This window comes from Pseudomonas sp. GV047, from assembly GCF_003058245.1.
Taxonomy (GTDB): Bacteria; Pseudomonadota; Gammaproteobacteria; order Pseudomonadales; family Pseudomonadaceae; genus Aquipseudomonas; species Aquipseudomonas marginalis.
Genome location: NZ_QCWA01000002.1, coordinates 57,166 through 113,376, shown reverse-complemented (window position 1 = coordinate 113,376; position 56,211 = coordinate 57,166). Strand labels below are relative to the sequence as shown.

Here is a 56,211-nt window from a genome sequence, read left to right as displayed (position 1 = left end):
CAGCTTGCTGTAGTTGGTGATTGGCATGATGCCCGGCACGATCGGGATGTTCACGCCCATGGCGCGTACACGCTCGACGAAGTAGAAGTAGCTGTCGGCGTTGAAGAAGTACTGAGTGATCGCGCTGTCGGCGCCGGCGTTGGCTTTGCGTACGAAATTCTGCAGATCGTCTTCGAAATTGCGCGCCTGGGGGTGCATCTCCGGGTAAGCGGCCACTTCGATATGGAAGTGATCGCCGCTTTCTTCACGAATGAAGCTCACCAGGTCATTGGCGTAGCGCAGCTCACCGCTGGCCATGCCCATGCCGGACGGCAAGTCGCCACGCAGGGCAACGATGCGCTTGATGCCGGCGGCCTTGTATTGAGTGAGCAGGCCGCGCAGGTCGGCCTTGCTGTCGCCCACGCAGGACAAATGCGGAGCGGCGGGAATGTTGACTTCGCTTTCAAGCTGCAAGACGGTGTTGATCGTACGATCGCGGGTCGAGCCGCCGGCGCCGTAGGTGCAGGAGAAGAAGTCGGGGTGGTAAGTGGCCAACTGCTTGGCAGTTGCCATTAGTTTTTCATGCCCAGCATCGGTCTTCGTGGGGAAGAACTCGAAGCTGTAGCGACGGTCTTGGGACATGGTCATACCCTTGGGAACTCGAAAGCCTGTAAGGCGAACCCGCCCCTGAAGGGGCGGGCAGCCAAGCCGATCAGTAGCGGTAAGCGTGCGGCTTGAACGGACCTTCGACGGTCACGCCGATGTAGTCGGCCTGGGTCTTGGTCAGCTGAGTCACCACGCCGCCGAAGCCGCGGACCATTTCCAGGGCCACTTCTTCGTCGAGTTTCTTCGGCAGTACTTCCACGGTCAGGCGCTCGGCTTTCTGGGCTGGCGACAGGTCGGCGTATTTCTGGCCGAACAGGAAGATCTGGGCCAGTACCTGGTTGGCGAACGAGCCGTCCATGATGCGGCTTGGGTGGCCGGTGGCGTTGCCCAGGTTAACCAGGCGGCCTTCAGCCAGCAGGATCAGGTAGTCGTCGTTCTGTGGGTCGAAATCGCCAGCGCCGGTACGGTGAACCTTGTGTACCTGCGGCTTCACTTCTTCCCATGCCCAGTTCTTGCGCATGAAAGCGGTGTCGATCTCGTTGTCGAAGTGACCGATGTTGCACACCACGGCGCGCTTCTTCAGGGCCTTGAGCATGTTGGCATCGCAGACGTTGACGTTACCGGTGGTGGTCACGATCAGGTCGATCTTGCCCAGCAGGGCCTTGTCGATGCTGGCTTCGGTGCCGTCATTGACGCCATCGATGAACGGCGAAACCACTTCGAAACCGTCCATGCAGGCTTGCATGGCGCAGATCGGGTCGACTTCGGAGACTTTAACGATCATGCCTTCCTGGCGCAGGGACTGGGACGAACCCTTGCCCACGTCACCGTAGCCGATCACCAGGGCTTGCTTGCCCGACAGCAGGTGGTCGGTGCCGCGCTTGATGGCATCGTTCAGGCTGTGACGGCAGCCGTACTTGTTGTCGTTCTTGCTCTTGGTCACCGAGTCGTTGACGTTGATGGCCGGGATTTTCAGCTCGCCCTTGGCCAGCATGTCCAGCAGGCGGTGTACGCCGGTGGTGGTTTCTTCGGTCACGCCGTGGACGCGGTCGAGGATCTGCGGGTACTTCTTGTGCAGCAGCTCGGTCAGGTCGCCGCCGTCGTCGAGGATCATGTTGGCATCCCAAGGCGCGCCATCTTTAAGGATGGTTTGCTCCAGGCACCACTCGTACTCTTCTTCGGTCTCGCCTTTCCAGGCGAATACCGGGATACCGGCAGCGGCGATGGCGGCAGCGGCCTGGTCTTGCGTCGAGAAGATGTTGCAGGACGACCAACGCACTTCGGCACCCAGGGCAACCAGGGTTTCGATCAGCACGGCAGTCTGGATGGTCATGTGGATGCAGCCGAGGATCTTCGCGCCCTTGAGCGGTTGCTCGGCGGCATACTTGCGACGCAGGCCCATCAGGGCTGGCATTTCGGATTCGGCGATAAAGGTTTCGCGACGGCCCCAGGCAGCGAGGGACATGTCGGCGACTTTGTAGTCGTTGAAATCTGCAGGCGTAATTACAGCGCTCATGAAGAGCCTCCATTCGTAGTGTGCGAATGGGCGCCGTTGTGCGTTTAGTATCAGGCCAGGGCAACCAGGCCGGACAACGCCCCATCCGAGCCTGACAGGTTGAACCTGCTGCAGCGCCCCTCGGACAGGTGGCGGGAGAAACGGTATCAACTGAAGATGACCGTTTTGAAGCGGGGGCGATTATAGCCGTGTACGCGGCACTTCCCAAGCCTTTCTGTCGGCCATATGAAGATCGCACATGGGGTTGATAGGCAATGGCGCATAGAGCTTGGGGGCAGGCTCTGCCATGATGTTGCCCATCATTCGGCAAGACGCTTTGGAGTGACCATGAACTTCCACACCCGCAAATGGGTAAAACCTGAAGACCTCAACCCCAACGGCACCCTGTTCGGCGGTAGCCTGCTGCGTTGGATCGACGAAGAAGCAGCCATCTACGCCATCGTCCAACTGGGCAACCAGCGTGTTGTGACCAAGTACATCTCCGAAATCAACTTTGTCAGCGCCTCGCGCCAGGGCGACATCATCGAACTCGGGATCACTGCTACCGAGTTTGGCCGCACCTCCATCACCCTCACCTGTGAAGTGCGTAACAAGATCACCCGCAAAAGCATCCTGACTGTAGAGAAGATGGTCTTCGTCAACCTCGGCGAAGACGGTTTGCCGGCACCGCATGGTCGTACCGAGATCAAGTACGTCAAGGATCAGTTCCAGGACGACGGCATCAGCGAGTAAACCTGCGCCGGGCCAGTGAACGCTCTTGATCAACCATAGGTCGTACCTGAACATCGCCCCCCGTTCAGGTATCACCATGGCCACGCAAGAAGACGGCAAGACCCCCAACCTGTCCCAGGAAGAGCAGCAGGACGTCGACAAGAACCAGCCGCCCCGCGCGGCGGTGCTGCATGAAATTATCCGCACCCAGGGCGATCAGGAGCTGGAGCGAAGCGTCGCCGCCTTGTGGTGGTCGGCACTTGCGGCCGGCCTGACCATGGGCCTGTCATTGATGGCCATGGGGCTGCTCAATTCACGCCTTCCGGACGGAGAGGCCTTCAAGGTGATCGCCAGCTTCGGCTACTGCGCAGGCTTTCTCGCGGTGATCCTGGCGCGCCAGCAACTGTTCACTGAAAACACCCTGACCGCCGTGCTGCCGGTGATGAGCAAGCCGACCCTGGCCAATGCCGGACGCCTGTTGCGGTTGTGGTCGGTGGTGCTGGTGGGCAACCTCTGCGGCACGCTGCTGGTGGCCTACGTGATGCTGCACCTGCCGATCTTCGACACCAAGACCGACCTGGCCTTCCTCGAAATCGGGCGCAAGATCATGGAAAACGACGCCGGCCAGATGTTTGCCAAGGGCATCGTCTCCGGTTGGATGATCGCGACCATGGTGTGGATGATCCCGTCGATGGAAAGCGCCAAGATGTGGATCATCATTCTGATCACCTACCTGATGGCCCTGGGGGATTTCACCCATATCGTGGTGGGTTCGGCGGAAGTGTCATACCTGGTGTTTGCCGGCGAGTTGCCGTGGAAGGATTTCTGGCTGGTATTTGCTGGCCCAACCCTGGCCGGCAATATCATCGGTGGCAGCTTTATCTTTGCGTTGATCAGTCATGCGCAGATTCGCAGCGAGAGTAGCTTGCCGGGCAAGCACGCTGCGGACCCGAGGCATCCGCAGCGGATCAACAAGGATCAGTGAACGTCAGGTGCGGCCTGGGGTTCGCCCTGGGTCACGCGCTTGACCAGCTTGCCGATGCTCAGCCCCTGCAACAGGATCGACGACAGCACCACGATGTAGGTGATGCTCAGCAGCAGATCGCGCTCCGGGCCCAGTGGCAGGGCCAGCGCCAGTGCCACCGAGACCCCGCCGCGCAGGCCGCCCCAGGTCAGGATACGGATGGTGCCGCGCGGCACTGTGCGCCAGCGGCGCAGCAACAGGATCGCCGGGGCCACGGTCAGCAGGCGCGACAGCAGGATCGCCACCGCCAGCAAACTGGCCGCGAACACGTGCAGCCAGTTGAACGGCAACAGCAGCAGCTCCATGCCGATCAGCGCGAACAGCAGCGCGTTAAGCATGTCGTCCAGCAGTTCCCAGAAGCCGTCCAGGTAGCGCCGGGTCATGTCGTTCATCGCCAGCTTGCGCCCCAGGTTGCCGATGATCAGCCCGGCCACCACCATCGCGATCGGTGCGGAGATGTGCAGTTCGGTGGCCATCGCCGAGCCGCCGATGACCAGGGCGAGGGTCAGCATCACTTCGATCTGGTGCTGTTCGATGCTCTTGATCATCAGGTACACCAGGTAGCCGATGAGCCCGCCGAAGACCACGCCGCCAATTGCCTCATGGGCGAACAGCAAGGCCGTGGCGCCCACGGTAGGCGTCTCGCCCAACTGCGCGATGCCCAGCAATACGGTAAACACCACCACTGCCGTGCCGTCGTTGAACAGGCTCTCGCCCACAATCGTGGTCTTCAGCGGTTTCGACGCATTGGCGGTTCGCAGCACGCCCAGTACCGCAATGGGGTCGGTGGGCGAGATCAGTGCGCCGAACAACAGGCAGTAAAGGAAGCTCACGTGCCAGCCAAACAGGGCGAAGATGTAATACGCCAGGCTGCCGATCACCACGGTGGCGATCAATACGCCGAAGGTGGCCAGCAGGCCGATGGGCCAGCGGTAGCTGCGCAGGTCGTTCAAGTTGACGTGCAAGGCGCCGGCGAACAGCAGGAACGACAGCATCCAGTTCATCAGCAGGTCGCCGAAGTCGATCTGGCCGATCAATTGCTGGATGCGCTCCTCAAGGCCTGGGTAGCCGAGCACGCTCAGGCCTTGCAGGATCAGGGAGAACAGCAGGGCCGTGACCATCACGCCGATGGTGGGCGGCAGGCCGATAAAGCGGAAGTTCACATAGGTGAGCAGGGTTGTGAGGCAAATAAAGGCGGCGACAAGTTCAAGCATCCGGGGTCCTTGGAAGGTGGGGGTGGGTTGTTAATGGGGGATGGACCGCAGTGGCGGCGTGAGGTTGCAACGTCTTGGGTGAAAGTGCGGTAGAACCTTTCGGTGTCGCGCGGCTCATAGCGGTTAGGTGCGACATTGGGTTTTTAGTGCTAGAACTCTAATCGCTGCATAAAACGACAAAAGGACTGAGTGATGACGGCTGCTTTCTGGTGTGTGTTGATCGCGATTTTCCTGCCTTACCTGTGCACGGGCGTGGCCAAGTTCAGTGGCGGCAAGTTCGGGCCGCGGCAGAACCACGACCCGCGTGCTTTCCTGGATACCCTTGAAGGGGTTGCCAAGCGCGCCCACAGTGCGCAGCTCAACAGCTTTGAAGTCACCCCCGCCTTTGCCGCCGCGGTGATTATCGCCCACCTGGCCGGCACGGCCGAACTGGTGACCATCAATGTGCTGGCGGTGCTGTTTATCACCAGCCGCCTGCTGTACATCATTTGCTACCTGGCCGACTGGGCGATACTGCGCTCGCTGGTGTGGGCGGTGGGCATGGCGTTGATTGCGAGCTTCTTCTTCGTGTCGATCTGACTTGTGACGCAGATCCAGTTGTGGGGGGCACCCCTCCCACATTTGAACTAGAGCGTCTCCGGCACCTGCGGCAACGCCGCGCCCTTGGGCCACAGCATCCAGATCTGCCCTTGCTGCTTCATATTTCCCGCCAGCTCTCCGGCAGCGTCACCCGTGCCCCAGAACAAATCCGCGCGCACTTCTCCGGTGATTGCACCGCCGGTGTCCTGCGCGGCGACCGGGCGTGCCAATGGCGAGCCGTCGGGCTTGGTAGTCGACAGCCACAACAGGCTGCCCAACGGAATCACCTTGCGATCCACCGCTACGCTGTAGCCGGCGGTCAACGGCACATTCAGCGAACCGCGCGGGCCTTCATTACTGTCGGGGCGAGCGCTGAAGAATACGTAGCTGGGATTGCTGGCCAGCAGTTCCGGGATGCGCTCCGGGTGCGCCTTGGCCCAAGCGCTGATGGCGCCCATGGTCACGTCTTCTTTCTTCAGTTCGCCTTGCTCCACCAGCCAACGGCCGATAGGGCGATAGGGGTAGCCGTTCTGGTCGCCGTAACCGACGCGTAGCTGGCGACCGCCCTTGAGTTGAATGCGCCCCGAGCCCTGGATCTGCAGGAATTGCAGGTCCATCGGGTTGGTCAGCCAGGCAATCGGCTTGGCGGTGGAGCCCTGGCCGTTGATGGCGCTGGCATCGTCATAGGGCTTGAGCACGCGCCCTTCGAGGCGGCCGCGCAGGCGCTTGCCCTTGAGTTCCGGGTAGATGCTTTCCAGATTGACGATGATCAGGTCATCCGGTACGCCATACACGGGAACATGGGCGGCGGCGGTCTTGGTCAGGCTGCCGGGGTAGACCGGCTCGTAGTAGCCGGTGATCAAGCCGTTGGGGGTGTTGTCAGCCGAACGCAGGCCGAACACGTCCAGGCGCTCCTTGAGAAAACCGCGCACCGCCACGGCATCGGCTGGCACGGGACCCGCTGCTGCGCAGGTGGCCCCCCATATAGGGTCGGCCTTGAGGCGTTGGCAGGCGCTGCGCCAGGATTCGAAGCCGGCCAGCAGGTCGCTGTCGGACACGGCGGGCAACGCCTCCCAGGGAGCGCTTACATAGGTGGCGACGGCGTGGGGCTTGGCAGCTTCTTCTTTAGCCGTGTCTTTACCGCTGTCCTTGCCCGCGTCACAGCCTGCCAGCAGTGCAATCATCGGCAGAGCCCATGCCAGACGGCGGCTCAAGTGTTTCAATGTGAGATTCATACAAACGGTTCCTGAAGCGATTGCCCGCGCCTTAGCGCCTGTGGACAACCCTTATTATTAATAGGGCTATTGGTCTTTACGGGCAGGGCGAGGATACTGGCCGCCGTTTCCCGTGACCCTGAGCCGCCATGACTTTTAAAAAAATGACGCTTGTGCTGTTGGCCTGCCTGGCACTGTCCGCCTGCGGCGGCGTCGATCCGAATTCGCCCCTGGGCCAGCGCAAGGCGATCTTCAAGCAAATGCTCAAGACCGCTGAAGACCTGGGCGGCATGTTGCGCGGGCGCATTGCCTTCGATGGCGCGAAATTCGCCGAGGGCGCGGTCAAGCTCGATGCGCTGTCCCATGAACCGTGGAAACACTTTCCGAGTGTGCGCGAGGAGGATCACACCAGCGCCAAGGACGACGTGTGGCAAAAACAGGCGCAGTTCCAGCAACTGGCCCGCGATCTGGAAGCGGCCACCGGTGAGTTGGTGATCGCCAGCCAGGTGCAGCCCTACAAGGCCAGCAACCTTACGCCTGCCGTACAGAAAGTCGAAGATGCCTGCAGTGCCTGCCATAAACAATTTCGCGACCACTGACCGGTTTTACTGGTCGAGTTCTTCCACGGCGTCCTGCAGTTCCTTGCGTGACTCGGCGAGTTTGTCCTTACGCTTGTTGATCTTGTCCGCGTCGCCTTTTTTCATCGCCTTGTCGAGGTCGGCCTGACGGCGGCTGACCTCGTGCTTGGCGTCGAGTACCTTGTTTTCGCGCTCCTTCCTCAAGGCGGCATCCGTGCAGTTGGCGGTGACTTCGCTCAGGGCTTTTTCCAGGCCGGCTTGCTGGTCGCTGTTGCCGTGGGCCTTGGCCTGTTCGAGCTGGGTGCTGATGGCCTGGCGCTTGGCGGCACAGCCGGTGAGTGGAGTGGCTTCTTCGGCGGCGAGCAGTGGCGTGGCCATGAAGCTTGCGACGGTCAACAGGGCAAAAGGGGCGAGGAATTTCATGTGGAGCTCCGGGGTCGCAAATAGCAGGGTGAATTCTGCTGTGATTTAAAGGTGGCTGGGTCTGGTTCAAAACCCGTCTATTCCGGCCACACGTAATGTTTCAGCCAATGTCTGTACGTGTGGGTCGCGAAAAAAAGCGCTCAGTTGCGCCGCGCGACCCGGGCCGATGCCATCGATGGCCAGCCAGGCCTGGGTGTCTCTGGCGACCAGCGTCTGCCAGTTGCCCTCCAGGTTACCGCGTGCCGCAGGCGGTACACCCAAGGCCTTGAGCCATTGTACGAAGGGGCGTTGCCGAGCGCTGTGAAGGCTGTCGAGCAGCCGCGTGCGGCTGCGCTCACCGAAGCCATCAATGTTAGCAAGCTCTGCCGCATCCAGGGTTAACCAATCGAGAAAGCCTGCGATTAGACCGGCCTGGATCAATATGTTCCACGTCTCGCGGCCTATGTGCGGCAATGCCAGGCCCTGGTTGCCGCTCAGCCAGGTAAGGCGTGCGAGCAGCTGTTCTTCGCAGCCGGGGTCCAGCTGCCAGCAACTCAAGGCGTGAAAGTCCCGAGGGTCGGGCACTGGCAGGTCGACCCTGGTGGTATTGCGCAGGATCACCTGGTCCAGCCGAGGGATCACTTGGCCAGCCAGGCTGATGGACACCTGGTCGCCCGGGCGAATATCCAGGGCCTGCCAGCGCTTCAAGGAGCCGGCGCTGACCCGGCTGATCCGGAGGTCGTCCAGGCGCACCGGCTCCAGTTCCAGAATGGGGGTGATGCGTCCGGTGCGGCCGATCTTGAATTGCACCTGGCGTACCAGGGCCAGGGCTTGGGAGGCGGGGTACTTCCAGGCGACCGCCCAATAAGGCGCACTGGCCTGCCAGCGCTCAGCGGGTGCGCGCTGCGCCTGGTGCAGCACCACGCCGTCACTGGCAAAGGGCAGGGGGTGGTTGTACCAATAGGTGCGCCAATGTGCTGCTTCGATGATGTCCTGGACGGGCTGGCTGTAGCGCTGGCTGTCGGTGAAACCCCAGCGTGCCAGGGTGGCCAGGCGTTCGGTAAAGGCTGCGGGGCCATTCGGCCAGGCCCAGACAAACAGGCCGATGCCGGCGGCGTCGGTGTCGCTCAACTGCCGACGGTTCATCATCCCGGCCACCTTGCTGCGCGCGTTGAGCCCGCCGCGTGCCGATTGCACATGCTCGTCGAGGCGCCAATAAAGTTCGCCTTGCAGCACCAGGTCGATGGGTTCCGGCAGTTGCTGGACAATGCCGGGGATCTTGCGCGCGGAGGCCGACCAGTCCTGGCCCAGCTTGCCATCGCCACGGCTGATCAGCTGTTTCAACCGCCCCTGGCGGTACACCAGGGTCACCGCAACGCCGTCCACCTTGGGTTGGATCCATACATCCCGGCGCGTGCCCAGCCAGGCGCCCACGGCTTGCTCATCCAGGCGCTTTTCCAGGCCGGTATGGGCGACCGGGTGCGGCAAGGTGCCCCGTGAACTGGCCAGCGGATCATCAGGCGCGGTGGGGTTGGGGACGCACTGGCGCCAGTGGGCCAGGCGCTGGCGAGCCTGGTCGTAGAGTTCATCACTGACGGGGGATTGGCCGAGGCGGTGGTAACTGTCGTCCCACAGGCGGATTTGTTCGGCCAGGGTGTCGACCTGGGCCCGGGCATCATCAGGGCAGTTTTCAGCCCAGGCCGAAAAGGGTAGAGCGCTGAGTAGCAGAACAATCAGTAAACGCATCATGAGCATCCTTGCTCGGAAGGGGCGCCCAGCCTAAATGATCCGTTCACCTACAAAAAAGCCCCGACGCTGCGGGGCTTTTTACCGGGTGTTTCGGCTTACTTGAACAGGCCGCCCAGCGCTTTCACGGCATCAGGCTTATCAGCCTTGGCTTCCTGGGTTTGCTGCTTGGCGTCGGCTTTGGCCTGGGCTTCGGAGAGTTTGTCACAACCTTTGTTGATCTGGTCCTGCGCTGCTTTGAAGGCTTTCACTTTCAAGCTGTCTTTGCTGGCTTCGGCCGCATCGATCTTGGTTTGCAGGTCTGCGGATTGCTTTTGGCAGTCGCCGGAATTGCCGACACCCAGCTGGGAGCCCAGGGCGCCACTCAGTGCGCTCAGGTCGGCGGCGTGGGCCGGCAGGGCGAACAGGCTGAGCAGAAGGGCGGCAGGGGCGAGCGTGGAGATGCGCATGAAAAACCTCAATGTTCGATTGCCTGCGCACTTATGAATCCCGGGCGGGTGCAGGGCAATATCCAAAATAAGGTGAAGGCCCGAGAGGGCGCGGATTCTAGAGGGCCATTATTGTGCCTGCAAGCTTTGGATCCAAAAAATGTGAAGGCGCTCCCGCAGGCAATAAAAAGCCCCGCCGGGCAAACCCGGCGAGGCTTTATGTACCGTGTGCGATTACAGGCCGGCGGCAGTGCGCAGGTCGTTGGCGCGGTCGGTTTTTTCCCAGGTAAAGGTGGTGAAGGTGTCGTCGCCGACGGTCTTCTGCGCAGGGGTACGACCGAAGTGGCCGTAGGCTGCGGTTTCCTGGTACATCGGGTGCAGCAGGTCGAGCATGGTGGTGATCGCGTAAGGGCGCAGGTCGAAGATCTCGCGCACCAGCTTGACGATCTTGTCATCGCTGATCTTGCCGGTGCCGAAGGTATTCAGCGAGATCGACGTAGGCTGAGCCACGCCGATGGCGTAGGACACCTGAATCTCGCAACGCTCGGCGAGGCCGGCAGCAACGATGTTCTTGGCCACGTAGCGACCGGCGTAGGCAGCGGAGCGGTCAACCTTGGATGGATCCTTGCCGGAGAACGCGCCACCGCCGTGACGGGCCATGCCGCCGTAGCTGTCGACGATGATCTTGCGACCGGTCAGGCCGCAGTCACCGACCGGGCCGCCAATGATGAACTGGCCGGTCGGGTTGATGTGGAACTGGGTGTCCTTGCTCAGCAGTTCGGCCGGCAGCACGTGCTTGACGATCAGCTCCATCACGCCTTCGCGCAGGTCGGCGTAGGAAACGTCCGGGTTGTGCTGGGTCGACAGTACGACCGCGTCAATGCCGACCACCTTGCCGCCTTCGTAGCGGCAGGTCACCTGGGACTTTGCGTCCGGGCGCAGCCAAGGCAGCACGCCGGATTTACGCGCTTCGGCCTGGCGTTGCACGAGCTGGTGCGAGAAGGTGATCGGTGCCGGCATCAGCACCTCGGTTTCGTTGCTGGCGTAGCCGAACATCAGGCCCTGGTCGCCGGCGCCCTGGTCTTCCGGCTTGGCACGGTCGACGCCCTGGTTGATGTCGGGCGACTGCTTGCCGATGATGTTCATCACGCCGCAGGTCGCACCGTCGAAACCGACGTCGGAGCTGTTGTAGCCGATGTCGGTGATCACGTCACGAACGATCTGCTCCAGGTCAACCCAGGCGGTAGTGGTCACTTCGCCGGCGATGATCGCTACACCGGTTTTCACCAGGGTCTCGCACGCCACACGGGCGAACTTGTCTTCAGCGATGATGGCGTCCAGCACCGCATCAGAAATCTGGTCGGCGATTTTGTCCGGATGCCCTTCAGACACGGACTCGGAGGTGAAAAGGGAGTATTCGCTCATCTCGATGTTTTCCTGATATTTACCGATGGTGAGTGTCGCCAGTCGGTCGCTGAAAGTGGCGGACCTGGATCTGGAAACCATTACGTAAACCTACATAGAGGCTTTCCCCGGGAACGAGTCCCGCAGCGGTGGCCCAACGGGCCAGATCGTCCTGTTCAAAACCCAACCAGAGATCACCGCAGGCCTCCCTGGCCCAATTCTGGTTGTGGCTGCATAAATCCGTAACCAACAGGCTACCGCCGGGGTGCAGCAACCCGGCCATTTGCTTTAAAGCGTCGGCGGGGGCGGCGAAATGGTGCAAGACCATGTTCAGCACCACGCAGTCGGCCTTGATCGTTGTGCTGCTCAGGGCGTCAGCCAACTGCAGGCTGACATTGCCCAATGCCTCGCGCTCACAGAGCTGGCGTGCCAGTTCGAGCATCGCCGGGCTGTTGTCCAGCGCCGTGACCTGCCGAAAGCGGCGGGCCAGTTCCGGCAGGAAGCCGCCATCTCCAGGCCCGACTTCCAGCGCCGTCGCTTCTTCACTGAAGCTCAGCTTGTCCAGCAGCGCCAGTACGCTGTCGCGGTATTGGGCCAGGCCTGCGATCAAGTCCTGCTGGGCGCGAAATTTTTCGGCAACCCGTGCAAAAAAGTCCTGGCTCGCGGCGGCACGTTGCCCATGGACCTGGCCGATGCGTGACTGCACGTCATGGGGCAGGCTCAGGCTGTCCACTTCCTCAAGCAGGGCCGCGTGCAACTTGCCGCCGAGCAGGTCGGCGTGGGGCAGGGCGCGGCGGTAGAAAATCGCATTGCCTTCGCGGCGGGTGGCGACCAGGTCGGCCTGGGCCAGCACCTTCAGATGGTGGCTCATGCCCGACTGGCCGATGGCGAAGATCTGTGCCAGTTCCAGCACGCCGAATGAATCGTTGGTCAGTGCGCGCAATACGTTCAGACGCAATGGGTCGCCAGCGGCCTTGCACAAGGCTGCCAGCTCTTCGCCGTCGTCAGGACGCAGGGTGGGCACGGGTAGGTTCATAAGGCCAGCAGTCTAGTGACGGGTGAGTATCCCCGCAAGGCCAATATCAAAAAGTTTTGATATTGGTCGATAAGTGGCGGTTATAAGCAGCCGCTATAACCTTTAGACGAAGCGGTTAAAGGTTTCTGCAAGCGATTGCCGCCCAAAGCACAGGAAAAACACCTGCAAGTGACTATCTGTCATTGCCCGCAGGCGGTGGCTGAGGGAAAATGCCGATCCTTTTTTCCGTTTCTTTTAATCATTCACTCTTCAAAATCCTCAGGAGAACAGCGATGCCCAGCCGTCGTGAGCGTGCCAACGCCATTCGTGCCCTCAGCATGGATGCCGTGCAAAAAGCCAACAGCGGCCATCCCGGTGCCCCGATGGGCATGGCGGATATCGCCGAGGTACTTTGGCGTGATTACCTGAAGCACAACCCGAGCAACCCGTCGTTCGCCGACCGTGACCGCTTCGTGCTGTCCAACGGCCACGGCTCGATGCTGATCTACTCGCTGCTGCACCTGACCGGCTACGACGTCACCATCGATGACCTCAAGAGCTTCCGCCAGTTGCACAGCCGCACCCCGGGTCACCCTGAATTCGGCTACACCCCAGGCGTCGAGACCACCACCGGTCCCCTGGGCCAAGGCCTGGCCAACGCCGTAGGTTTCGCGCTGGCCGAAAAAGTCCTGGGCGCGCAATTCAACCGCCCTGGCCACGACATCGTCGATCACCACACCTATGTGTTCCTGGGTGATGGCTGCATGATGGAAGGCATTTCCCACGAAGTCGCGTCCCTGGCCGGTACCCTGGGCCTGGGCAAGCTGATCGCCTTCTACGATGACAACGGCATCTCCATCGACGGCGAAGTCGAAGGCTGGTTCACCGACGACACCCCCAAGCGTTTCGAAGCCTACAACTGGCAGGTAATCCGCAATGTCGACGGCCACGATCCGGAAGAGATCAAGACTGCCATCGACACCGCCCGCAAGAGCGCGCAGCCGACCCTGATCTGCTGCAAGACCACCATCGGCTTCGGCTCGCCGAACAAGCAAGGCAAGGAAGACTGCCACGGCGCCCCATTGGGTGACGCTGAGATCGCCCTGACCCGCGAAGCGCTGAAGTGGAACCACGGCCCGTTCGAAATCCCGGCCGACATCTACGCCGAATGGGATGCCAAGGAAAAAGGCCTGGCCACCGAAGCCGAGTGGGATCAGCGTTTCGCTGCATACTCCGCCGAATTCCCTGAGCTGGCCAATGAACTGGTGCGTCGCCTGGCCGGTGACCTGCCTGCCGACTTCGCGGAAAAAGCCTCGGCCTACATTGCCGAAGTCGCGGCCAAGGGCGAGACCATCGCCAGCCGTAAAGCCAGCCAGAACACCCTGAACGCCTTTGGCCCGCTGCTGCCTGAGTTCCTCGGTGGTTCGGCCGACCTGGCCGGTTCCAACCTGACCCTGTGGAAAGGCTGCAAAGGTGTCTCGGCCGAAGACGCCAGCGGCAACTACATGTACTACGGCGTGCGCGAATTCGGCATGAGCGCCATCATGAACGGCGTGTCCCTGCACGGCGGCCTGGTGCCTTACGGCGCGACCTTCCTGATGTTCATGGAGTACGCGCGCAATGCCGTACGTATGGCTGCGCTGATGAAGAAGCGCGTGATCCATGTGTACACCCATGACTCCATCGGCCTCGGCGAAGACGGCCCGACGCACCAGCCGGTCGAACAACTGACCAGCCTGCGTACCACGCCGAACCTGGATTGCTGGCGCCCAGCCGACGCGGTGGAATCCGCGGTGGCCTGGAAGCACGCGATCGAGCGCAAGGACGGCCCTTCGGCGCTGATCTTCTCCCGTCAGAACCTGCAACACCAGGTGCGTACCGACGCGCAGATCGCCGACATCAGCCGTGGCGGCTACGTGCTCAAGGACTGCATCGGCGAGCCGGAGCTGATTTTGATCTCCACCGGTTCCGAAGTGGGCCTGACCGTTCAGGCGTACGACAAGCTGACTGCCCAAGGCCGTAACGTGCGCGTTGTGTCCATGCCGTGCACCAGCGTGTTCGAGGCCCAGGACGCCGGCTACAAGCAATCGGTGCTGCCGTTGCAGGTCAGCGCGCGTATCGCCATCGAAGCGGCGCACGCCGACTACTGGTACAAGTACGTGGGCCTGGAAGGCCGCGTGATCGGCATGACCACCTACGGTGAGTCGGCGCCGGCGCCAGCGTTGTTCGAAGAGTTCGGTTTCACCCTGGAAAACATCCTGGGTCAGGCTGAAGAGCTGCTGGAAGACTAAGTCAGTCTGCGTTGTCTGTACTGGCGCTATCGCGGGCAAGCCCGCTCCCACATTTGGATCGCGGTCTGATGTGGGAGCGGGCTTGCCCGCGATAGCGTCAGAACATTCAACACCGAACTAACCTTGATCGAGAACCCCATGCCCCAACCGCGTCCCTACAAAGTTGCACTCAACGGCTACGGCCGCATTGGTCGTTGCGTCTTGCGTGCTCTGTTCGAGCGAGGGGCGGCAGCCGGGTTTGAAATTGTCGCGATCAACGACCTGGCCGACATGGCCAGCATCGAATACCTGACACGCTTTGATTCCACCCACGGCCGCTTTCCCGGCGAAGTGCGGGTCGAAGGCGATTGTCTGCATATCAACGGCGACTGCGTGAAAGTGTTGCGCAGCGCCACACCCGAGGGCATCGACTGGGCGGCGCTGGGCGTCGACCTGGTGTTGGAATGCTCCGGTGCCTATCACACCCGTGCCGATGGCCAGCGTTTCCTCGACGCCGGCGCACCGCGTGTGCTGTTTTCCCAGCCGATGGCCAGCGAGGCGGATGTCGATGCCACCATCGTCTACGGCATCAACCAGGATTGCCTGACCGGCAGTGAGCTGCTGGTGTCCAACGCCTCCTGCACCACCAACTGCAGCGTGCCGCTGTTGCGCCTGCTGGATCAGGCGATCGGCCTGGACTACGTGTCGATCACCACCATCCACTCGGCGATGAACGACCAGCCGGTGATCGACGCCTATCACCATGAAGACCTGCGCCGCACGCGCTCGGCGTTCCAATCGGTAATTCCGGTATCCACCGGTCTGGCGCGCGGCATCGAACGCCTGCTGCCGGAACTTGCCGGGCGAATCCAGGCCAAAGCCGTACGGGTGCCGACGGTGAACGTGTCCTGCCTGGACATCACCATGCAAACCGTCAGCGACACGGATGCGACGGAGGTCAACCGGATCCTGCGCGACGCCGCCACCAGCGGCCCGCTCAAAGGCTTGCTGGCCTACACCGAGTTGCCCCACGCCAGTTGTGATTTCAACCATGACCCGCATTCGGCGATTGTCGATGCCAGCCAGACCCGCGTTTCCGGCCCGAGGCTGGTGAACATCCTGGCCTGGTTCGACAACGAATGGGGCTTTGCCAACCGAATGCTGGATGTTGCGGAACATTATCTGCATATCGCCTCTAAACAACCTCAACAGTAATTCAGGAACTGCCACCCATGACCGTGTTGAAGATGACCGACCTCGATCTGCAAGGTAAGCGCGTACTGATTCGCGAAGACCTCAACGTCCCCGTCAAGGACGGTGTTGTCACCAGCGATGCGCGAATCCTGGCCTCGCTGCCGACCATCAAGCTGGCCCTGGAAAAAGGCGCGGCCGTGATGGTCTGCTCCCACCTGGGTCGCCCGACCGAAGGTGAGTTCTCCGCCGAAAACAGCCTCAAGCCGGTAGCCGACTACCTGAGCAAAGCCCTGGGCCGTGATGTGCCGCTGGTGGCTGACTACCTGGGCGGTGTCGACGTTAAGCCTGGCGACATCGTGCTGTTCGAAAACGTGCGCTTCAACAAAGGCGAGAAAAAGAACAGCGACGAACTGGCCCAGCAATACGCCGCCCTGTGCGACGTGTTCGTGATGGACGCGTTCGGCACCGCCCACCGTGCCGAGGGTTCGACCCACGGCGTGGCCAAGTTCGCCAAGGTGGCGGCTGCCGGCCCATTGCTGGCGGCTGAACTGGAGGCATTGGGCAAGGCCCTGGGCGCTCCGGCCCAACCGATGGCTGCCATCGTTGCCGGCTCCAAGGTGTCCACCAAGTTGGACGTGCTCAACAGCCTGAGCCAGATCTGCAACCAGTTGATCGTTGGCGGTGGCATTGCCAATACCTTCCTGGCGGCAGCAGGCCACCCGGTGGGCAAATCCCTGTACGAGCCGGACCTGCTCGACACCGCCCGTGCCATCGCCGCCAAGGTCAGCGTGCCGTTGCCGGTGGACGTGGTGGTTGCCAAGGAGTTCGCTGAAACCGCCGAAGCCACCGTCAAGCTCATCGCCGACGTGGCCGCCGACGACATGATCCTGGACATCGGCCCGCAAACTGCAGCCAATTTTGCAGAACTGCTGAAAGCCTCCCAGACCATCCTGTGGAACGGTCCGGTCGGCGTGTTCGAGTTCGACCAGTTCGGCAACGGCACCAAAGTGCTGGCCAAGGCCATCGCAGACAGCTCGGCATTCTCCATCGCCGGCGGCGGCGACACCCTGGCGGCCATCGATAAATATGGCGTTGCCGACCAGATCTCCTACATTTCTACCGGTGGCGGCGCATTCCTCGAATTCGTCGAAGGCAAAGTCCTGCCCGCCGTTGAAGTGCTGGAAACCCGAGCCAAAGGCTAAGGCTCGTGATCCGGAAAAGGAGTGTTCCCATGATCAAGTCGTTGGCAATGGTGATCGCAGCGGGCCTGTTGGCCGGCTGCGGCAGCACGCCAAGCGCAGCGCCGGCGGCAGGCAAACCTGCCACGGAGCAGAAAAAAAGCTGCTATCAGGCTGACTGGCAAGCCGAGACCATGCCGGTAATCAACAAGCGCATCGGCAACGAACGGCTGGAGAAATACGACTCCGCGCCCAACGGTCAGGAACAGGGTTGCCCTTGACGGGTCTGATCAACTAACCGACGGCATCGGCGGCCTTTGGCCCCGCTGCGAGGATTGGCAATGAAAGGCGTTTTCGCCCTGGCAGCCCTGGCCCTATTGGCCGGTTGCAGCAGCATGAACATGTTCAACAAGGCAGAGCCGGAAGGTAAGTGGACCACCTGGACCTGCGACAGCAAGGCCGAGGTCAACTGGCGCTTCGCCAACCAGGCCCGCAGTGAGGTGGATGTACGCCTCGGCGGTTCCGACCAGGTTTATCGCCTCAAACAGGATGTGGCGGCTTCGGGCGTGCTGTACAGCAACGACCAGTTGGCGTTTCACACAAAAGGTGAGGAAGGCCTGGTTTACTGGGTTGCCACTGACGATTTGATCGGGCGGGGCTGCAAGGCCCAATAAGATTTCAACTTTGATGAGATCCAAATGTGGAAGGGGGCTTGCCCCCGATAGCGGTTTGTCAGCACCCCCATGTGCTGACTGAGGCACTGTCATCGGGGGCAAGCCCCCCTTCCACATCAGCAATAACGATTCAGCACGCCAGGCATGCAAAGCCTGACCTGCAATAACTTGAATAGCAGCCGCTGCTACGGCAGGCTTGCACGATTAACGACCCTCGACCGGGAGAGACAACACAATGGCACTTATCAGCATGCGTCAAATGCTGGACCACGCAGCCGAGTTCGGCTACGGCGTCCCAGCCTTTAACGTCAACAACCTTGAGCAGATGCGCGCCATCATGGAAGCCGCTGACAAGACCGACTCCCCAGTGATCGTCCAGGCTTCGGCCGGTGCGCGCAAATACGCCGGTGCCCCGTTCCTGCGTCACCTGATCCTCGCCGCGATCGAAGAATTCCCGCACATCCCGGTGTGCATGCACCAGGACCACGGCACCAGCCCTGACGTGTGCCAGCGTTCCATCCAACTGGGCTTCAGCTCGGTGATGATGGACGGCTCCCTCGGCGAAGACGGCAAGACCCCGACCGACTACGAGTACAACGTACGCGTAACCCAACAAACCGTGGCCATGGCCCACGCCTGCGGCGTTTCGGTTGAAGGCGAACTGGGTTGCCTGGGCTCCCTGGAAACCGGCATGGCCGGTGAAGAAGACGGCATCGGCGCCGAAGGCGTGCTGGATCACAGCCAGATGCTGACCGACCCGGAAGAAGCCGCCGACTTCGTCAAGAAGACCCAAGTGGACGCCCTGGCGATCGCTATCGGCACCAGCCACGGCGCCTACAAGTTCACCAAGCCACCGACCGGCGACGTACTGGCCATCGACCGCATCAAGGAAATCCACAAGCGCATCCCTAACACCCACCTGGTGATGCACGGTTCTTCCTCGGTCCCGCAGGAATGGCTGGCGATCATCAACCAGTACGGCGGCGACATCAAAGAAACCTACGGCGTACCGGTTGAAGAAATCGTCGAAGGCATCAAGTACGGCGTGCGCAAGGTCAACATCGACACCGACCTGCGCCTGGCGTCCACCGGCGCGATGCGCCGCCTGATGGCCACCAACCCGAGCGAGTTCGACCCGCGCAAGTTCTTCGGCGCGACTGTGACCGCGATGCGTGATGTGTGTATCGCTCGTTACGAAGCCTTCGGCACTGCGGGCAACGCTTCGAAGATCAAGCCGATCTCGTTGGAAGCGATGTACCAGCGTTATCTGAAAGGTGAGTTGAACGCTAAGGTGAATTGAGCCTCAGGCGTTAAAAAAGAAGCCCGCAGCGATGCGGGCTTTTTTTTGGCAGGAAATCAGTCTTGCGCCTATCGGGCATTGCCTGCTCGAATCGAGGCCGATCCGTTCACTCGTGATCAATATCCAACTTGGCAAACGTCACCTTCGCGCCTTCCTTGCTGTCCCCGCTGTTGTCCTGCACATATGCGCCCGCCTTGAAGTACAAGGGCTTGGCGGCCCACGCCGCACCAATGCGCTCGTTCCACTCACTGTCAGCGGCGTACACGCTGAGCAGGCCGGCCTTGTTGAGGTTGATCACGTAGGTGAAGCTTTTCTCCAGCGGCACATTGGACGCGACGATGATCACGCGGCTTTCATCTTCGTCCGGGCGCATGCGCACCTTGGCGACGATGTTGCCGGTCTGGGTCTTTTCCTTGAACTGGTATTCGAGCTTGATCAGCGGTTTCTGGCTGTCGTAGGCGTGGATCTGGCCGATGACGATCTTGCCGCTGGAGGGCACCTGGTTGACCGCCAGGGTGGCGCGCAGGAAGTTGTCGGCTTCGGGGTAGGTCCAGTTGCGCAGGCGGCCGTCGGCGTAGGTTTCGCGCAGTTCGCTGCGCGGGTACACGGCGTTTTCGGTGCGGGTGCCGGTGACGGGGGTCCAGAATTGCACGTTGCTGCCTTCGGCCTGGAAGTATTGGTCGTTGAAGCCGCTGAGTAGCTTTGGCGTGTCGATGGTCGCGGGGGGCGAGCCGACCGGAATGCTCAGGTTCCAAGTGGAGAGGTCGATCATGGCATTGGCCTTTTACAGGGGGTGAAGGCTTTGGCCCGGGGGCCTGACAGGTTCTTTATAGGCGGTGGTCAGCCAGTTGTTAAACACTTGCTGGCAATTTATTGGCGCCAAGGGAATGCCAAAAAGCCATGTTTCCCATGAACCGTGGGCTGTAGAGGTTGACCGTTAGTCGGCTGACTGAACTTTGGCGCAATGATGGCGTCCACGTCACTTCTGATTTTCAGGATCCGGGGCTAGAGTGAGGCCTCAATGTTTGTCCGGGTTTTCTCTCAGAAGTGACCGGAGTAGACCCAAGGAAGAGACCTAGCATGGAATGCGCTCCACCTCATGGCGATGGCAGTTCGGTTCTTCTGGTGGTCGATGACTACCCGGAAAATCTGATCAGCATGCGTGCGCTTCTGCAACGTGATGATTGGGTGGTGATCACCGCCGCGTCCGGGGTGGAAGCCCTCGAGTTGCTGCTGCAGCATGAGGTCGACCTGGTGCTGCTGGATGTGATGATGCCCGGCATGGACGGTTTCGAAGTCGCTCGCTTGATGCGCGGCAGCCAGCGCACGCGCATGACCCCGATCATTTTCCTGAGTGCCAACGCCCAATCCCCCGCCGCCGTGCTGGAAGGCTACGCCAGCGGCGCCATCGACTACCTGTTCAAGCCCTTCGACCCGCACATCCTCAAGCCCAAGGTCCAGGCGTTGCTGGAGCACCAGCGCAACCGCCGGGCCTTGCAGCGCCTGAGCCATGACCTGGAGTCCGCCCGGGCGTTCAATGCCTCGGTATTGGACAATGCCGCCGAGGGCATCCTGGTGGTGAGTGAAGAGGGCGTGATCGAATACGCCAACCCGGCGATTTCGCGCCTGCTCAATGCCACGATCCAGGAACTGCAAGGCCAGGACTTCCTGAGTTTCCTGCAAAAGCCCCATGTGCCCACATGGCCAGATTCGCAAATGTACGCCGACTACCGCCGCGGTGAAACCTGGCGCCTGCACGATGCGCTCCTGCGCACCAGCCGTGGCCAGCAAGTGCCGGTGGCGTTGTCCTGCGCGCCGCTGCCCGCAGAACAGAAGGCCATGGTGGTGACGGTGCTGGATATGTCCGAAGTGCGCCACCTGCACCAGCAGCTGGAATTCCAGGCCGTGACGGATCCGCTGACCGGGCTGTTGAACCGGCGCGGTTTCTACCAGGCGGTGGAAAACACCTTATCCCGCAGTGAGCGGACAGAGCAGTCCCTGGTGTTGCTGTACCTGGACCTTGACGGTTTCAAGCGGGTCAACGATTCCCTGGGCCATGATGCCGGCGACCGTGTATTGCGCTGGGTCTCGGAGCAATTGCAGGGTTGTCTGCGCTCCTACGACATTATCGGCCGCATGGGCGGCGATGAATTCACGGCGTTGCTGGAGCTGGAGTTTCCGGAGCAGGCGGCAAAGATCTCGGAAAAGCTGATCGAGCGAGTGTCGGTGTGCCAGCAGGTCGACGGTTTGGATGTGATGCTCGGCGTCAGCATCGGCATTGCCACCTTCCCGGATTGCGGCTCGGATTTGAGTGGTTTGCTGCGCGCGGCCGACATCGCCATGTACGAAGCCAAGCGCGCCGGCCGCCAGCAATATCGTTATTACGACCAGGAAATGAACGGTCGCGCCCGCTCGCGGTTGATGCTTGAAGACAGCGTGCGCACGGCGATTCAAAACAAGGATTTCACCCTGGTCTATCAGCCCCAGGTTTCGCTGGTGGATGGGCGTTTGCGCGGCGTTGAGGTGTTGTTGCGCTGGCGGCACCCCAGCGTCGGAGATGTGCCGCCGGGGCTGTTTTTACCCTTGCTGGAAGAGGCGCGGCTGATCAGTCAACTGAGCGCGTGGATCTATCAGCAGATCGCCGCCCAGCGCCAGGCGTGGCAAGCCGCGTTCGACGATGAATTGGTGCTGAGCGTGAGCCTGAGCAGCAGCCAGTTCAATATGCCTAACCTGGTGAACCAACTGCAGCAGATGCTGGAGCGCTATGGGCTGGAGGGGTACCAGTTGGAGGTGGAAATCAGCGAGGACTGCCTGATGAGTAACCTGGAAGAGGCCGCCAAGCAGCTCAAGTTGCTGCGCCGTATTGGGGTGCGTATCGCCCTGGATGACTTCGGTTCGGGGCAATGTTCCCTGGCGCATTTGCGCGACCTGGCCTTCGATACGCTCAAGCTTGATCCGCAATTGGTTGCGCGGCTGCCGGGCTCGGTGCGGGACGCGGCGATGGCGCGCAGTATTATCGAGCTGTGCAGGCATTTTGAGGTGGTCGTGGTGGCCGAGGGCGTGGAAACCCAGGAGCAGGCCCAGTGGCTCAAGGCCCAGGGTTGCCCGTTTATCCAGGGGCCGTGGGCGGCGCAGCCCCTGATGGCTGAAGAAGTGGTCGACTGGTCACGCGCCCGCGTGCGCTGAATTCGCTACACTGGCGCCCATCCGAATCCTGTTGCAGACCCCAATGACCGCGCTGAAATACCTCCAGGCCTACCCCGCTGCCCTCCAGGAGCAAGTGCGCCAACTGATCGCCAAGGACCAGTTGGGCGCCTACCTGGAACAGCGTTACCCCGACCGCCATGGGGTGCAGAGCGACAAAGCCCTGTACGCCTATGCCCAGGCCTTGAAGCAGGAACACCTGCGCAACGCGCCGGCCATCGACAAAGTGCTGTTCGATAACCGCCTGGACCTGACCCACCGCGCCCTGGGCCTGCACACCACGATTTCGCGGGTGCAGGGCGGCAACCTCAAATCCAAGAAAGAGATCCGCATTGCCTCGCTGTTCAAAGAGGTCGCGCCGCAATTCCTGCGCATGATCGTGGTTCACGAGCTGGCGCACTTCAAGGAATCGGACCACAACAAAGCGTTCTACAAACTCTGCGACTACATGATGCCCGGCTACCACCAGGTGGAATTCGACCTGCGGGTGTACCTCACGTATCGCGACCTGCAGGGCAAGCCCTGACCGCACAAGGCGACCAACCATGGATGTGAGCAAGACCAAAAGCAGCTTCTACCGCCGGCTGTACGTGGCGTACCTGATCGACAGTGGGCTGGCCAGCAGCGTCCCGGCGCTGACCGAGGTCACCGGCATGCCCCGGCGCACCGCGCAGGACACGATTGCGGCGCTGGCGGACCTGGATATTGTGTGTGAGTTCGAGCAGGAGGATGGGGCCCGCAACCATGCCGGGCATTATCGGATTCGCGATTGGGGCGCGATTGATCGGGGGTGGATCGAGGTGAATCTCAGCCAGATCAAGCGGGTTCTGGGTTACCCCTGAGTTCAGCGGTGGCGGGGCCGACGCTATCGGGAGCAAGCCTCAAGTACGCCGCATCCCGATATGCGGAATGTCATCCTCCAGGTATTCCTCTCCCGCCACCACAAACCCATACCGCCCGTAATACCCCTGCAGATGGGCCTGGGCTGACAGGAAGATCGGCGTCTCAGGCCAGATATCGTCAATCTGCCTGAGGGTTTCTTCCATCATCTGGTGCCCCAGCCCGGTGCCCCGTGCAACCGGCGCCACGATTACACGGCCGATCACCACGTCGCCGCCCTGGGACTCCGGGTCCAGCAGCCGCAGGTAGGCCACCAGCTCGTCGTCTTTCCAGGCCATCAGGTGATGGGTATCGCCCGCCAGGTCTTGCCCGTCGATATCCTGGTAGACGCACTTCTGCTCGACAACAAAGACCTCGCCGCGCAAACGCAAAATGGCGTACAGCTGCTCCTTGCCAAGGTCGGTGTGATGTTTACAGACCCAATCGACTGTCATGGTGTGTTCTCGCTTGAATGTCTGTTCTGGATAGTAAGCGCAGCGGGCGACTCTGTCTAAATCGACTATTTTTGTGAATGAAATCAATTTGCCATCATTGAGTGCTCTCGACGCCCGTTTCTTTGTGTAATCTGAGCTAATGTTAGAACCTCAGGCCCTGCCTGAGCCAAGGCCACCGCCTGCCGCCAAGGATTTTGAGCATGCCGCGATTGTCTCGTGCCGTTGCTTTGATTGGAGTGTTGTTGCTGGCGACACCTGTGTTCGCACAGCGTCTGCGCCTGGTCGCGGATGCCTGGCCACCGTTTACCGATGCCACCTTGATCAACGGTGGCCTGGCCACCGATATAGTCACCACGGCCCTGGCCCGTGCGGGCTATGCCAGCGACTTCCAACAGGTGCCCTGGGCGCGGGCGCTGATGGGGGTGGGCGACGGGCGCTATGACGTGCTGGTCAACGCCTGGTACGACGAGGCCCGTACACAATTGGGGCAGTTTTCCGGCGAATACCTGCTCAATCGCGTACGTTTCATCAAGCGCCGTGACGATCCCATCGAGTTCCAGAACCTGGAGCAGTTGCACGACTATCCCATTGCCGTGGTGCGCGGTTATGCCTATTCAGCGGCGTTCGATGGGGATGGGCAGTTGCAGAAAGTGCCGGTGCATAACTTCGCCATGGCGGTGCGCATGCTGGCGGCGCAGCGGGTGCGGTTGACCGTGGAGGATGAGTATGTGGCGCGCTATTACTTGTCGCGCGAGTCGGTGCGGGTGCGCAATGCGGTGGAGTTTCTGCCCACACCGCTGAGCGAAAACAGCCTGCATATCCTGGTCAGCCTGAAGAACCCTGAGCATGCGCAGATCGTTGCCGGTTTTGACCGCGAGATTGCCAGGATGAAGGCGGATGGCAGTTATGAGCGGTTGATGAAGGCCCATGGCATGTAGGGCCTGTGCGGGCCTCATCGGGGGCAAGCCCCCTTCCACAGTTTTGATTTGTAAACACAGTCAACATGTGGGAGGGGGCTTGCCCCCGATAGCGGTCTAAGCCGCGCTGGTGTCCTTGATCAAATGCGCCGCCAGCGTGCGCAACGGTCCCAACTGTCTGCATATCAACGCCAACTGCGTCTGCACCAGCCGCTGCCCTTCATCAATCTCATCCGGCATCTGCTCCAGGTCCGCCGCCAAGGCCTCCTCGGCATCGCTCTGAATCGCAATCGGCTGCTTGTTCGCCAGCCCGGTGGCGATTTCGTCAATGCTCGCCGCCAGGCTATTGCCGGCGCCATCGATCAAGTGCGCGCGCACCTCGGCCGGCAGTTGGGTTTCGCGGTGTGCCCCGAGCCCCGACAGGTAGCTGAGCAAGGTGTGCGACAGCACCAGGAAGCGGAAGCCCACATCCGCTTCCTTACGGAAATGCCCAGGCTCCATCAGCATATTCGCCAGGGTGGTGGACAGCGCCGCATCGGCGTTGTGGGCATTGCGCCGGGCCAGGCGGTAGGCCAGGTCGTCGCTCTTGCCGGCGGCGTATTGCTGCATGATCTGGCGCAGGTAGATGCTGTTGCAGGTCAGGGTGTTGGCCAGCACTTTGTTCAGTCGTCGGCCTTGCCAGTCCGGGAGGAACAGGAACACCGCCAGGCCCGCGATCAGGCTGCCGAGCAGGGTATCGAACAGGCGTGGCAGGAACAGTCCGTAGCCATCGCCCACCTGGTTGAAGCAGAACAGCACCATCAGGGTGATCGCCGCCGTGGCCAGGGTGTAGCGGGTGGTGCGGTTGATAAAGAACACCAGGCCGGCGGCGATGGCGAACATTGATTGCACCAGCGGGCTTGGGAACAGGTCGAACAGCGCCCACGCCACGGTGAGGCCGATGGCGGTGCCGATGATTCGCTGGCCGAGCTTGCGCCGCGTGGCACCGTAGTTCGGTTGGCAAACGAACAGCGTGGTGAGGATGATCCAGTAGCCCTGGGAGGCGTGGATCGCATGCAGCATGCCGTAGCCGACGGTCAGCGCCAGGGACAGGCGCAGCGCATGGCGGAACAGCAGCGATGTCGGCGTGAGTTGGGTACGCAGGCGCGTCCACATTTCCTTCAGGTTGCGTGGGGCGCGGTCCAGCAGGTTGCTGTCGGTGGCATCGGCCAGGGCGTCGGGGTTGCTGGCGTCGCCGAGCAGGCGGTCAAGGGTGGACAGGTTGGCCGCCAGGGCGCGCAAGGAGCGCAGCAGGCCGCGCCAGGCCGGGTTGCTCTGGATGCGCAGGTGTTCCAGGGAGGCGTTCAGGTCGCTGAGGGCTTCGGCGAAGCTGTCGTCATAGATGAACGGCTGGCGCAACTGGATCGACTCGGCCAGGGACTGGCAGGCCTTGCCTTGCTGGCGCAACAGGCGTTGGCAGCGGAACAGCACATCGCTGTGGAAGAACGCATCGGCCAGGGCGTTGTAAGGATAGTGGGACGAGCTGGCGCGTTCGTGGATGTCCTGGGCCAGGAAGTACAGCTTGAGGTAGCGACTGACCTTCGACCCCGGCCGGCCATTGCCGACGCGGTGCAGGATGATTTCCTTCGCCGCATTCAGCGCCGCCACCACCCGGCCGTTTTGCTGGGCGAGTTCCAGGCGGCGGGCTTCCACGTCCAGTTGGCGAATCGGTTCGAACAACGACGACTTGAGCTTCAGGTAGCGCCCCAGCTCACGGAACAACCGCGCCAGGCTCTGCTGCACCGGCTGGTTGGAAAACAGCGCCTGCCACAGCACCGACAACGCGCCGTACCAGGCGGCGCCGGCCACCAGCAGCAACGGCTCATGCCAGAAATCACTGACGGCGCCGCCGCGCTGGTCCACGCCGATCATGGTGTAGACCGACAGGATCAAGGTGGCCGAAGCAATCGCACCATAGCGTTCGCCCAAGGCGCCGAGCATGGTCAGGCAGAACGTGGCCAGGGCCAGGGAGATGGCGAAAATCCAGGGGTAGGGGAACAACAGCTCCACCGACAGCGCGGCAATGCTGAAACACACCAGCGTCACCGCCAGGGCGTTGAGGCGGCCTTGCCAACTGTCGTCGGTCTCGGCCAGGGCGCTGGCGATAATCCCCAGGAACAGCGGGATCAGCAGGGTCATTTCATCCTGATACCAGCACAGCGCCATGCTGCCGGTGAGGGCGATAAACACCCGGATGCTGTAGCTGAATTTATCCAGCGCCCACAGGCGCCGCATGGACTGCTTGAACGAGGTCGATGACATGAAGTCTGGAGTCTTCCGGGACGATGCCGCTAAATTGAGCCATCAGTGACGCCACGGCAAGGGTGGTGATCACATCTGTCAGCAAATTATTCCCAGGCATACCGCAAATCAAATGTGGGAAGGAGCCAGCCCCCTCCCACATTCATCAGGCGTACTGCGCTGCGGCGTAACCCGAGGCCCACGCCCACTGGAAGTTAAACCCGCCCAGATGCCCGGTCACATCCAGCACTTCCCCAATAAAGTACAAGCCCGGGCTTTTCAGCGATTCCATGGTCTTGGACGAGACTTCCCGCGTATCCACGCCGCCCAAGGTCACCTCGGCTGTGCGGTAGCCTTCGGTGCCCGCCGGCACCAGCTGCCAGCTCGAGAGTTTTTGCGCGATGTCGGCCACTTCGGCGTGGGTGTACTGCTTCATCGGCTTGGACGCGAACCAGGTGTCCGCCAGCAGGTTGGCCATCTTCTTGGTGAAGATTTCACCCAGCAGGGTTTTCAGCTCGCTGTTGGGGCGCTCGACCTGCTGCTGTTGCAGCCAGGTGTGGGCGTCGTGGTCGGGCAGCAGGTTGATCTCCAGCGTGTCGCCGGACTCCCAGTAGGAGGAAATCTGCAGAATCGCCGGGCCGCTGAGGCCGCGATGGGTAAACAGGAGGTTCTCGCGAAAGCTCTGGCCGTTGCAGCTGACCAGGCAATCCACCGAGGTCCCGGACAGCTCGCCACACAAGTCCTTGAGCTGGTCGGTGATGGTGAACGGCACCAGCCCGGCGCGGGTCGGCAACAGCTCATGGCCGAACTGCCTGGCGACTTGATAGCCAAAGCCGCTGGCGCCCAGGGTCGGGATCGACAGGCCGCCGGTGGCGATCACCAGGGATTCGCAGCGCAGTTCACCCAAGGTGGTCTGCAACTGGTAGCCGCTGTCGAGCTTGGCGATTTCTTCAATCGAAGTGTCCAGGTGCAGGCTCACGCCGGTCTGGATGCATTCGTCCAACAGCATGCCGAGGATGTCGCTGGATTTGTTATCGCAGAACAGCTGGCCGAGTTTCTTCTCGTGGTACGGCACGCCGTGCTTGGCCACCAGGCCGATGAAATCCCACTGGGTGTAACGGGCCAGGGCCGACTTGCAGAAGTGCGCGTTGTGCGAGAGGAAATTGGCCGGCTCGGTGTACATATTGGTGAAATTGCAGCGGCCACCGCCGGACATCAGGATCTTCTTGCCGGCCTTGTTCGCATGGTCGAGCAACATCACCTTGCGCCCACGCCCGGCGGCGGTCAGTGCGCACATCAAGCCTGCGGCGCCGGCGCCAATGATCACAACTTCGGTCGAGCGCACAGCAATGTCCTCATAAAAATACGGGTCTGGAATGCAATCAAAACTGGGGGCGGGGGGTTGCTGTGGTGAGGGGAGCTTGCTCCCGATTCAATGGGGCTGCTTCGCAGCCCAGCGCGGGGCAAGCCCGCTCACCACAGCAAGCCCGCTCCCACATTGGATCTCCATATAGGTCGGAGATCGTGTTACAGGATCCGAACGCGCAACGAGCGGCCTTTGATCTTGCCGTCGTTCAAGCGCTGCAACGCCTGCTTGGCGATGCCGCGTTCCACGGCCACGAATGCCTGGAAGTCGAAGATCGCGATCTTGCCGACCTGGGCACCCGGGATGCCGGCTTCGCCCGTCAATGCGCCGAGGATGTCGCCCGGGCGCACCTTGTCTTTGCGTCCGGCGGCGATGCACAGGGTGCTCATCACCGGCAGCAGCGGACCACCGCTTTGCGGCTTGAGGTTGTCCAGTTGGTCCCAGTTCAGCGGCGACTTCTGCAGTTGCTCGATGGCTTGGGCGCGGTGTGCTTCGGACGGCGCCACCAGGCTGATGGCGATGCCGGTCTCACCGGCACGACCGGTACGGCCCACGCGGTGGATGTGGATTTCCGAGTCGCGGGCCAGTTCGACGTTGATGACCATGTCCAGCGCGTCGATGTCCAGGCCGCGGGCGGCGACGTCGGTGGCCACCAGCACCGAGGTACTGCGGTTGGCGAACATCGCCAATACCTGGTCACGGTCGCGCTGTTCCAGGTCGCCATGCAGGCCGACGGCGGAGATGCCCTTGGCCGTCAGGTGGTCGACGGTTTCCTGCACTTGCTGCTTGGTGAAGCAGAACGCCACGCAGGAGGCCGGGCGGAAATGCGCCAGCACCTTGGTCACGGCGTCCATGCGCTCTTCCGGGGAAATCTCGTAGAAGCGCTGCTCGATCTGGTCGTCGGAGTGGAACGCTTCGGCTTTCACTTGCTGCGGCGCGCGCATGAATTTCGAGGCCAGTTGCTTGATGCTCACCGGGTAGGTGGCCGAGAACAGCAGGGTCTGGCGGCGCGGCGGGGTCTTGCTGATGATGTCTTCGATGGCGTCGTAGAAGCCCATGTCGAGCATGCGGTCGGCTTCGTCGAGGATCAGGGTGTTCAAGCCGTCCAGCACCAGCGAACCCTTGCGCAGGTGTTGCTGGATACGGCCCGGGGTGCCGACGATCACGTGGGCGCCGTGCTCCAGGGAAGCGATCTGCGGGCCGAGGGACACGCCGCCGCACAGGGTCAGGACCTTGATGTTGTCTTCGGCGCGGGCCAGGCGGCGGATTTCCTTGGCGACCTGGTCGGCCAGCTCACGGGTCGGGCACATCACCAGGGCCTGGCAGCCGAAGTAGCGCGGGTTGATCGGGTTCAGCAGGCCAATGCCGAACGCCGCGGTCTTGCCGCTGCCGGTCTTGGCCTGGGCAATCAGGTCCAGCCCCTTGAGGATCACCGGCAAGCTTTGCGCCTGGATCTGCGTCATCTCGACATAACCCAGCGAGTCGAGGTTAGCCAGCATGGCGGCGGACAGGGGCAAAGTATTAAAAGCGGTGGCGATGGTAGTCACGGGACTGGCTCTGCAAAACAAAATGTCGCGCAGTGTACCAGCCCTGTGGGAATTTCCCCGCAAGTTCTAGACGAGACGCCGGTTAATGCTCGATATGCTGTTCCGGGCTGGCCGCCCGTTTGCCGTCTTGGGGCGACAGTTGCAGGAAGATCGCCGCCGCCAGCATTGCCATGATGCCCACGGTGAGGAAGGTCAGCTGGAACGCGCCGAGCACCGTGCTCACGCCGTCGTTGCCCGATTCTGCGGTAAACCCGCCGAGCAATGCACCGGCACAGGCCACCCCCAGGCTCAGGGACAGTTGCGCCACCACCGACAGCAGACTGTTGCCGCTGCTGGCCTGGGCGTCATCAAGGTCGATGAGGGTGACGGTGTTCATCGCGGTAAATTGCAGCGAGTTGATCGCCCCCAGCACCGCCAGCATGGCCAGCAGCAGCGGGTAGGGCGTCTGTTCGCTGACCAGGCCCATGCTCGCCAGCATGATGCCCAGGGCCAGGGTGTTGCCGGTCAGCACCACGCGATAACCCAGACGCTCGATCAACGGACGCGCCACCGACTTGGCGAACATCGCCGCCGCCGCCAGGGGCAGCATGCTCATGCCGGCCTGGGACGGCGAGTACCCCAGGGCCACCTGCAGCAGCAACGGCACCAGGAACGGCAAGGCACCGCTGCCCAGGCGCGCGAACAGGTTGCCGAGGATGCCCACCGCGAAGGTGCGGGTCTTGAACAGCGCCGGTGAAAACAGCGGGTTATCGATATGCCCGGCGCGCAGCCAGTACGCCGCCAGGCACGCCAACCCGCCGAACAGCAGCAGCATCACCCGCAGGTGCGGCAGGTGCAGCTCGCCCAGGCCTTCCATGGCAATGGTGATCAGCACCATCGCCGCGCCGAACAACAGAAAGCCGAGGCCATCGAAGCGTGTGCGCTCGCTGCCGCGCAGGTCAGGGATGAATTTCCACACGGCGTAGCAACCGATCATGCCCACCGGCAGGTTGATCAGGAAGATCCAGTGCCAGGTCAGGTATTGCACCATCCAGCCGCCCATGGTCGGGCCGAGCAAGGGCCCGAGCAGACCGGGGATGGTGATGAAGCCCATGATCCGCACCAGTTCGGAGCGGGGGTAGGCACGTAGCACCACGAGCCGCCCGACCGGCAGCATCAGCGCACCGCCGAGGCCCTGGATGACCCGCGCGCCCACCAGCATGGTCAGGCTGCTGGACAGGGCGCACAGCAAGGAGCCGATGCTGAACAGCATGATCGCACCGAAGAAAATCTTCTTGGTGCCGAAGCGGTCGGCGATCCAGCCCGAGGCCGGGATCAGCAGGGCGACGGTGAGCATGTAGGCGATCACCACCCCTTGCATGCGCAGCGGGTTTTCCGCCAGGTCCCGGGCCATGGCCGGCAGCGCCGTGTTGAGAATCGTCCCATCCAGCGATTGCATGAAGAAGGCAATCGCGACCACCCAGGGGAGCCAGCGGGCGGTCTTGGCATCGAGAGGGGCACGCTCTGGCATGGGGTACCTTTTTGTTAGCCGGCTATGTGTCGGCGATTATGCGCCATTCGTCGCTCCTTTTCCCACTGGCGGTTCATCTAAGTCCGACAAGTTCGCGTGCTCTCCCACCAGGAAATCCAACAACGCCCGGTGCACCGCCAAAGCCGCCTCGCGGGACTCCAGGTCGAGTAAATGCCCAGTGTGTTCGGCCACCGCAAAGCTGCTGTGGCCCACGTACTGTTTGAACAGTCGGGCCTCGGCGGCGGGGGTGTATTCGTCCAGCGCACCATTGAGAAAGTGCACCGGGGTTTCGATCTGCCGCAGCGCCGGCAGGTAGTTGCCATCACCCAATGCCAGCACCTGGTGGATATGAAAGCGCGCCTGACGGTACTCGGTGGTGGCCATGTTCGACAGGTGCCGATGGTTGTTGCGCTTGAGGCGTGGCGACAGGTATTTGCCGACGGTCTCGTTCAGCAGGTGGCCGACGGCGGATTTGTCATCGGCCTCGATCAGCACCCGCACGCGCTCCACATAGTCGAGCATGGCCTGGTTGAGGTTGGGCGCCAGGGCCATCACCACCGAGCTTTCGATCGACGGCGGGTTGTGCGCCAGGGTCAGCAGCGTGGAGATGCCGCCCCAGGAGGCCGAGACCAGGTGGTTGACCTGGAAGCGCTCGACCAGGGCGCGCAGGATTTGCACCTCGTCATCCTTGGTCACCAGATCCAGGTCGGTGTTGTGTTCGCGGGAATAGCCCGAGAAGGGCAGGTCGAACAACAACACATTGAAATGCTCGGCCAGGCATTTGCTGGTACGGGCGAATGAGCGTGTGGTGGACAGTGCGCCATTGACCATCAGGATGGTCTTCTTTTCCGAATCGTTTCCCAACTGCTCAACATGAACGTTGTAGTGCTTGAACAGCTTTTCTATGACAAAACTTCCATGGTTCATGTCAACGCTCCAGCTTGCCCTTCCCGGGCAAGGTCGTGCTCTCGTGGGTGAGGTGGCGGGGTGCCACTAACCGTTATAACGAGGTTTTCCGCAGGCGACAACAGGCTGCCCGTGCAGACTGGGAGGAAGAGAATCTACGGTAGGAAGGGCTGAAACCGGGATGTCTGAAATCAGCACAGGACAAGGTGGGAGAGGGCAAGCCCGCTCCCACAGGGGGGTGTATCTACAGGGTCAGGGTCAGGCGTTTAACCAGGGCACCCGGTAACAGGTTGGACGCGGTATTGCGCTGGCTATAAGTGCTGGCCGACAGCAGCAGTTCCCGCTCGGCGGTCAGCGCTTCCAGTTGCGAACCGAGCAACTGGTAGACGCTGTCATCAAAACGCATGGTGCTGACCGGCGCCTTGATCTCGCCGTCTTCCACCCAGAACGTGGCGAAGCGCGTCATGCCGGTCAGGCGTGCGGCGGGCAGGTCGGAGTAGTTCAGGTACCACAGGTTGCTGATGTAGAGCCCGGTGCCCAGTTGCTTGAGGATCTCGGCCTGGGCCAGGTTGCCCGCCGCGATCTGCAGGGCGCTCGGTGACTCATCGCCGCTGGCGCCGTTGGCGCTGAGGCCATATTCGGCGGCGCTGCGGGAGTTCACCAGTTGGCCCTCGGCCTGGCCGGCATTGATCAGGGTGACGTCACTGCGCGGGTAGCCTTCGCTGGAGAACGCCTGGCTCAGGGAGTCGGTGATATGTTCTTTCACCGTCACCAGGGGGCTCAAGGACTGCTCGCGGGCATACAGCCGTTGCAACGAGCTGCCTTTGCTGGCGATGGCCTGGGCGGAAAAACCACCCCAGGTGATGATGCTGATGATTTCTTCCAACGCCGCCGGCGCGAGGTAGGCGCGGTACTGCCCGGGCGCCACGGTGTGCAGCGGGCGGCCGAGGAATTCCAGCTGTTCACGCGCCAGCTGGAAGCGCCGGGCGAACTCGGCGCTGTCCCAGGCGTCGCCGGCGTAGCTGGCTTTTACCGCCTCGCCATTGGCGTGGAACAGGCTGAAATCGAAGTTGAAGCTATTGGCCTGATGCCAGCCAAACGCACCGTCCGAACTGGCGAAGCCCCGGCTGATCGGGCCGGCGGCATAGAAGCCGACCAGGTCGAGGCCATCGGCGGCCTGGCTGATTTCTTCCAGTACCTGGGCCAGGTCGGGCAAGGGGCGGGCCTGTTCGTGGTGGCTTTGCCAGGCGTTGTGGTTGAGCAGCAGGTACGGGTCATGGGGCAGCAGCGGCAGGGTTTCGCGCAATTGCCGCAGGCCGTCGGCGAGGCGCTGGCGATCCAGCTCGGGCTCGCCGGCCAGGGTGATGCCGAGGTCGGCATGGCGGCCATCGTTGATCAGCTTGAGGTTGAGGCTGGCCTGCTGCACGTGCCCGGCCTGACGCACCTTGGCGTGGTTGAAGCGCACGAACTCGGACGATTCTGCCGCATAGCCCAGGTGGAATTGTTCCTTGTCGGTGATGGCCTGCTTGAGCCACTGCACCAATGCCTTGAAGGTGTTCATTCGGCATCTCCTCCAAATACGTCAACGTTGCTGAACACACAGGCCGGCGACGCATGGCCGACGCGGATCACCTGGTTGGGCTCGCCCTTGCCGCAGTTCGGCGTGCCCAGCACCTTGAAGGTGCTGGCGTCGCCCACGGCGCTGAGGTTGCGCCAGAACTGCGCGGAAATCGCCCGGTAGTTGGGGTTCTTTACCACGCCCTTGAGCTCGCCGTTTTCAATCAACTGGCCCCACTCGCAGCCGAACTGGAACTTGTTGCGCGCATCGTCGATGGACCACGAGCGGTTGGTCGACATCAGGATGCCGCTGTCGATGCCGCCGATCAGTTGCGCCAGGCTCTTATCGCCGGCTTCGATATTCAGGTTGGCCATGCGGTCGATCGGCGCGCGGTTCCAGCTGCTGGCGCGGCTGTTGGCCACGCCGCCCATGCCCGAACGGAACTGCGACAACGCCCCACCCAGCGGCTTGAGCAGCAGCCCTTCGCGGATCAGGAATTGCTTGCTGGCGGCGGTGCCGTCGTCGTCATGGCCGTAGCTGGCCAGTTGCTCGGGAATGTCCGGGTCGAACGTCACGTTCAACAGCTTGGAGCCGTATTGCAACTGGCCGAAGTCGCTGGCCTTCACAAAACTGGTGCCGGCGTAATTGCGCTCGTCGCCGAGAATGCGGTCGAGTTCCAGGGGGTGGCCGATGGACTCGTGGATCTGCAGGATCATCTGGTCGGGCATCAGCAGCAGGTCGCGCGGGCCCTGGGGCGTGTTGGGCGCCAGCAGCAGTTGCAGGGCTTCGTCGGCAATGCGCGGCGCGGCGCCCACCAGGCCGAAGCGGCTGATCACGTCAAACCCGCCTTGCTGGCCGAAGTTACTGCCGCCGAGGGTGCGCGATTGGCTGTCGGTGCCGTCGTAGGCGGTGACGTTGACGCCGGGGAACACAAACCGCTGGGCCTGGCGCAGTTCGGCGCCGGCACTGTTGAGGTAGATCTGCTCGACATGGGTCAGGCCGAGGCTGACTTCCCAGTTCACCAGGCGCTCGTCCTGGGGCACCGCAGAGGACTCATCGCCGAGCAGTTGGTAGCAGTCGCTCAAGGACGGGAAGGCGTGCTCGAGGTGCGGCGACAGGTAGTCGGCGACGTCGCTGGACACCGGTTGGTCGCGCAGGTCGAGCAGGGCGTGAGGTTTTATCAGGCGTGCTTGCTGTTCGGCGCGCTCGAGGGCGGCTTGCAGGCCAGGCAGGGAAATATCGTGGGTCGCGGCGTAGGTTTCCACACCGTTCAAACGCACGGTGAGCATGGCGCCTTCGTCGTGGTTCAGGTGCGGCGGTTCGGCGACGTTCTTGCGCACCGACAGGTACTGGCCGGACTCGCGCACGTAACGCAGGGAGAAAAATTCGGCGGTGGTGCGCAGGGCACTGAAGTGCTGCTTGAGTGTGGCGTGGTGTTCGAACATGGGGCCTTCCTTGTGGGCGGCTCAGCGCGGGCAGGCACACAGAGTAGGCCGGGGCTGGGGAGCGATCAAGGAGAGGTGATTCTTTGTGGCAAGTGCCCCTGTGGCGAGCGGGCTTGCCCCGCGTTGGGCTGCGCAGCGGCCCCCAAAAGCTTGGGAGCGCTGCGCACTCCAGCGCGGGGCAAGCCCGCTCACCACAGAGTTTGGCGTTATTGCGCCAATGGTCCCACTTCACGCAACGGCTTGCCACGTACCGGCGCATCGCCGGCCACGTAGTAGTCGGCAGTGCTGCGCGGCAGCGGCTGGCGGCCACGGATCTTGTCGGCGATTTTCTCGGCGATCATGATCGTCGGTGCGTTCAGGTTGCCGGTGGTGATGATCGGCATGATCGACGCATCGACTACGCGCAGGCCCTGCATGCCATGCACGCGGCCTTCGCCATCGACCACGGCCATCTCGTCGTCGCCCATCTTGCATGAGCAGGACGGGTGGAACGCGGTCTCGGCGTGCTCGCGGATGAACTTGTCCAACTGCTCATCGGTTTGCACCTCGATGCCCGGGCTGATTTCGCGGCCACGGTACGGGTCCAGTGCCGGCTGCTGCATGATTTCACGGGTCAGGCGGATGCCGTCGCGGAATTCCTGCCAGTCCTGCTCGGTGGCCATGTAGTTGAAGAGGATGCTCGGGTAGTCCCGTGGGTTCTTCGACTTCAGTTGCACGCGGCCACGGCTCGGCGAGCGCATGGAGCCCATGTGCGCCTGGAAACCGTGCTCTTTCACACCGTTGCTGCCGTTGTAGTTAATCGCGACCGGGAGGAAGTGGTACTGGATGTTCGGCCATTCGAATTCTTCACGGGTACGGATAAAACCACCCGCTTCGAACTGGTTGCTGGCGCCGATGCCGGTGCCGTTGAACAGCCACTCTGCACCGATGGCCGGCTGGTTGTACCAGAGCAGCGACGGGTACAGCGACACCGGCTGGGTGCATGCATATTGCAGGTACAGCTCAAGGTGGTCCTGCAGGTTTTCGCCGACGCCGGGCAGGTCGTGGACCACCGGGATGTCGAGGCTTTCCAGCAGCTTGGCCGGGCCGACGCCGGAGCGTTGCAGCAGCTGCGGCGAAGCGATTGCGCCGCTGCACACCAGCACTTCTTTACGCGCACGGGCTTCCACGCGCTCTTCGGCGGCACCGATCAGGTAACGCACGCCAACGGCACGCTTGCCTTCGAACAACACCTTGTCGGTGAGGGCGTGGGTGACGATGGTCAGTGTGGAGCGCTTCTTGGCTATGTCCAGGTAACCGCGCGCGGTGCTGGCGCGACGGCCGTTAGGCGTGACGGTGCGGTCCATCGGGCCGAAGCCTTCCTGCTGGTAGCCGTTCAAGTCTTCGGTGCGCGGGTAACCGGCCTGCACGCCCGCTTCCACCATGGCGTGGAACAGCGGGTTGTTGCCGGCTTTAGGCGTGGTCACGCTGACCGGGCCATCGCCGCCGTGCCAGTCGTTGGGGCCGATGTCGCGGGTTTCGGCCTTGCGGAAATACGGCAGGCAGTCGAGGTAGCTCCAGTCTTCCAGGCCTGGCAGTTTCGACCAGTTGTCGTAGTCCATGGCGTTGCCACGGATGTAGCACATGCCGTTGATCAGCGAAGAGCCACCCAGGCCCTTGCCGCGACCGCATTCCATCCGGCGGCCGTCCATGTGTGGCTCCGGATCGGTTTCGTAGGCCCAGTTGTAGCGCCGGCCTTGCAGCGGGAAGGCCAGGGCGGCGGGCATCTGGGTACGGAAGTCGAGGCGGTAGTCGGGGCCGCCGGCTTCCAGCAGCAGGACGGTGACGCCTTCGTCTTCGGTCAGGCGGGTTGCCAGGGTGTTACCGGCGGAGCCGGCACCCACAATGATGTAGTCGTATTCTTGGGACATAAATGCACCCTCTTTGAAGTGTGGTCAGCAGGTCGGGCCTCATCGGGGGCCTGCCCCGATGACGGCCTCAAAGGCACGACAAAACCCGGGTCTTAGAACACCGAGGCGTAGTCGCCCAGCTCAACCTGTACCGATTTGATGCGGGTGAAGTTGTTCAGCGAGCTGATGCCGTTTTCACGGCCCACACCGGATTGCTTGTAGCCACCCACCGGCATCTTCGCGTCGGATTCGCCCCAGGCGTTGATCCAGCAGATGCCCGCTTCCAGCTGGTGAATCACGCGGTGGGCGCGGTTCAGGTCCTTGGTCACAAGGCCCGCAGCCAGGCCGAAGTCGGTGTCGTTGGCGCGGCGGATCACTTCTTCTTCGGTTTCGTAGGTGAGGATGCTCATCACCGGGCCGAAGATTTCTTCACGGACGATGGTCATCTCGTCGGTGCAGTCGGTGAACACGGTCGGGGCCACAAAGGCGCCTTTGGCCAGGTCGCCGTCGGTCAGGCGGTCGCCGCCGCACAGCACGCGGGCGCCTTCTTCCTTGCCTTTGGCGATGTAGCCCAGCACGCTTTCCATGTGGGCGAAGCTGACCAGCGGACCGAAGTTGGTGTTGGCGTCCTGCGGGTCGCCAACGCGGATGCGCGCAACACGCTCAACGATCTTGGCTTCGAATGCCGCTTGCAGGTGCTTGGGCACGAACACGCGGGTGCCATTGGTGCAGACCTGGCCGGAGCTGTAGAAGTTGGCCATCATCGCGATGTCGGCCGCACGATCCAGGTCGGCGTCTTCGAACACGATCAGCGGCGACTTGCCGCCCAGTTCCATGGTCACTTCCTTGAGCGACGAGCTCGAAGCGCTGGCCATGACTTTCTTGCCGGTGTCGGTGCCGCCGGTGAACGAGACTTTCTCGATGCGCGGGTGCTCGGTCAGCCAGGTGCCGACTTCACGGCCGCTGCCGGTCAAGACGTTGAACACGCCTGCTGGAACGCCGGCTTCGGTGTAGATCTCGGCCAGTTTCAGGGTGGTCAGCGAGGTGACTTCGCTTGGCTTGAAGATCATCGCGTTGCCGGCGGCCAGGGCCGGTGCGGATTTCCACAGGGCGATCTGGATCGGGTAGTTCCAGGCGCCGATACCGGCGACCACGCCCAGGGGCTCGCGGCGGGTGTAGACGAACGAGGTGTCGCGCAGCGGGATCTGCTCGCCTTCGATGGCCGGTACCAGGCCTGCGTAGTATTCCAGCACGTCGGCGCCGGTGACGATGTCGACGTACTGGGTTTCGGAGAAGGCTTTACCGGTGTCCAGGGTTTCCAGGGCGGCCAGTTCGTCGTTGCGCTCGCGCAGGATGTCGACGGCACGACGCAGGATGCGCGAACGCTCCATGGCGGTCATGGCGGCCCAGATTTTCTGGCCTTTTTCCGCGCTGACCACGGCACGTTCAACGTCGTCGAACGTGGCGCGTTGCACTTGGGCGAGAACTTCACCGTTAGCCGGGTTGATGGCGTCGAAGGTGGCATCGCTGCCAGCGTCGCTGTAGCCGCCGTCAATGTAGAGTTTTTGCAGGTCGAAACGGGCCATAAAGTCCTCGCAAGTGCATAAGTGGTTGGCGTTACCCACCGCAAAGTGGGCCATGAGGGTGTGGCAACACTGGGCGGCGGACGTTCAGGGGTTGAGCGTTTATAAGGGCTCTAACTCACCTGCTTGGCCAATTGGAAATCCATGTATTCGTAAGCGATCCGTTGCGCCTGCGCCGTGTCGAAAGCGTCTCCCGACAGGGCACCGCGCAACCACAAACCGTCGATCAGGGCCGCCAGGCCTCTGGCTGCTTTGCGTGCGTGCGGCAGCGGCAGCACTCGGCGGAACTGGCAGCACAGGTTGGAATACAGACGTTGATCGTTGATCCGCTGCAACCTGTGCAATGACGGGTGATGCATGCTGGTGGCCCAGAAGGCCAGCCAGGTTTTCATTGCCGGGCCATTGACCTGGCTGGCGTCGAAGTTGCCCTCGATGATCACCCGAAGGTGCGCCCGTGGGCTGTCGTCCTTCAGCGCAAGCCTGCGTTCGTGGACGTTCTCGATCAGCATGTTCATCAGGTAGCGCATCGTCGCGGCGATCAGGCCGTTCTTGTCCTGAAAGTAGTGACTGATGATGCCGTTCGAGACCCCGGCCAAACGGGCGATCAGCGCAATGCTGGCATCTCCCATTCCGACCTGGTCGATGGCCGTCAACGTGGCTTCGATCAACTGTTGGCGGCGTATGGGTTGCATACCGACCTTGGGCATGTAGCACCTCTCCTTAGGCCTGCCGACGGGCGATGAACGTTCGTCGACTTGAAGGCCAGTCTATTTTGTTTTGATTGAACGTTCAATCAACAAAGAATAAGCTCTGCGACAAATGGTCGCTGTCTACAGGTATTTCCTACGTGAGGGCCGCGACATCCGGCACCTGCAAAAACCTTTGAAACAGGCGGTATCAAGGCCTGCCCACTGCCTGGTGGGGCTCAAGGATTTTCGGGGTGTCTTTATAACACCCGTCCGTCGACTGCCGAAAAATCGATAGGTCGGGATAACCGCTGCCTTGTGTTTCTCTCTCGCACTGCCCGGAGCATCTGCGCCATGAGTTCTGCCTCTCTTATAAAGACCCCGCCGGAAAAGGTACGGGTCAACGGTTGGGTGTTCTACACCTCCACCGCACTGATTCTGTTGTTGACCGCCATTCTGATCATCGCCCCGCAGGAGGCCGGGCGCATGCTCGGCGTAGCCCAGGCCTGGCTTTCCAAAAGCTTCGGCTGGTACTACATGGTGGTCATCGCCGCTTACCTGGTGTTTGTGGTCGGCCTGGCGTTTTCGTCCTATGGCAAGTTGAAACTGGGCAGCAAGGACGACACCCCGGACTTCAGCTACGGCGCCTGGGCCGGCATGCTGTTCTCGTCGGGCATCGGTATCTCGTTGCTGTACTTCGGTGCCTCCGAGCCACTGGATCACTACTTCAACCCGCCCGAAGGCGCCGCCGCCAGCAACGGCGCGGCACGCCAGGCGTTGCAGTTGACCTTTTTGCACTGGGGCCTGCATGGCTGGGCGATCTATGCGCTGGTCGGCCTGGCGGTGGCGTACTTCGCCTACCGGCATAACCAGCCGCTGGCCTTGCGTTCGGCGTTGTACCCGCTGGTGGGTGAGCGTTGGGTGAAGGGCGCGGCCGGTCACGCGGTGGACGGTTTCGGCATGTTCGTGACCCTGCTGGGCCTGGTAACGAACCTGGGCATCGGTTCGATGCAGGTGTCGTCCGGCCTGGAAAACCTGTTCGGCATGGCGCACAGCAACACCAACCTGCTGATCGTGATCATTGTGATGAGCACCGTGGCGACCATCGCCGCCGTGTCGGGCGTGGAGAACGGCATCCGCCGCCTGTCCAACCTCAACATCGTGCTGTTCAGCGGCTTGCTGATCTTCGTGCTGCTGTTCGGCCCGACCCTGCACCTGCTCAATGGCCTGGTGCAGAACACCGGCGACTACCTCAACGGCATCGTGCTGAAAACCTTCGACCTCTATGTGTACGAAGGCGACGGTGACAAGACCGAACGCTGGATGGGCCTGTGGACCCTGTTCTACTGGGCCTGGTGGATTTCCTGGGCACCGTTCGTGGGCATGTTCATCGCGCGGATTTCCCGTGGCCGTACGGTGCGTGAACTGGTGGCCGGCGTGTTGCTGATTCCCCTGGGCTTTACCCTGGCGTGGCTGTCGATCTTCGGTAACTCGGCGCTGGACCTGGTGTTGAACCATGGTGCGGTGGAGTTGGGCAAGACGGCGCTGGAACAACCGTCCATGGCTATCTACCAGTTGCTGGAGCATTACCCGGCGTCGAAAATCGTTATCGGCGTGTCGATCTTCGTGGGCTTTGTGCTGTTCCTGACCCCGGCGGATTCCGGCGCGGTGATGATGGCCAACCTTTCCTGCAAAGGCGGCAATGTGGATGAAGACGCACCGCACTGGTTGCGCATCTTCTGGTCGGCGGTGATCACCCTGGTGACCATCGGCCTGCTGTTTGCCGGCAACTTCGAAGCCATGCAAACCATGGTGGTGCTGGCGGGGCTGCCGTTCTCGGTGGTGCTGATTTTCTTTATGTTCGGTTTGCACAAGGCGATGCGCCAGGACGTGGCGATCGAACAGGAGCAGGCGCAACTGGCTGAACGCGGGCGTCGCGGCTTCAGCGAGCGCTTGACGGCACTCGACCTGCAACCGAGCCAGGGCACTGTGCAGCGCTTTATGGACAAGCACGTCACGCCGGCGCTGGAAGAAGCGGCGACGGCGTTGCGTGAACAAGGTTTGGAAGTGCAGACGCTGCTGGGTAAATCCAAGCGCTGCATCGGTGTGCGCATCGAGATGGAAGAGGGCAACCCCTTCGTTTATGAGGTGAGCCTGGATGCTTACTCGTCGGCGCCGAGCGACCTGCCCGAAGAAGAACGCACCCGCTATTACCGGGCCGAGGTGTACCTGCACAACGGGCCTCAGGAATACGACCTGATGGGCTTCGCCCAGGAACAGATCACCCGGGACGTGCTCGATCAGTTTGAAAGCCATCGGCAGCTCCTTGGCCGTGTCTATAGCTGATGCGTTGAAAGCCCGGTGGTGTCACTGACGCCACTGGGGCAAAAAATGTGGGAGGGGGCTTGCCCCCGATTGCAGTGTGTCAGTCAGTCCATCTGTTACTGATCCACCGCTATCGGGGGCAAGCCCCCTCCCACAGTTGTTTTGCAGTGTGTGTTAGCCCAGGTTTTTGCCCAACAGGGCGTGGTAGAGCTCACTGTCGCCGAGGATCCCCACCACCTGGTTGTTGTCATGCAACACCAGCTTGTTCCCCGTCTGGTAACGAATCTGCAGCGCATCACGCATGCCGATATTCGAATCCACCAGGGTCGGTACCCGGCCCAAACCTTCCACCGGTTGCCCCGGTGCCCAGTTTTGCAGGTTCATCACCACGCCATTCTGGCGGGCGCCCTGGATGGTGTTGCCTTCGGACAGGTCCAGCCACGAATCGCCGCCCGGGTCGAGGCACACCGAGCCGTTGACGCGTTTGCAGTTGTCCAGCGTGCGCATCAGGCTGCGGCCGCACAGCACGTTCAGCGGGTTGGTATGGGCGACGAAGGTGCGTACGTAGTCGTCCGCCGGGTTCAGCACGATCTCTTCCGGCACGCTGTACTGGATGATCTTGCCGTCTTTCATGATCGCGATGCGGCTGCCCAGCTTGAGCGCCTCGTCGAGGTCGTGGCTGACGAACACGATGGTCTTGCTCAGTTTGCTTTGCAGTTCCAGCAACTCGTCCTGCAGGCCCTGGCGGATCAGCGGGTCGAGGGCGGAGAAGGGCTCGTCCATCAGCAGGATGTCGGCATCCATCGCCAACGCGCGGGCCAGGCCGACGCGTTGTTGCATGCCGCCGGACAGCTCATCGGGCTTCTTGTTGCGCCACTGGGTCAGGCCCACCAGCTCGAGTTTCTCGTCCACCAGCTTGCGCCGTTCTTTTTCCGGGCGGCCCTGCATTTCCAGACCAAAGCTGATGTTCTCGCGCACCGTCAGCCAGGGCATCAGGGCAAACTTCTGGAACACCATGGCGATGCGCTTGGTGCGCATCATTTTCAGCTCGGCGGGGCTGCAGGAGGCGATGTCGATCTGGCGACCTTCATGCTCGACGAACAGCTGGCCACGGCTGACGGTGTTGAGGCCGTTGATGCAGCGCAGCAGGCTCGACTTGCCGGAGCCCGACAGGCCCATCAGCACGCAGATCTCGCCTTTTTCCACATCCAGGCTGGCCTTTTCAACGCCGACAATCTGCCCGGTCTTTTTCAGGATTTCGTTACGGCTCATGCCCTGGTCCAGCAGCTTGAGCGCTTCGCGTGGGTCTTTGGAGAAGATCACGTCGACATTGTCGAATCGGATAATGCTCATGCATCACCCCCTACTTTGGCGTCGGGTTGTTTGCAGATGCGGTCGAGCATGATGGCCAGCAGCACAATCGCCAGGCCGGCTTCGAAGCCCAGGGCGATATCGGCGGTGTTCAGCGCGTTGACCACCGGCTTGCCGAGGCCGTCGGCGCCCACCAGGGCGGCGATCACCACCATCGACAACGACAGCATGATGCATTGGGTAATACCGGCAGCGATGCTCGGCATGGCGTGGGGCAGTTCAATGCGCGAGAGCAACTGACGGCGCGAGCAGCCAAAGGCCTTGCCGGCGTCCATCAACTCTTGCGGTACATCACGGATACCCAGGTAGGTCAGGCGGATCGGCGCGGCAATCGCGAACACCACCGTGGAAATCAACCCAGGCACCACACCCAGCCCGAAGAGGGTCAGGGTAGGGATGAGGTAGACGAAGGTCGGTACGGTCTGCATCAGATCGAGCACCGGCCGCATCATGGTGTAGAACAGCGGTTTGTGCGCGGCAACAATGCCCAGCGGCACACCGATGACCACGCAGACCAGGGTGGCGAACAGCACCTGCGCGAGGGTCTCCATGGTTTCCTGCCAGTACCCCAGGTTGAGGATCAGCAGGAAGGAGGCGATGACAAAAACAGTCAGTCCCCATTTACGTTGAATAAAGTGAGCCAGCAGCGCAATCAGACCGATCAATGCCAGCGGATTGAACCAGGTCAGCGCGAACGTCACGCCGTGGATCATCGTTTCCAGTGTCGATGCGATTGCGTCGAAGTAGTTGGCGCCGTGTTGGGTCAACCATTCGACGAAGGCAGCGATGTACTGGCCTAGTGGGATTTTCTGTTCAGTCAGCATGGTAGTGAATGTCCACATGCGAAGAGGGAAAACATCCCGGGGCAGCGCACCGCCCCGGGGTCAGCGGGATTACTTGGCGAGATACGCTTTGACGGCCTCCAGGCCTGGTTTGCCATCGACGGTATTGACTCCGGCGAGCCAGGTGTCGAGGACTTGCGGGTTCTTTTTCAGCCAGGCCTTGGCGGCGGCATCGGGCTTCATCTTGTCGTCCAGGACGTTACCCATCAGGGTGCTTTCCATGTTCAAGGTGAACACCAGGTTTTTCAGCAACTGACCGACGTTGCTGCATTCCTCGGTGTAGCCCTTGCGGGTGTTGGTGTAGATGGTGGCCTGGCCGTAGTTGGGGCCGAACGAATCGTCACCCCCGGTCAGGTACTTCATCTTGAAGCGGGTGTTCATCGGGTGCGGTTCCCAGCCGAGGAACACGATGGCCTGGTCACGCTTGGTGGCGCGCTCAACCTGGGAAAGCATCCCGGCTTCGCTGGATTCGACCACTTTGAAACCGGCGGTCTTGAGGCCGAAGGCGTCTTTGTCGATCAGCGTCTGGATTGTGCGGTTGCCGTCGTTACCCGGCTCGATGCCGTAGATCTTGCCGCCCAGCTCATCCTTGAATTTGGCGATATCGGCGAAGTCTTTCAGGCCCTTGTTGTACAGCGCCTCGGGTACCGCCAGGGTGTACTTGGCGTTTTCCAGGTTGGCGCGCACGGTTTCCACGGTGCCGGCATCACGGTACTGCTTGATGTCGTTTTCCATGGTCGGCATCCAGTTGCCGAGGAACACGTCCATGTTCTTGCCGTCGGCCAGGGACTTGTAGGTCACAGGAACGGAAATCATCGTGGTCTTGGTCTTGTAGCCCAGGCCCTTGAGGATTTCGCTGGTGGTCGCGGTCGTGACGGTGATGTCGGTCCAGCCGACATCGGAGAAGTTGACGGTCTTGCACTGTTCCGGTTCTGCGGCGTGCGCCATGACTGGCAGACTCAGCATGGCGGCCAACAACAACGAGGGTGAACCTTTCATCTGGGTAGACTCCTGTGTTTTTTCTGGCGGCATTCGCCGCGCTTTATAAGTGTTGCGGTTGGAGCGTGCGGCAACAGCTCTGCCACGGTGCCTTGCAAACGAGTCGAGACTGATCATGTACCAGTGAAAATCTGACGCCTACAGGGGGCGTCGTATCCAGTACAGGGAGGGTCGTATCCAGTGTCGGTGACGTCGCTTACAGGTTTTTCCCAAGGTAAAACCGCTGTTTTTGCCCATCTGCACCGCTAAAAACGGCTGAAACAGGCGATCGCACGGGAGCGACGCTGGTGAGCATGGGTGCGTCGGTGTGAGACGCCGTGAGCGACAGCAAAAGCTTGATGATGCCGCCATCTGGGCGATCTGAGCGTAGCACCTCGTTCAAGCCTGGCCGTGCTTATCGAGGAGTTCTACCGCAATGGCTATCAGTGTTTTCGACCTGTTCAAGATCGGCATCGGGCCTTCCAGTTCTCACACCGTCGGCCCCATGCGCGCCGCGGCGTTGTTCGTCCAGGGGTTACGTGAACGTGAACTGTTGGAACAAGTCAGGCGTGTCGAAGTTCAGCTGTACGGTTCGCTGTCCGCCACCGGCATCGGCCACGGCAGCGACACCGCCACCATCATGGGCTTGATGGGCGAGTGGCCGGACGCGATCGATCCGTCGCAGATCGGCCTGCGCATCCACACCCTGCGCGAAACCGACACATTGCTGCTCGACGGGCGTTTGCCCGTGCCGTTCGTGTGGGCCCGGGACATGCGCCTGCTCGACGAAAACCTGCCGTTCCACCCCAACGCCATGACCCTGCTGGTGTACGGCGATGAAGGCGAGCTGCACCGCGACACCTACTACTCAGTGGGCGGTGGTTTCGTGGTGGATGAAGCCCAGGCGCAGAGCGGCGTGGCAGACATGGACCGCACCGAGTTGCCCTATGATTTCTCCAGCGCGGTGGAACTGCTGCACTTGTGCAAGACCCACAACCTGCGCGTTGCCGAGTTGATGCTGGCCAATGAAAAAGTCTGGCGCTCCGAAGACGAAATCCGCAGTGGTCTGATGAAACTCTGGCGCGCCATGCAGGCGTGCGTGGAGGAGGGCCTCAAGCACGAAGGCATCCTGCCCGGCGGCCTCAATGTGCGCCGTCGCGCCGCCAAGTTGCACCGCAGTCTGCAGGAGTTGAACAAGCCCAATGTGATCGGCTCGACCTTGAGTGCGATGGAGTGGGTCAACCTGTTCGCCCTGGCGGTGAATGAAGAAAACGCCGCCGGTGGACGCATGGTCACGGCGCCCACCAACGGTGCGGCGGGGATCATTCCGGCGGTGCTGCACTACTTCATGAAGTTCAGCGACGAAGTCACCGAAGCCAACGTGGTCGACTACCTGCTCAGTGCGGCGGCGGTGGGGATCCTGTGCAAGAAGAACGCCTCGATCTCCGGCGCCGAAGTCGGTTGCCAGGGTGAAGTGGGTTCGGCCTGCGCCATGGCCGCTGCCGGGCTGGCGGAGATCCTCGGCGCAACCCCGGAGCAACTGTGCAACGCCGCCGAGATCGGCCTTGAGCACAACCTCGGCCTGACCTGCGACCCGGTGGGCGGGCTGGTGCAAGTGCCGTGCATCGAGCGCAATGCGATTGCCGCGGTGAAGGCGATCAACGCGGCGCAGATGGCCCTGCGCGGTGATGGCCAGCACTTTATCTCCCTGGACCGCGTGATCCGCACCATGCGCGATACCGGGGCGGATATGCATGACAAGTACAAGGAGACGTCCCGGGGCGGGTTGGCGGTCAGTGCGGTGGAGTGCTGATTAGCTTGTTGTGATGAACAGGGCCTTTGTGGTGAGCGGGCTTGCCCCGCGCTGGGTAAAGGCACCACATAGTTTCAGATAAAACCCGGTCGCCTGATTTTGGGGCGGCTTCGCCACCCAGCGCGGGGCGAGCCCGCTCACTACAAGTGAACACACCAACCAAAATCGCCACCTTTTAGCGCGTCGCAAACAGATAAGTAGCTTCCAAACGATTTTCCCCTCGACCACCCGTCACCTGTGCGTGCGGTGACAGACTTTTCCTACGCGCTGAAAGCGCCTTCCCACAAGTGATACCGAACTGCTCACACACCTTGAGCAGGGCCGCTCCGACGTCTATTTCAGCCATATCCCGTACTCCTCGCGTGGGCTTATTTAGACGCGTCATCAGGTCGTTTTCAGGATTTGTTGAATGGCCATTCAAATTTAGGCATGGCATTTGCTCTACCAATTCAAAGCCTCTCGCCTTGCCGGATGAAGAGCGCAATAACAAGAGCCTCGCCTGAGGCCATCACCCGCTTTGTGTGAGGAGATACCGCGATGACGTCGTTCAACTCAGGGGCCCAACCCCAGAACCGTGCGCCTCAATCCATCGGCTTTTTGCTGCTGGACAATTTCACGCTGATTTCCCTGGCGTCGGCCGTGGAACCGCTGCGCATGGCCAACCAGCTGTCCGGCCGCGAGCTGTATCGCTGGACAACCCTGAGTGTCGACGGCAACCAGGTATGGGCCAGCGACGGTCTGCAAATCACCCCCGATGCCTCCATGCACAAAGCCCCGGCCCTGGACACTGTGATTGTGTGCGGCGGCGTGGGTATCCAGCGTACCGTGACCCGTGAGCATGTGTCGTGGCTGCAAAGCCAGGCGCGCCAGTCCCGTCGCCTTGGCGCGGTGTGCACCGGCAGCTGGGCCCTGGCCTGTGCCGGTCTGCTCGACGGCTTCGATTGCAGCGTGCACTGGGAATGCCTGGCGTCGATGCAGGAAGCCTTCCCGCGTGTGTCGATGAGCACCCGTTTGTTCACCCTCGACCGCAACCGCTTCACCAGTTCGGGCGGCACCGCGCCGCTGGACATGATGCTGCACCTGATCAGCCGCGACCACGGCCGCGAACTGTCGGCGGCTATCTCCGAGATGTTCGTGTACGAGCGCATCCGCAACGAACAGGATCACCAGCGTGTGCCGCTCAAGCACATGCTGGGCACCAACCAGCCGAAGCTGCAGGAAATCGTCGCGCTGATGGAAGCCAACCTCGAAGAGCCGATCGACCTCGACGAACTGGCGGTGTACGTCGCCGTGTCGCGTCGCCAGCTGGAGCGGCTGTTCCAGAAATACCTGCACTGCTCGCCGTCGCGCTATTACCTCAAGCTGCGCCTGATTCGCGCGCGGCAGTTGCTCAAGCAAACGCCGATGTCGATCATCGAAGTGGCCTCGGTGTGCGGGTTTGTCTCCACGCCACACTTCTCCAAGTGCTACCGCGAATACTTCGGCATTCCGCCACGGGATGAGCGCGTAGGCTCCAACACCACCCAGCAGGTGGCGATGATGCCGATTCCGCAGGCGCTGGTGTTGTCACCGCTGTCGGGACCGATGGCGGCGCTGAGCCAGGCGCGCAATGAGTCGACGTTTGCGAGCGTACGGCTCTAAACCGAGTTGACTGCATCGGGGGCAAGCCCCCTCCCACACTTGACCGAGTTGTCATGACGAACATGGCCAGATGTGGGAGGGGGCTTGCCCCCTGATAGCGGTCTGTCAGGCGCCGGAGTTCTGCTTGAACTGCATCAGCGCTGGTAACAACTGCTTGTCGATCGCCTGGCGCACCGCCGGCAAAATCGTCGCACTGCCGGTGTACATCTGCTCAACCATACCCTTGAGGGCCTTGGCCCGCGCTTCGCTCAAACCGCGTACCGCGCACTCGCAAGCCTGTTCGGCGCTGGCGCCGCTGGACACCTCGAAACCCAGGGAGCGCAGTTGGCTCAGCAGGTCATCCTGGTCAATCAAATCCGCATGCATCATGACGTTTATCCTGGTGAAGGGAGCGGGGATCGACTTGGATTCTGGTAGGCCCCCGGCCGGTCGGCAAGGGCAGAATGCACGAATGGCTCAGATGGCTATGAGCGTGTCGTTTTCGGGCCATTTACCCACTGAAGTAATAGGCACACTGTCCATCAGCAAGCAGCTTGAAGGTTTGGTCACCCTCGGGATGTACGGCTCACACAAGGCACTCTGCCCCGATCCAGTCACGGCTGGACCGGGGCTTTTTTAGCGCTGCAGCACCAGGATTCGTGAAAGCAGTTCGTCCCGGTCGATATAGCAACCCTGAAAGTGCCGCGCCCCGGAGGTGGGATCAAACGCATTGCGCGCATGCAACGTGCGGCGGTTATCGAAGCACCACAGCTCGCCCGGGTCCAGGCGCTTGACCAGCCGAAAGCGCGCCTCGCGCGTCATCGCGATAAAGCGTCGATAAGCCCGATACAGCAACGGCATCTGCGCCACCGACGTCTCGAACGGCCCACGCAAGAAGTTGGCCATGCGAATCTCTGCCACATCCCCCAAGGCGTCCAATGCGATGATCGGCGCGAGGCGACGATAGTCGCTGTGGCGGTCTTTGTTGCGAAACTCCACGGGTATTTCACACAAGGCACGAAACGCTTCGGGATCTTCCTCGCGCAGGGCATTGGCGATGGCAAACCCATCGACAAAAATACTTTCGCCCCCGTCGGCATCGTTGACCAGGCAATGCAGGAATTGCAGCCCCGGTTGCAGCTCCCGGGTCGGCAAATCACTGTGCAAGGGCAGGTTGAAAGCGGTGTAGGCATTGCTGTCGGCATCGGCCTTGGATTGCACGTTGAACAGCACGCCGAAATTGCTCTCGCGGATAAATGAAATACGCTGGGCGACACGCGCCAGGGAGCCGGGTTCGGTGGGTACGCCGCGCATTTGCGTCAGGCCCGCGTCACGCAAGGCCAGCAGCCATTGCAGCAGCGCCGCAGGGTCTTGCATGACCGCCGCGTAGTCGAATATAGGCAGTTCGAAGGTGTTGTCCCAGAGCCGCGATTTTGCTTTCGCCGCCCGGCGTTCGGCGCGGGATTCATCGTCGTAGGCATGGGCCCGCAGCCAGCCGGGATCGTACCGGCTGCGATGACCGCCGTGCCATTCCACGCTGAGGAAGCCCTGGTCGATACGCACGCTGATGGCGCCGAGGTTTTCATCCACATCGACAATTTCCAGCACTTGCTCGCGGGTCACGCTGTACACGCATTGCGTGCACGGGCAGTTGTCCCGCAGCCACTGATGGTGAAACGGGCTGACCCGACCATCGGCCCATATCACGCGAACCTGATCGTCCAGCACCTGTGCATCGGAGAGGTCGCAGAGTTTCGGGTAAGTACGGAAATCGGCAACAGCGGCGGCGGTTTGCATGATGGTTCCTTATTTTTTCGGGGGCAGTCCAATCACTCGGCCGAGGAGGGCGGGCCTTGGCAGGTCGGCTTGCTCAGCGCTGATCGCAATGAGTTTCTCCAATGTCGCCTCGGCAAACGGGGCCGAATGCGGACCGGCCAGGTCGACGTGCAGCAGCATCTGTTCGTTGCCGGCCAGTTCTTTCTCATCGCCCACTAAATGCAGGCTGTGATAAAGGTGTAGGCGCTTGGCATCGTGGGCGATCAGTTGCGTGTGCACCTCCACTTCGGCACCGAGTTTCACTTCGTGCAGGTAGTTCAGGTGCAGTTCCAGGGTGAACAGCGAATGGCCGCTGGCTTCGCGGTTTTCGCTGTCCAGGCCGAGGGTGTCCATCAGCGCGTCGGTGGCGTAGCTGAAGATCAGCAGGTAGAACGCGTCGCGCAGGTGGCCGTTGTAGTCCACCCAGTCGGCAAGGACTGGGGTGGTGTAGGTGGTCAGTGCAGGCATGGTGAGGGTTCCGTTATTCGGCGAAGGTCATGCCGTGCTTGGCTTTGGTGGTTTTCACCGCTTCCAGCACCGCCAGCAGGCAATCATCACGATAGCGTTCCAGCGCCGAAATGCTGTGTTTGCCCAGCTGGTCGCTGGTGCCATCGACCACATCGTCGATCAACTTATCGGTCAACTCCGGAGCCGGCAGGTAGGTCCACGGCAATTGCAACGCCGGGCCGAACTGCGCCATGAAGTGGCGCATGCCCGCATCGCCACCCGCCAGGGTGTAGGTGAGGAAGGTGCCCATGAACGACCAGCGCAGGCCGGCGCCAAAGCGGATGGCATCGTCGATCTCGCCAGTGGTGGCCACGCCGTCATTGACCAGGTGCAACGCCTCGCGCCACAGGGCTTCGAGCAAGCGGTCGGCGATAAACCCGGGGACCTCCTTGCGCACATGCAGCGGGCGCATGCCGAGGGATTCATACACCTTGATCGCGGCCTGGATCGCTTCCGGCGCGGTGTGCTTGCCGCCGACCACTTCCACCAGCGGCAGCAGATAGACCGGGTTGAACGGATGGCCGACCACACAGCGTTCCGGATGGGTCGAGCCCTCGTAGAACTCACTCGGCAACAGCCCCGAGGTACTTGAACCGATCAATGCATCGGGCTTGGCCGCGGCGCTGATCCTGCTGTGCAATTCCAGCTTCAGTTCCAGGCGTTCCGGGGCGCTTTCCTGGATGAAGTCGGCGTCTTTCACGCATTCTTCGATGGTGGCCACAAAGCGCAGGCGGTCTTGGGATGCGCCGGGTGCCAGGCCCTGTTTTTCCAGGGCGCCCCAGGCATTGGAGACGCGCTTGCGCAGCGCCGCTTCGGCACCCGGCGCCGGGTCCCAGGCCACCACATCCAGGCCGTGGGCCAGCGCGCGGGACACCCAGCCGCTGCCGATGACACCGCTGCCCAGGGCGGCGAAGGTTTTGATCTCAGTGATAAAGCGCATGGCAAATTCCTAAAGCGTTCGGTGGTTCCCTGTGGGAGGGGGCAAGCTCCTCCCACATTTTTTGATTCGGTTAGCCGCGTTTGGTCAGGCCCATCTTGATGCGACCCTCCGCCGGGGTCATGACCCGCGCGCCCAGGCGACTGAGGATTTCGCCGGCGCGTTCCACCAGTTGGCCGTTGGTGGCAAGTACGCCTTTGTCCAGCCACAGGTTGTCTTCCAGGCCGACTCGTACGTTGCCGCCCAGCAGCACCGCCTGCGCGGCCATGGGCATTTGCATGCGGCCGATCCCGAACCCGGCCCACACCGCGTCGGCGGGCAGGTTGTCGACCATGGCCTTCATGGTGGTGGTGTCGGCCGGCGCGCCCCATGGGATGCCCAGGCACAGTTGGAACAGCGGGTTGTCGAGCAGGCCTTCCTTGATCATCTGCTTGGCGAACCACAGGTGGCCGGTGTCGAAGATCTCCAGCTCGGCCTTCACGCCCAGTTCCTGGATGCGCTTGGCGCCCGCCCGCAGCTGCGCCGGGGTGGAGACGTAAATCGTGTCGCCGTCACCGAAGTTCAGGGTGCCGCAGTCCAGGGTGCAGATTTCCGGCAGCAGCTCTTCCACATGGGCCAGGCGGGTCAGCGGGCCGACCAGGTCGGTATTGGGACCGAACTCCATCGGGTGCTCGCCGCCGCCGATCTCGAGATCGCCGCCCATGCCGGCGGTGAGGTTGACGATGATGTCGATGTCGGCCTCACGGATGCGCTCCATCACTTCGCGGTACAGGGCAACGTCGCGGCTGAACTTGCCGGTCTCGGGGTCGCGCACATGGCAGTGCACCACGGTGGCGCCCGCCTTGGCGGCTTCCACCGCAGCGGCGGCGATTTGCTTGGGGGTGACCGGCACGTGTGGGCTTCTGGCGGTCGTGTCGCCAGCACCGGTGAGTGCGCAGGTGATGATGACGTCGTGGTTCATGGGGCGGTTCCTTACGGGCGTAGTGGTGCCGTTCGCAGCCAGGAGCGGCTGCGACACGGTGGTTCAAATCAGGTTATTTGCTGGTGAGTTGCAGGTTGGCTGCAGCCGGTTTGCCGTCGAAGGTGGTCACGCCTTCGAGCCAGCGCGCCTGGTCCTGGGGGTGATCCTTGAGCCACTGCCTGGCGGACTCGAGGGCATCCTTGTGATCCAGCAACGGCTGCATCATCCGGCTCTCGTCGGCGGCGGTGAAGGTCAGGTTGGTCAGCAGCTTGTGTACGTTGGGGCACTGTTCGGCGTAGGTCGGCGCGGTCACGGTCCAGACGGTGGCCATGCCTTCGTTCGGGCCCAGGGCGTCGTCGCTGCCGGTGAGGTAGGTCATCGCGATATTGACGTTCATCGGGTGCGGCGCCCAGCCGAAGAACACTACGGCTTCCTTGCGGCGTACCGCACGGTCCACGGCGGCAAGCATGCCGGCCTCGCTGGATTCCACCAGTTGGAACTTGCCCAGGCCGAACTGGTTCTTGGCGATCATTGCCTTGATCTGGGTGTTGGCCCCCGAGCCCGGCTCGATGCCGTAGATCTTGCCGCCCAGCTCCTTCTCGAATTTGGCGATGTCGGCAAAGGTCTTCAGGCCTTTGTCCGCCAGGTAAGTCGGCACCGCGAGGGTCGCGCGGGCGTCTTCCAGGCTGGGTTTGTCGAGGACTTTGATTTGCTTGGCGTCGACGAACGGCGTGATGGTCTGGGTCATCAGCGGGTTCCAGTAGCCGAGGAACAGGTCCAGGCGCTGGTCACGGATACCGGCGAAGATGATTTGCTGGGAGGCGCTGGTTTGTTTGGTCTTGTAGCCGAGGCCGTCGAGCAGCACTTGGGTCATGGCGCTGGTGGCGATGACGTCGGTCCAGTTCACCACGCCCATGCGCACGTTCTGGCAGGATGCCGCGTCGGCAGCCCATACGTTCGTGCTCAAGATGGCGCTGGCGCTGAGTGCAAGCACGCAGCGGCGAATCAGTCGGTTCATGGTGGATCCCTCGGCAGGTCGTTATTGTGGGGGCCGGCGTCTTTGTGCGCCGTGAGGCCAAGTTACGTAGCTTTGGAGGCGACAAAACGCACGGCGGCGACCAGCTCTTGCACTGCAGCGACCTGCCCCCTTGAATCCACCCGAGAACGGGAGTATCACAGTGCCACGCTGCCCGTCCTACGAGAGCGCCACCATGTCCCAGGATTTCTACTTTCTGCTGATGCCGGGGTTCTCGGCTATCGGTTTTATTTCTGCACTGGAACCTTTGCGCGTGGCCAACCGCTTTCGTGGCGAGTTGTACCGCTGGCATGTGCTGAGCGCCGATGGCGGCGCGGTGCTGGCGAGCAATGGCATGTCGGTCAACGCCGACGCCGCGCTGGAACCGCTGAAAAAGGGTGCGACGCTGTTGGTGGTGGCCGGCTTCGAACCGCTGCAGTTCGCCACGCCGGCGCTGGAGCACTGGCTGCGCCGCCTGGACCATGACGGCGTGACCCTCGGCGCCATCGACACCGGCGCCTGCGTGCTCGCCGAAGCCGGCCTGCTCGACGGTCATCGCCTGACCCTGCACTGGGAAGCCATCGATGCCTTCAAGGAGTCGTACCCGCACCTGAGCGTGACCCAGGAACTGTTCGAAATCGACCGCCGCCGCATCACCTGCGCCGGCGGCACCGCCTCCATCGACCTGATGCTCGACCTGATCGCCCAGGCCCACGGCGCCGACCTGGCGATCCAGGTCTCCGAACAGTTCGTACTCGGCCGCATCCGCCCGCGCAAGGACCACCAGCGCATGCAGATCGCCACGCGCTACGGCATCAACAACAAGAAGCTGGTGCAAGTGATCGGCGAGATGGAGCAGCACACCGAACCGCCCCTGAGCACCTTGGCGTTGGCCGACGCGATCAAAGTTACCCGGCGCCAGTTGGAGCGTCTGTTTCGCCTGCATTTGAACGATACCCCGAGCAACTTCTACCTTGGCCTGCGCCTGGAAAAAGCCCGGCAGCTGCTGCGCCAGAGCGATATGAGCGTGCTGGAGGTGAGCATTGCCTGCGGGTTCGAGTCGCCGTCGTATTTCACCCGGAGTTATCGGGCGAGGTTTGCCAAGTGTCCGAGGGAGGATCGGCGACGGGAGGTGGTTTGACGAACAATTATAGTGAATTATACTCATCACTATAATTTATAGTTGTTTTCATAATTGAGTATAAATCCATGTCCAAGCACAGCGGCTTCGTGTTCCGTCGCCCCGCCCTGGCAAGCAGTATTGCCGATGGCCTGGTGGGCGCCGGTATTCAGGATTTCACCTCTGGCCTGTTCCTCGCGGCGCCCCGTCGCACCGGCAAAAGCACTTTCCTGCGCGAAGACCTGATTCCGGAATGTCAGCTCCGGGGCTGGCTGGCGGTGTATGTGGATCTCTGGGCTGACAAGGAGAAAGATCCTGCGGAGTTGATTGCCAGTGCTATTGCGGCTGCCCTGGTTCCCTATGAAAAGGGCATCCGCAAACTGGCCAAGAATATTGGCATCGAGAAACTGAGCTTTCTGCGGACGCTCTCCTGGGACTTTACCCAGCCACAATTGCCTGTCGGTGCGACGCTGACCCAAGCCCTGGAATTGCTCCACAGTGCTGCAGAAAAACCCGTTGTGCTGGTGATTGACGAAGCGCAGCACGCCTTGACCACCGAGTCGGGTATCAATGCGATGTTCGCGTTGAAGGCTGCCCGGGATCAGCTCAACCAGGGCCGTGACGAAGAGGGCAGCGGCTTGCGCCTGGTGTTTACCGGTTCCAATCGCGACAAACTCGCCCATTTGGTATTGGGTAAAAGCCAGCCGTTCTTCGGTTCCAGCATCACGCCGTTTCCGCTGCTGGGTAAAGAGTTCACCCAAGCCTACACTGTGCACCTCAACGCGCACCTGGCCGAGACCAACCAGTTCAACGCGGCTGATATTGATGAGGCGTTTGAGCTGGTAGGCCGGCGTCCCGAGATGTTGCGCACGATCATCGGTGAAGTCGCGTTGGAACTGGGCGAGGCGAGCAATCTGGGCCAATTGCTGCACAGTCGCGCCGAACTGCTGCGCGCGGGTGTATGGACCGAGTTCGAAAGCGCCTGGAACGCCCTGACCATCCCGCAGCGCGCCGTGCTGGAGGTGATGGTGGAGCGCTCCCAGAACAACGAACCCTTCGCGCCCTTCACCGACAGCACCCTCACGGCTGTCAGCAAGGCGCTGGAAGCCATGGGCAGTGACGTGGTGCCGGGTACCCAGACCGTCCAGGCCTGCATCGATGCCTTGCGCGACAAGGAGTTGGTGTGGAAGTCGGGCCGCGGTGGTTATGCCCTGGAAGACAAGTCGTTCGGGGATTGGCTGCGGCACAAGCGCCATACACCCCGCTGAAAACACCCCACATCTAATGTGGGGGCTTGCTCCCGATGACGGACTGTCAGTTGATACAGCTTTGGCTGACTCACCGCTATCGGGGGCAAGCCCCCTCCCACATAGGATTGTGGTGTAGCTTACTTCTTCAGCAGTGCCGAACACGCCGCCTTGAAGGCCTCATGCTGATATTTGTTCAACGTCGCCGGCAGTTCAAAGTTGTGCTTCTTGTTCTGCGCATTGATGGTCTGCGGCGACAGCAACGTCACCTCAACCCCCTCCAGCAATTGAAACACCCCTTCAATCTTGAACGTGGTCGGGCCACCGGCGAATTCGCCTTTTTTGCTGCGCTTCTTGATCGCGATGCGAGTGACGGCGTTGGCCTGCACGAAGGCCTTCACCT

At 61.8% G+C, this 56,211-nt stretch carries 50 protein-coding genes and 1 riboswitch (2 of these 51 cut by a window edge); of the genes, 19 read left to right on the top strand and 31 right to left on the bottom strand.

Going from position 1 to position 56,211, the window contains the following annotated elements:
• Together metF and ahcY are read right to left on the bottom strand one after the other, a co-directional pair.
• On the bottom strand, nt 1-621 hold the 5' portion of the coding sequence (gene metF, locus C8K58_RS05710; protein WP_065938146.1) for a methylenetetrahydrofolate reductase [NAD(P)H]. Its footprint begins 225 nt before the window's first position; only the first 621 of its 846 coding nucleotides appear in the window; the start codon lies at nt 619-621; its stop codon lies beyond the left edge, outside the window.
• Nucleotides 622-691: 70 nt separating this feature from the next.
• Nucleotides 692-2,101, bottom strand: a complete 1,410-nt coding sequence (gene ahcY / locus C8K58_RS05705) for an adenosylhomocysteinase (RefSeq protein WP_027606052.1) — start codon at nt 2,099-2,101, stop codon at nt 692-694.
• 21 nt (nt 2,102-2,122) lie between these two features.
• A riboswitch (S-adenosyl-L-homocysteine riboswitch) is annotated at nt 2,123-2,229 on the bottom strand.
• A gap of 199 nt (nt 2,230-2,428) precedes the next feature.
• On the opposite strand from ahcY, the gene C8K58_RS05700 reads away from it, so the two are divergent.
• Both C8K58_RS05700 and C8K58_RS05695 read left to right on the top strand, forming a co-directional pair.
• The gene (locus tag C8K58_RS05700; protein WP_027606051.1) at nt 2,429-2,833 is read left to right on the top strand and encodes an acyl-CoA thioesterase; all 405 of its coding nucleotides are present in this window, start codon (nt 2,429-2,431) and stop codon (nt 2,831-2,833) included.
• A gap of 76 nt (nt 2,834-2,909) precedes the next feature.
• Entirely contained in the window at nt 2,910-3,797 is an 888-nt protein-coding gene (locus C8K58_RS05695; RefSeq protein WP_027606050.1) for a formate/nitrite transporter family protein, read from the top strand.
• On the opposite strand, the gene C8K58_RS05690 is transcribed toward C8K58_RS05695, so the two are convergent.
• Nucleotides 3,791-5,050 (bottom strand): sodium:proton antiporter, encoded by a 1,260-nt coding sequence (locus C8K58_RS05690; RefSeq protein ID WP_108573364.1) that lies wholly within the window; start codon nt 5,048-5,050, stop codon nt 3,791-3,793. The genes C8K58_RS05695 and C8K58_RS05690 overlap by 7 nt on opposite strands.
• Before the next feature lie 192 nt (nt 5,051-5,242).
• Between C8K58_RS05690 and C8K58_RS05685 the strand changes: the two genes are divergently transcribed.
• Complete coding sequence (locus C8K58_RS05685; protein ID WP_090401689.1) at nt 5,243-5,629, top strand: MAPEG family protein; 387 nt, start codon at nt 5,243-5,245, stop codon at nt 5,627-5,629.
• 47 nt (nt 5,630-5,676) lie between these two features.
• Here C8K58_RS05685 and C8K58_RS05680 read toward each other — a convergent pair whose 3' ends face one another.
• Entirely contained in the window at nt 5,677-6,864 is a 1,188-nt protein-coding gene (locus C8K58_RS05680; RefSeq protein WP_027606047.1) for a murein transglycosylase A, read from the bottom strand.
• Between the two features lie 128 nt (nt 6,865-6,992).
• On the opposite strand from C8K58_RS05680, the gene C8K58_RS05675 reads away from it, so the two are divergent.
• Entirely contained in the window at nt 6,993-7,442 is a 450-nt protein-coding gene (locus C8K58_RS05675) for a cytochrome c (RefSeq protein ID WP_092355635.1), read from the top strand.
• A gap of 6 nt (nt 7,443-7,448) precedes the next feature.
• On the opposite strand, the gene C8K58_RS05670 is transcribed toward C8K58_RS05675, so the two are convergent.
• From C8K58_RS05670 to C8K58_RS05650, 5 genes are all read right to left on the bottom strand, one after another.
• The gene (locus C8K58_RS05670; protein WP_027606045.1) at nt 7,449-7,844 is read right to left on the bottom strand and encodes a DUF1090 domain-containing protein; all 396 of its coding nucleotides are present in this window, start codon (nt 7,842-7,844) and stop codon (nt 7,449-7,451) included.
• A gap of 66 nt (nt 7,845-7,910) precedes the next feature.
• Nucleotides 7,911-9,572 (bottom strand): NAD-dependent DNA ligase LigB, encoded by a 1,662-nt coding sequence (gene ligB / locus C8K58_RS05665; protein WP_108573362.1) that lies wholly within the window; start codon nt 9,570-9,572, stop codon nt 7,911-7,913.
• A 95-nt stretch (nt 9,573-9,667) separates the two neighbouring features.
• Entirely contained in the window at nt 9,668-10,018 is a 351-nt protein-coding gene (locus tag C8K58_RS05660) for a hypothetical protein (protein ID WP_027606043.1), read from the bottom strand.
• A gap of 213 nt (nt 10,019-10,231) precedes the next feature.
• Complete coding sequence (gene metK / locus C8K58_RS05655) at nt 10,232-11,422, bottom strand: methionine adenosyltransferase (protein WP_092355630.1); 1,191 nt, start codon at nt 11,420-11,422, stop codon at nt 10,232-10,234.
• A 19-nt stretch (nt 11,423-11,441) separates the two neighbouring features.
• Nucleotides 11,442-12,437, bottom strand: coding sequence for a metalloregulator ArsR/SmtB family transcription factor (locus C8K58_RS05650; protein ID WP_027606041.1), 996 nt, complete (start codon nt 12,435-12,437; stop codon nt 11,442-11,444).
• A gap of 272 nt (nt 12,438-12,709) precedes the next feature.
• Here C8K58_RS05650 and tkt point away from each other — a divergent pair, with 272 nt between their 5' ends.
• The 6 genes from tkt (at nt 12,710) to fba (ending at nt 19,032) form a co-directional block, all read left to right on the top strand.
• The gene (gene tkt / locus C8K58_RS05645) at nt 12,710-14,707 is read left to right on the top strand and encodes a transketolase (RefSeq protein WP_027606040.1); all 1,998 of its coding nucleotides are present in this window, start codon (nt 12,710-12,712) and stop codon (nt 14,705-14,707) included.
• 138 nt (nt 14,708-14,845) lie between these two features.
• Nucleotides 14,846-15,901: an erythrose-4-phosphate dehydrogenase gene (gene epd, locus C8K58_RS05640; protein ID WP_027606039.1), complete on the top strand. Its 1,056-nt coding sequence runs from the start codon at nt 14,846-14,848 to the stop codon at nt 15,899-15,901.
• A gap of 17 nt (nt 15,902-15,918) precedes the next feature.
• Complete coding sequence (locus C8K58_RS05635; RefSeq protein WP_027606038.1) at nt 15,919-17,082, top strand: phosphoglycerate kinase; 1,164 nt, start codon at nt 15,919-15,921, stop codon at nt 17,080-17,082.
• 29 nt (nt 17,083-17,111) lie between these two features.
• Nucleotides 17,112-17,339, top strand: coding sequence for a hypothetical protein (locus C8K58_RS05630; RefSeq protein WP_027606037.1), 228 nt, complete (start codon nt 17,112-17,114; stop codon nt 17,337-17,339).
• Between the two features lie 60 nt (nt 17,340-17,399).
• Nucleotides 17,400-17,732 carry an MliC family protein gene (locus tag C8K58_RS05625; RefSeq protein ID WP_027606036.1) on the top strand — a complete coding sequence of 111 codons (333 nt, stop codon included), beginning with the start codon at nt 17,400-17,402 and terminating at the stop codon, nt 17,730-17,732.
• A 235-nt stretch (nt 17,733-17,967) separates the two neighbouring features.
• Nucleotides 17,968-19,032, top strand: coding sequence for a class II fructose-bisphosphate aldolase (fba, locus tag C8K58_RS05620; RefSeq protein ID WP_003177554.1), 1,065 nt, complete (start codon nt 17,968-17,970; stop codon nt 19,030-19,032).
• A gap of 106 nt (nt 19,033-19,138) precedes the next feature.
• Here fba and C8K58_RS05615 read toward each other — a convergent pair whose 3' ends face one another.
• A complete protein-coding gene (locus C8K58_RS05615) occupies nt 19,139-19,804 on the bottom strand; it encodes a polysaccharide lyase family 7 protein (RefSeq protein WP_027606035.1) in 666 nt (221 codons plus the stop codon).
• A 308-nt stretch (nt 19,805-20,112) separates the two neighbouring features.
• Here C8K58_RS05615 and C8K58_RS05610 point away from each other — a divergent pair, with 308 nt between their 5' ends.
• Genes C8K58_RS05610 through C8K58_RS05600 form a run of 3 tightly spaced genes read left to right on the top strand, consistent with a single transcriptional unit; the run spans nt 20,113 to nt 23,078 of the window.
• Nucleotides 20,113-22,218: a bifunctional diguanylate cyclase/phosphodiesterase gene (locus tag C8K58_RS05610; protein WP_027606034.1), complete on the top strand. Its 2,106-nt coding sequence runs from the start codon at nt 20,113-20,115 to the stop codon at nt 22,216-22,218.
• Between the two features lie 43 nt (nt 22,219-22,261).
• Nucleotides 22,262-22,762 (top strand): M48 family metallopeptidase, encoded by a 501-nt coding sequence (locus C8K58_RS05605; protein ID WP_108573360.1) that lies wholly within the window; start codon nt 22,262-22,264, stop codon nt 22,760-22,762.
• Between the two features lie 19 nt (nt 22,763-22,781).
• The gene (locus C8K58_RS05600) at nt 22,782-23,078 is read left to right on the top strand and encodes a helix-turn-helix domain-containing protein (protein ID WP_108573358.1); all 297 of its coding nucleotides are present in this window, start codon (nt 22,782-22,784) and stop codon (nt 23,076-23,078) included.
• Between the two features lie 39 nt (nt 23,079-23,117).
• Here the strand turns inward: C8K58_RS05600 and C8K58_RS05595 are convergent, their stop codons facing one another.
• A complete protein-coding gene (locus C8K58_RS05595) occupies nt 23,118-23,570 on the bottom strand; it encodes a GNAT family N-acetyltransferase (protein ID WP_027606031.1) in 453 nt (150 codons plus the stop codon).
• Between the two features lie 200 nt (nt 23,571-23,770).
• Here C8K58_RS05595 and C8K58_RS05590 point away from each other — a divergent pair, with 200 nt between their 5' ends.
• Nucleotides 23,771-24,508 carry an ABC transporter substrate-binding protein gene (locus C8K58_RS05590; protein WP_027606030.1) on the top strand — a complete coding sequence of 246 codons (738 nt, stop codon included), beginning with the start codon at nt 23,771-23,773 and terminating at the stop codon, nt 24,506-24,508.
• A 96-nt stretch (nt 24,509-24,604) separates the two neighbouring features.
• On the opposite strand, the gene yccS is transcribed toward C8K58_RS05590, so the two are convergent.
• The 10 genes from yccS to betI form a co-directional block, all read right to left on the bottom strand.
• Nucleotides 24,605-26,788 carry a YccS family putative transporter gene (gene yccS, locus C8K58_RS05585; protein ID WP_092355627.1) on the bottom strand — a complete coding sequence of 728 codons (2,184 nt, stop codon included), beginning with the start codon at nt 26,786-26,788 and terminating at the stop codon, nt 24,605-24,607.
• Nucleotides 26,789-26,933: 145 nt separating this feature from the next.
• Nucleotides 26,934-28,112 (bottom strand): NAD(P)/FAD-dependent oxidoreductase, encoded by a 1,179-nt coding sequence (locus C8K58_RS05580; protein WP_027606028.1) that lies wholly within the window; start codon nt 28,110-28,112, stop codon nt 26,934-26,936.
• A gap of 182 nt (nt 28,113-28,294) precedes the next feature.
• The gene (gene dbpA / locus C8K58_RS05575) at nt 28,295-29,632 is read right to left on the bottom strand and encodes an ATP-dependent RNA helicase DbpA (RefSeq protein WP_235865629.1); all 1,338 of its coding nucleotides are present in this window, start codon (nt 29,630-29,632) and stop codon (nt 28,295-28,297) included.
• Between the two features lie 130 nt (nt 29,633-29,762).
• Nucleotides 29,763-31,190 carry a multidrug transporter subunit MdtD gene (mdtD, locus tag C8K58_RS05570; protein ID WP_108573355.1) on the bottom strand — a complete coding sequence of 476 codons (1,428 nt, stop codon included), beginning with the start codon at nt 31,188-31,190 and terminating at the stop codon, nt 29,763-29,765.
• A 36-nt stretch (nt 31,191-31,226) separates the two neighbouring features.
• Nucleotides 31,227-32,117 carry an alpha/beta fold hydrolase gene (locus C8K58_RS05565; protein ID WP_027606025.1) on the bottom strand — a complete coding sequence of 297 codons (891 nt, stop codon included), beginning with the start codon at nt 32,115-32,117 and terminating at the stop codon, nt 31,227-31,229.
• A gap of 223 nt (nt 32,118-32,340) precedes the next feature.
• Nucleotides 32,341-33,657 (bottom strand): TldD/PmbA family protein, encoded by a 1,317-nt coding sequence (locus C8K58_RS05560; protein ID WP_027606024.1) that lies wholly within the window; start codon nt 33,655-33,657, stop codon nt 32,341-32,343.
• Nucleotides 33,654-35,099, bottom strand: a complete 1,446-nt coding sequence (locus C8K58_RS05555; RefSeq protein WP_027606023.1) for a TldD/PmbA family protein — start codon at nt 35,097-35,099, stop codon at nt 33,654-33,656. Before C8K58_RS05555 ends, C8K58_RS05560 begins: the two co-directional genes overlap by 4 nt.
• A 206-nt stretch (nt 35,100-35,305) precedes the next feature.
• Nucleotides 35,306-37,009, bottom strand: coding sequence for a choline dehydrogenase (betA, locus tag C8K58_RS05550; protein WP_027606022.1), 1,704 nt, complete (start codon nt 37,007-37,009; stop codon nt 35,306-35,308).
• A 92-nt stretch (nt 37,010-37,101) separates the two neighbouring features.
• On the bottom strand, nt 37,102-38,574 hold the full coding sequence (betB, locus tag C8K58_RS05545; protein WP_027606021.1) for a betaine-aldehyde dehydrogenase: 1,473 nt from the start codon (nt 38,572-38,574) through the stop codon (nt 37,102-37,104).
• A 110-nt stretch (nt 38,575-38,684) separates the two neighbouring features.
• Nucleotides 38,685-39,278, bottom strand: a complete 594-nt coding sequence (betI, locus tag C8K58_RS05540; protein WP_027606020.1) for a transcriptional regulator BetI — start codon at nt 39,276-39,278, stop codon at nt 38,685-38,687.
• A gap of 390 nt (nt 39,279-39,668) precedes the next feature.
• Between betI and C8K58_RS05535 the strand changes: the two genes are divergently transcribed.
• Nucleotides 39,669-41,603, top strand: coding sequence for a BCCT family transporter (locus C8K58_RS05535; RefSeq protein WP_223841653.1), 1,935 nt, complete (start codon nt 39,669-39,671; stop codon nt 41,601-41,603).
• 153 nt (nt 41,604-41,756) lie between these two features.
• On the opposite strand, the gene choV is transcribed toward C8K58_RS05535, so the two are convergent.
• The 3 genes from choV to C8K58_RS05520 form a co-directional block, all read right to left on the bottom strand.
• Nucleotides 41,757-42,935 (bottom strand): choline ABC transporter ATP-binding protein, encoded by a 1,179-nt coding sequence (choV, locus tag C8K58_RS05530; protein WP_027606018.1) that lies wholly within the window; start codon nt 42,933-42,935, stop codon nt 41,757-41,759.
• Nucleotides 42,932-43,777: a choline ABC transporter permease subunit gene (gene choW / locus C8K58_RS05525; RefSeq protein ID WP_016972877.1), complete on the bottom strand. Its 846-nt coding sequence runs from the start codon at nt 43,775-43,777 to the stop codon at nt 42,932-42,934. The genes choV and choW overlap by 4 nt, the downstream gene beginning before the upstream one ends.
• 69 nt (nt 43,778-43,846) lie before the next feature.
• Entirely contained in the window at nt 43,847-44,794 is a 948-nt protein-coding gene (locus tag C8K58_RS05520; protein ID WP_027606017.1) for a choline ABC transporter substrate-binding protein, read from the bottom strand.
• A gap of 415 nt (nt 44,795-45,209) precedes the next feature.
• On the opposite strand from C8K58_RS05520, the gene C8K58_RS05515 reads away from it, so the two are divergent.
• Nucleotides 45,210-46,586, top strand: coding sequence for an L-serine ammonia-lyase (locus C8K58_RS05515; RefSeq protein ID WP_027606016.1), 1,377 nt, complete (start codon nt 45,210-45,212; stop codon nt 46,584-46,586).
• 537 nt (nt 46,587-47,123) lie between these two features.
• Nucleotides 47,124-48,227, top strand: coding sequence for a GlxA family transcriptional regulator (locus C8K58_RS05510; protein WP_065925468.1), 1,104 nt, complete (start codon nt 47,124-47,126; stop codon nt 48,225-48,227).
• A 105-nt stretch (nt 48,228-48,332) separates the two neighbouring features.
• Here the strand turns inward: C8K58_RS05510 and C8K58_RS05505 are convergent, their stop codons facing one another.
• The 6 genes from C8K58_RS05505 to C8K58_RS05475 form a co-directional block, all read right to left on the bottom strand.
• Nucleotides 48,333-48,596, bottom strand: a complete 264-nt coding sequence (locus C8K58_RS05505; protein ID WP_027606014.1) for a hypothetical protein — start codon at nt 48,594-48,596, stop codon at nt 48,333-48,335.
• Between the two features lie 246 nt (nt 48,597-48,842).
• Nucleotides 48,843-50,003 (bottom strand): gamma-butyrobetaine dioxygenase, encoded by a 1,161-nt coding sequence (locus C8K58_RS05495; RefSeq protein WP_108573353.1) that lies wholly within the window; start codon nt 50,001-50,003, stop codon nt 48,843-48,845.
• Nucleotides 50,004-50,012: 9 nt separating this feature from the next.
• On the bottom strand, nt 50,013-50,489 hold the full coding sequence (locus C8K58_RS05490) for a thioesterase family protein (protein WP_027606011.1): 477 nt from the start codon (nt 50,487-50,489) through the stop codon (nt 50,013-50,015).
• A gap of 13 nt (nt 50,490-50,502) precedes the next feature.
• Nucleotides 50,503-51,468: an L-carnitine dehydrogenase gene (locus C8K58_RS05485; RefSeq protein ID WP_027606010.1), complete on the bottom strand. Its 966-nt coding sequence runs from the start codon at nt 51,466-51,468 to the stop codon at nt 50,503-50,505.
• Between the two features lie 70 nt (nt 51,469-51,538).
• Nucleotides 51,539-52,426 (bottom strand): 3-keto-5-aminohexanoate cleavage protein, encoded by an 888-nt coding sequence (locus tag C8K58_RS05480; protein ID WP_027606009.1) that lies wholly within the window; start codon nt 52,424-52,426, stop codon nt 51,539-51,541.
• Between the two features lie 73 nt (nt 52,427-52,499).
• Nucleotides 52,500-53,444 (bottom strand): choline ABC transporter substrate-binding protein, encoded by a 945-nt coding sequence (locus C8K58_RS05475; protein WP_092490303.1) that lies wholly within the window; start codon nt 53,442-53,444, stop codon nt 52,500-52,502.
• Nucleotides 53,445-53,637: 193 nt separating this feature from the next.
• On the opposite strand from C8K58_RS05475, the gene C8K58_RS05470 reads away from it, so the two are divergent.
• Nucleotides 53,638-54,582: a GlxA family transcriptional regulator gene (locus tag C8K58_RS05470; protein WP_027606007.1), complete on the top strand. Its 945-nt coding sequence runs from the start codon at nt 53,638-53,640 to the stop codon at nt 54,580-54,582.
• Between the two features lie 68 nt (nt 54,583-54,650).
• Nucleotides 54,651-55,829 carry an AAA family ATPase gene (locus tag C8K58_RS05465; protein ID WP_108573351.1) on the top strand — a complete coding sequence of 393 codons (1,179 nt, stop codon included), beginning with the start codon at nt 54,651-54,653 and terminating at the stop codon, nt 55,827-55,829.
• 119 nt (nt 55,830-55,948) lie between these two features.
• Here C8K58_RS05465 and C8K58_RS05460 read toward each other — a convergent pair whose 3' ends face one another.
• A protein-coding gene (locus tag C8K58_RS05460; protein ID WP_027606005.1) for a DUF3010 family protein crosses the window boundary here: on the bottom strand, nt 55,949-56,211 show its 3' portion. It continues 154 nt past the right edge of the window; the window shows 263 of its 417 coding nt (coding positions 155-417); its start codon lies off the right edge, out of view; it ends in the stop codon at nt 55,949-55,951.

Bases quoted from the DNA above. Each gene is read 5' to 3' on its own strand.
- ahcY (WP_027606052.1), bottom strand. From the start codon at position 2,101: ATGAGCGCTGTAATTACGCCTGCAGATTTCAACGACTACAAAGTCGCC.
- C8K58_RS05700 (WP_027606051.1), top strand. From the start codon at position 2,429: ATGAACTTCCACACCCGCAAATGGGTAAAACCTGAAGACCTCAACCCC.
- C8K58_RS05695 (WP_027606050.1), top strand. From the start codon at position 2,910: ATGGCCACGCAAGAAGACGGCAAGACCCCCAACCTGTCCCAGGAAGAG.
- C8K58_RS05690 (WP_108573364.1), bottom strand. From the start codon at position 5,050: ATGCTTGAACTTGTCGCCGCCTTTATTTGCCTCACAACCCTGCTCACC.
- C8K58_RS05685 (WP_090401689.1), top strand. From the start codon at position 5,243: ATGACGGCTGCTTTCTGGTGTGTGTTGATCGCGATTTTCCTGCCTTAC.
- C8K58_RS05680 (WP_027606047.1), bottom strand. From the start codon at position 6,864: ATGAATCTCACATTGAAACACTTGAGCCGCCGTCTGGCATGGGCTCTG.
- C8K58_RS05675 (WP_092355635.1), top strand. From the start codon at position 6,993: ATGACTTTTAAAAAAATGACGCTTGTGCTGTTGGCCTGCCTGGCACTG.
- C8K58_RS05670 (WP_027606045.1), bottom strand. From the start codon at position 7,844: ATGAAATTCCTCGCCCCTTTTGCCCTGTTGACCGTCGCAAGCTTCATG.
- ligB (WP_108573362.1), bottom strand. From the start codon at position 9,572: ATGATGCGTTTACTGATTGTTCTGCTACTCAGCGCTCTACCCTTTTCG.
- C8K58_RS05660 (WP_027606043.1), bottom strand. From the start codon at position 10,018: ATGCGCATCTCCACGCTCGCCCCTGCCGCCCTTCTGCTCAGCCTGTTC.
- metK (WP_092355630.1), bottom strand. From the start codon at position 11,422: ATGAGCGAATACTCCCTTTTCACCTCCGAGTCCGTGTCTGAAGGGCAT.
- C8K58_RS05650 (WP_027606041.1), bottom strand. From the start codon at position 12,437: ATGAACCTACCCGTGCCCACCCTGCGTCCTGACGACGGCGAAGAGCTG.
- tkt (WP_027606040.1), top strand. From the start codon at position 12,710: ATGCCCAGCCGTCGTGAGCGTGCCAACGCCATTCGTGCCCTCAGCATG.
- epd (WP_027606039.1), top strand. From the start codon at position 14,846: ATGCCCCAACCGCGTCCCTACAAAGTTGCACTCAACGGCTACGGCCGC.
- C8K58_RS05635 (WP_027606038.1), top strand. From the start codon at position 15,919: ATGACCGTGTTGAAGATGACCGACCTCGATCTGCAAGGTAAGCGCGTA.
- C8K58_RS05630 (WP_027606037.1), top strand. From the start codon at position 17,112: ATGATCAAGTCGTTGGCAATGGTGATCGCAGCGGGCCTGTTGGCCGGC.
- C8K58_RS05625 (WP_027606036.1), top strand. From the start codon at position 17,400: ATGAAAGGCGTTTTCGCCCTGGCAGCCCTGGCCCTATTGGCCGGTTGC.
- fba (WP_003177554.1), top strand. From the start codon at position 17,968: ATGGCACTTATCAGCATGCGTCAAATGCTGGACCACGCAGCCGAGTTC.
- C8K58_RS05615 (WP_027606035.1), bottom strand. From the start codon at position 19,804: ATGATCGACCTCTCCACTTGGAACCTGAGCATTCCGGTCGGCTCGCCC.
- C8K58_RS05610 (WP_027606034.1), top strand. From the start codon at position 20,113: ATGGAATGCGCTCCACCTCATGGCGATGGCAGTTCGGTTCTTCTGGTG.
- C8K58_RS05605 (WP_108573360.1), top strand. From the start codon at position 22,262: ATGACCGCGCTGAAATACCTCCAGGCCTACCCCGCTGCCCTCCAGGAG.
- C8K58_RS05600 (WP_108573358.1), top strand. From the start codon at position 22,782: ATGGATGTGAGCAAGACCAAAAGCAGCTTCTACCGCCGGCTGTACGTG.
- C8K58_RS05595 (WP_027606031.1), bottom strand. From the start codon at position 23,570: ATGACAGTCGATTGGGTCTGTAAACATCACACCGACCTTGGCAAGGAG.
- C8K58_RS05590 (WP_027606030.1), top strand. From the start codon at position 23,771: ATGCCGCGATTGTCTCGTGCCGTTGCTTTGATTGGAGTGTTGTTGCTG.
- yccS (WP_092355627.1), bottom strand. From the start codon at position 26,788: ATGTCATCGACCTCGTTCAAGCAGTCCATGCGGCGCCTGTGGGCGCTG.
- dbpA (WP_235865629.1), bottom strand. From the start codon at position 29,632: ATGCTGGCTAACCTCGACTCGCTGGGTTATGTCGAGATGACGCAGATC.
- mdtD (WP_108573355.1), bottom strand. From the start codon at position 31,190: ATGCCAGAGCGTGCCCCTCTCGATGCCAAGACCGCCCGCTGGCTCCCC.
- C8K58_RS05565 (WP_027606025.1), bottom strand. From the start codon at position 32,117: ATGAACCATGGAAGTTTTGTCATAGAAAAGCTGTTCAAGCACTACAAC.
- C8K58_RS05560 (WP_027606024.1), bottom strand. From the start codon at position 33,657: ATGAACACCTTCAAGGCATTGGTGCAGTGGCTCAAGCAGGCCATCACC.
- C8K58_RS05555 (WP_027606023.1), bottom strand. From the start codon at position 35,099: ATGTTCGAACACCACGCCACACTCAAGCAGCACTTCAGTGCCCTGCGC.
- betA (WP_027606022.1), bottom strand. From the start codon at position 37,009: ATGTCCCAAGAATACGACTACATCATTGTGGGTGCCGGCTCCGCCGGT.
- betB (WP_027606021.1), bottom strand. From the start codon at position 38,574: ATGGCCCGTTTCGACCTGCAAAAACTCTACATTGACGGCGGCTACAGC.
- betI (WP_027606020.1), bottom strand. From the start codon at position 39,278: ATGCCCAAGGTCGGTATGCAACCCATACGCCGCCAACAGTTGATCGAA.
- choV (WP_027606018.1), bottom strand. From the start codon at position 42,935: ATGAGCATTATCCGATTCGACAATGTCGACGTGATCTTCTCCAAAGAC.
- choW (WP_016972877.1), bottom strand. From the start codon at position 43,777: ATGCTGACTGAACAGAAAATCCCACTAGGCCAGTACATCGCTGCCTTC.
- C8K58_RS05520 (WP_027606017.1), bottom strand. From the start codon at position 44,794: ATGAAAGGTTCACCCTCGTTGTTGTTGGCCGCCATGCTGAGTCTGCCA.
- C8K58_RS05515 (WP_027606016.1), top strand. From the start codon at position 45,210: ATGGCTATCAGTGTTTTCGACCTGTTCAAGATCGGCATCGGGCCTTCC.
- C8K58_RS05510 (WP_065925468.1), top strand. From the start codon at position 47,124: ATGACGTCGTTCAACTCAGGGGCCCAACCCCAGAACCGTGCGCCTCAA.
- C8K58_RS05505 (WP_027606014.1), bottom strand. From the start codon at position 48,596: ATGATGCATGCGGATTTGATTGACCAGGATGACCTGCTGAGCCAACTG.
- C8K58_RS05495 (WP_108573353.1), bottom strand. From the start codon at position 50,003: ATGCAAACCGCCGCCGCTGTTGCCGATTTCCGTACTTACCCGAAACTC.
- C8K58_RS05490 (WP_027606011.1), bottom strand. From the start codon at position 50,489: ATGCCTGCACTGACCACCTACACCACCCCAGTCCTTGCCGACTGGGTG.
- C8K58_RS05485 (WP_027606010.1), bottom strand. From the start codon at position 51,468: ATGCGCTTTATCACTGAGATCAAAACCTTCGCCGCCCTGGGCAGCGGT.
- C8K58_RS05480 (WP_027606009.1), bottom strand. From the start codon at position 52,426: ATGAACCACGACGTCATCATCACCTGCGCACTCACCGGTGCTGGCGAC.
- C8K58_RS05475 (WP_092490303.1), bottom strand. From the start codon at position 53,444: ATGAACCGACTGATTCGCCGCTGCGTGCTTGCACTCAGCGCCAGCGCC.
- C8K58_RS05470 (WP_027606007.1), top strand. From the start codon at position 53,638: ATGTCCCAGGATTTCTACTTTCTGCTGATGCCGGGGTTCTCGGCTATC.
- C8K58_RS05465 (WP_108573351.1), top strand. From the start codon at position 54,651: ATGTCCAAGCACAGCGGCTTCGTGTTCCGTCGCCCCGCCCTGGCAAGC.